This is a genomic window from Chitinophaga sp. GbtcB8, assembly GCF_019091455.1.
GTDB lineage: Bacteria > Bacteroidota > Bacteroidia > Chitinophagales > Chitinophagaceae > Chitinophaga.
Map to the genome: position 1 here is coordinate 57,463 of NZ_JAGXJN010000001.1, position 57,671 is coordinate 115,133.

Below are 57,671 nucleotides of genomic sequence, written 5' to 3' on the forward strand. Positions count from 1 at the left end.
GGTACAGAGGTAAAAATGATAGGTACATCTGAGAACGGCGCCAGTCTTTTCTTTAGCTCTGCCTCATAATCGCGGGCGGTATTGGTTTCCTTTTCTATAAGGTCCCATTTATTTACCAGCACCACCATGCCTTTGGCTTTTTTAACAGCCAGGCTAAAGATGGCGAGATCCTGTGCAGTAATGCCTTTGGTGGCATCCAGCATCAGCAGGCACACATCTGCTTCGTCCATGGCCTTAATAGCGCGGATCACGGAATAAAATTCCAGGTCCTCATGTACTTTGTTTTTGCGGCGTACCCCGGCGGTATCTATCAGCACAAAATCTTTCTGGAACAGTTTGTAGTGGGTATGAATAGTATCGCGCGTAGTGCCTGGTATATCGGATACAATGTTGCGCTCCTCTCCTACCAGTGCATTCAGCAAAGATGATTTACCTACGTTGGGCTGGCCGATGATGGCTATTTTAGGCAGGTCGTCATCTTTAGGCTCTGCCTGCAGCTCTTCAGGGATCAGGGTGGCCACTTCATCCAACAGCTCACCGGTACCACTACCGGTAATGGAGGAAAGGAAGTAGATCTTTTCAAAGCCCATGCTGTAAAATTCGGTAGCTTCCAGCAGGCGCTCCCCGTTATCTACCTTATTGATGACGAGGAATACCGGTTTGGAGGAACGGCGTAACATATCTGCTACTTCCGCATCCAGGTCGGTAATGCCGGTGGTTACATCGCACATGAACAGCAGCACGTTGGCTTCTTCCATGGCTATTTTCACCTGCTTGCGGATCTCCCGCTCAAAGATATCTTCACTATTAGCTACAAAACCACCGGTATCTATTACGTTGAATGTTTTACCGTTCCAGTCGGCAATACCATACTGACGGTCGCGGGTAACGCCGCTTATATCATCTACAATGGCTTTGCGCTGCTCCAGCAAACGGTTGAACAGGGTAGATTTACCCACATTTGGACGACCGACGATGGCGACTGTAAATCCTGACATAACTTGTTTAATTACGAATTGCCAATTACGAATTACGAATGGCCTGCAACGGCTGCTTACATTCGTGATCCTTAACTGATCATTGAAAATTGATTAATATCCGTATTCCCTTAAGAATGTTTCGTTATCCCGCCACTTGCTTCTTACTTTCACGAAGAGTTCCAGGAAAACTTTTTGTCCTATGAATTTTTCAATATCCTGGCGGGCCAGAGTACCTATCTGGCGGATTGATTTTCCTTTTTCTCCCAGGATGATGGCTTTCTGCGTTTCGCGTGTTACCACTATCTCTGCGGTGATCTTTACCAGCGTTTGTTTTTCCTGGTACTGGGTTACAACGACGGTTGTATGATAGGGAATTTCTTCCTGAAATAACTGGAAGATCTTTTCACGGATCATCTCGCCTACAAAAAAGCGTGTAGACTTATCCGTTAAAGTATCTTCCGGGTAAAAAGGCTCGCTTTCCGGCAGCAGGGCTACGATCTGGTTCAGCAGCTCTGAAATGCCTTTTTTCTGCACGGCAGCGATGGTCACCACCTTTGCTTTGCCCCAGGCTTCGCACTGGGCCTGCACGGCAGCCAGCGGTTCCTTTTCGAGCACATCCATTTTATTCAGCACCAGGATGCAGGATGCTTTCAGCTTCAGGGAATCAAACAGCTCCAGGTTCTCTGCCACATTATCTTTCACATCCATGATCAGCAAAGCTACATCTGCATCTTCCAGGGCGGATTTTACCGCGCCCATCATTTTCTCATGCAGTTTGTACTTTGGATCAATGATGCCTGGGGTATCTGAAAAAACGATCTGGTATTCCGGTGCCGTAACAATGCCGGTAATGCGGTGGCGGGTGGTTTGTACTTTCGGGGATATAATAGCCAGCTTTTCACCTATGAGGGCGTTGAGCAGGGTGCTTTTACCTGCGTTGGGCTTACCGAAAATATTTACAAATCCTGCTTTGTGCATTGCTGTAATTTTTTCCGTTAAGGGTTTTATAAGGCCTTAACGAAATAAAATAAAAAAAGCCGAATTACTCCGGCTTTTTAAATGTTTTTGTAGTGATGAGAGGATGTTGAACTTCCGGCCACCGACCTACGGATGTCTTATTTCTCTCTTAAACAAAAAATCCCGACCTCTGCCGGGACTTCTCTTTTGTAGCGAGGAGAGGATTCGAACCTCTGACCTTCGGGTTATGAGCCCGACGAGCTACCTCTGCTCTACCTCGCAATGTGGGTGCAAATGTACGGGGATGATTTATTACTGCCAAATCTTTTTCAAAAAAAGTTTGAAGCGATTTAAATAAGCCAACAGAAATCATACCAGTCCTCTGTTATTTATTTAAAATTTGCCAGTTGGTTTATAAGCAAACCCGTGCCTATAGAAATTGTAAAGCTCAGGAAAGTACCTATGAGCACGTATTCTGTATGTTTCCTGGAACTAAAGGGCCGGACCGGTACTAAACTGGTTCCATCCGGTTTATCTACCAGGCGTAACAATGATTTAGCGGTCATTAAAAATCCAATTGCAGCGAACTGGCCTGTATAGACCAATGTTAAAGCCAGGATACGTTCCAGTATACCAATCCACTTGCCTGCATCCTTCAGGCTATCCTCCGTATTTATTTCTGTCAGCCACCGCTTTGTTATAAACTGAATAATAATACTGGCCGGGCCTATTACAACCAGGTACCCCAGCAAGTATGCCAATAACCTGTAATTAACGGATAATAAGCTCCAGGTATGGGGTATCCTGTTCCATCCATTAACAATGGCCAGCCATACCAGTACCAGTATAATAACATGCAGCAGCTGATCCGCTATAAACATAAAAAGAGAGCTGCCTTTCTTTTCCAGGGATACTTTTATGCCATCTATAAATACATGGCTAAGAGTAATGATCAGGATGGCCCACCATAATGACGGGCTCCATAATACCACCGCAGTTGCCAAACCTGTAACCAGCCCGTGGTACCATAAATATTTTGATTTCCAGGTATGCGCTTGCTTATCATTTACCCATTTATTGGGCTGCAGCAAAAAATCTGTAGCACAATGAGCTAAGAGCAGGCGTAGCAGGATGGTCACTTCTTCCGGTGTGAAAAATGTCATTACTTTATCAGGTTTTGCATGGTCTTTTCAAAGTAGGTTACTGTTTTTTCAATTGCATTCCACTGCGCAGTTTTTTTCCTTTGCGTAACTGCGGAAGGGCTGATGCTAAGTTTCTCCGCTATTTCCTCATCTTTCCAATCTTCCAGCTTATATAAAATAATCTCCGCCTGGTTTTGCGTCCATTTTTCTATCAATGCGTCCAATAACAGGACAATGGGTGTTATTTGCTCATTAAAGGCGCTGTCAAAAGTTTTCAGGCCAAGCTTTTGCCCCAGGCCCTTTAGCAGGTCCAGCCCTTCTCCTGAAAGCTGGAATGCCTCTCCATCGGAAGTGCTTACTTTATTCTTATTGATAAAATCTACCTGTCCTATTCCAACGGACAACCGGATATCAAATCTTGCATTTAAGTATCCTTTTAAGGAGGCGCCTCGTTTACCCCGCTGCTTTTTTTCTGCTGCAGTGAGGTAGGCCTTAAAAAAAGCTCTTATCATTAAAGCTACCCTCAGGCTGTTAGTAGGTTTACGCACTTCGCATTGAAAGCTATCGCCCCTGTATACTTCAAAGCTTTTAAGCCATTCCTTTTTAGATGCTTTTAAAAAAACGTCAAAGTCAGCATATAATTTTTTCCTGGCTTCCGGATCAATGCCCCGGGAATTAACAACATCACCGGTAATTATCGCATATACCTTATCCATACTCCAAAAAGCCGTTTATTAAGGCTCCAGCCTAAAGATAGCTAAAATTAAGGCTGGAGCCTTAATCTTAGGAGGAATTTCGGCAAAAATTTAGGCTGGAGCCTTAATTAGGTATGAATTAAGGCTCCAGCCTAAATTAAAGATGCTTGCGTTTATTGCCAACTTAAAAACAAGATCAGCTCTGGAAAGGGCCGGATCGTTTAATACATTAAACAATATTGGCCCTTCAATAATTTAACCGCAACATAAAATAAGACCGGCCCTCGACAAGGCGGGTCGTCTATTAATCGTTTACAACTCAAAATACTGACCGGCTAACCCCTTAACCGGTCAGTATAATAATACCAACCCTGGAAAAGGCAGGCGGTTTTCTATGAACTACAATCAAACATTTTAATCACATCCATGCCCTGCACGCTTCCCGGCAGCTATAGTAAATACGTTAATAGCTTAAAGTGAACCAGCCTTTGAAAAAGCCGGTCTGTTCCTTTCATGTAAAACATAATCCTCAAAAATAAACCCAGGTCATGCGCCGGCAAAACCGGCAGCATGCCATAAACAATCACCAACCCTGGAAAAGGCCGGCCAATCATAACCATATGATATGAAAACCAAACTTCCAGGCTGACGCTTATACGGCAGCTGCAATATTTTAATAGTATAAGGTAATACCGGCCCTGGACAAGGCCGGCCGGTTAAATGAACAAACCATTGAACAAAAAATTCTCCACTACCGGTTATCCCGGCAGCAGTATATAACAAGCTAATAACAGTCTGGTAATGCCAACCCTGGAAAGAGCCGGCCTCATATGCTATGAATTACATAACACCTCTAAAACGGTAAATCATCCGCCGGTTGTTCCTGCAGGGCATCATCTTCTAAAATGCCTGCGGTGGCAGCTTTGGAGTGATCATCATGACGGCGGCCATTTAATAGCTGCACGTTGAACACACGCAGCCTTAGCTGGCCAATAGCTTCATTAGCGCTGTTCTTATAAGCATCTGCTACCGGTGTCCCTTCTACATACACTTGTGTGCCCTGCGTTAAATAAGGGGCCATGTTCACACGGTCCCAGAGGGCACAATCTACCCAGGTAGTTCTTTCCTGGGGCACACCTTGCTGACTTTTGAAACGCTCTGTGTGAGCAACGCTGAAGCTTAATACGGTCTTTCCTGCGGCTTCTCTCTGTACGGCATCTTTGCCGAGATAGCCAATGATCTGCAGTTTAATCATTAGTTAAAATTTAAATGGTCGGTTAACGATACGGTTAACTGGTTAGAAAATAGGGTGAAATAAAAATCGAGAGAGAGATGAGGGATGGAAATTAGTATAAAATAATTAACCGGAAAAATATTTTCTTTTTTTTAATACTACAGATATAACTTTGTGCTGTTATAATTCAACTAAAGGGGTGCCTTACTGTCAGGCTGAGATCACACCCATTGAACCTATGACCAGGTAATGCTGGTTAGGAAAAACATAATAATGAAACAATCCTTACTGCTTTTGTGGCTGCTTGCCAGCACTACTGTGCTATATGCACAAAAAACTATTTCCGGTACCGTTACTGATAAAACCAAGGGCCAGCCATTAACGGGCGTTTCCATTATTTTACAGGGCAACAATAACAACGGCGTGCTTACGGATGCCCATGGCCGGTACCAGCTGAAAGTACCGTCCAAAGGCAGCTACCGCCTGCAGGCCAGCTACCTGGGTTACCGCACTTATATTACTACGCTGCAGGGCAGCGATGCGGTGAACGAGCTGAATATACCCCTGGAAGAGACCGGGTTATTTGTGCAGCCGGTGGAGATCAGCAGCCTGCGCGCCGGTAAGAACGCGCCTTTTACCACCTCCAGCTTAAATGCAGAAGATATTAAAAAGCAAAACCTGGGGCAGGACCTGCCACTGCTGCTGAACCAGTTGCCGGGTGTTGTTACCAATTCCGATGCAGGTAACGGCGTCGGCTATACGGGATTACGGGTGCGCGGTTCTGATATTACCCGTATTAACGTTACCGTAAATGGTATTCCTATTAACGATGCAGAATCATCCGGGACCTTTTTTGTGGATATGCCCGACTTTGCCTCTTCTGTAAACAGCATACAGCTGCAACGGGGTGTAGGCACCTCTACCAACGGGGCCGGGGCTTTTGGCGCATCCCTGAACCTGAGCACCAATGAATTCCGGGATAAGGCCTATGGAGAGATCAGCAACAGCTATGGCTCATTTAACAGCTGGAAACACACGGTAAAAGCCGGTTCCGGTTTGATCAATGATCACTTTACCATTGATGCACGCTTATCTAAGATCAGCTCTGATGGTTATATAGACCGGGCCAGCTCTGACCTGCATTCTTTTTATACCTCTGCTGCTTATATTTCTAAAAAGACAGCCATTCGCCTGAATGTATTTTCCGGTAAGGAAAAAACCTACCAGGCCTGGAACGGGGTACCGGAAGCGCTGCTGCATACAGACCGTACCTACAACTCTGCCGGCACGGAGAAACCCGGTGCGCCTTATGATAATGAAACGGATAATTACCAGCAGGATCATTACCAGCTATTCCTGAACCAGGAAATAAACTCAAAGCTGAACTTTAACGTGGCCCTGCACTATACCAAAGGCAAAGGTTATTATGAACAATACAAAGCGCAGCAGCTGTTTGCCAGTTACGGGCTTAGCTCACCAGTGATAAACGGATTGCCGGTAGATACTACAGACCTCATTCGCCAGCTATGGCTGGATAATGATTTTTACGGTACTGTTTTCTCTGTGAACGGTACCGGCCAAAAGCTGAACTGGAGCTTAGGCGGCGGCTGGAACCGCTATGAGGGTGGGCATTACGGCAAGATCATCTGGGCACAATATGATATTGATAAAGACTATAAATACTATGACCTGGATGCGGTTAAAACCGACTTTAATATTTACTGGAAGGGCGAATTTAAATTAACGGAAGCCATTCGCCTGTTTGCCGATCTGCAATACCGCACGGTACGTTTTAACATAGATGGTTTTGAGGATAACCCAACATTAATACAGCACAATACCTATAATTTCTTTAATCCTAAAGCGGGCATTTATTATTACCTGAACACCAGCAGCCAATTGTATGCTTCTTATTCCATAGGTAATAAAGAGCCGAACCGCGATGATTTTGAAGCGGGGCTTACACAAACGCCTAAACATGAGAACCTGCAGAACATAGAGGCAGGTTATGTATTCCGTAATAACCGTGTGAATGTACAGGCCAATGCCTATTACATGTATTATAAGAACCAGTTGGTGCAAACCGGTAAGCTGAATGATGTAGGCGCTTATACACGTACCAATATTCCCAAAAGCTACCGCGCCGGTGTAGAGCTGCAGGGCAGCGTAAAGCTCAGTGAAGTATTTACATTTGGCGCTAATGCCGCTTTTAGCCAGAATAAAATAAAGAATTACACGGCCTTTGTTGATAATTATGATACCGGCGTGCAGGATACCGTGCATTACGGCAATTCAGACATCTCCTTCTCCCCCAGCGTGGTAGCGGGTTATACGCTTAGTGCCAAACCGGTAAAAGGCCTGGATATAGATGTGATAGGCAAGTATGTGAGCCGCCAATACCTGGATAATACCGGCAGTAAAGAACGCAGCCTGAACGGGTATTATACTAATGATGTACGCCTGCGCTACAGCATTCCACAACCGCTGTTTAAAGAGCTGGGATTACAGGTGGCGGTTAATAATATTTTCAATAAAAAGTATGAACCTAACGGCGCCAGCTATACGTGGATTGAAGGTGGAAAACTGGTATCAGACAACTATTATTACCCAATGGCGGGAACGAATTATATGGTGGGGCTGACCGTAGCGTTTTAGGAAATTACGGATTGAGTATCCTATAATAAAAAATGTCCTGCACCAAAAGTTGCAGGACATTTTTTATTATAACTTAATTAACCCGCTACCAGCTGATTAACCGCGGCGTTTACTTTGTTAAACGGAAATTCATTCAGCACTTCATCCATTAACGCTTTTACCTGTTCTGTACATAAGTTGCCAATGCTGCCCGCATGCGTGTGGTGTACTTCTTTAGCCGGCACAAAGGTTCCTTTTTCAATATCCATTCCTACCTGTTTGTATGCTTCACGGAAAGGCACGCCTTCCAGCACCAGCTTATTCACTACTTCCACGCTAAACAGGTAGCGGTACTTTTCATCGTCCAGGATGTTTTCCTTTACCTGCATATTGTTCAGCATTAAACCGGCCATCTGCAGACAGCTGCGCAGGGTTTGAAATGCAGGGAACAGGTTCTCCTTCAACAGCTGCAGATCGCGATGGTAGCCGGATGGCAGGTTGGTGGTCATCATAGCTATCTCATTGGGCAGTGCCTGCAGCTTGTTGCCATAAGAGCGGATCAGCTCCCAAACATCGGGGTTCTTTTTATGCGGCATAATGCTGGAGCCCGTGGTCAGCTCATCCGGGAAGCTAATGAAGCCAAAGTTCTGGTTCATGAACAAACAGGCGTCCATGGCCATTTTAGCCAGGGTAGCACCTAAGCCGGCCAGCGCAAAGGCCACGATCTTCTCTGTTTTACCACGGCCCATTTGGGCGTATACTACATTATAGTTAAGCGTTTCAAAACCTAATAAGGAAGTGGTTAGCTCACGGTCCAGCGGGAAAGAAGAACCATAACCGGCAGCAGAGCCCAGCGGATTTTTGTTTACCACTTTATAGGCGCCCTGCAATACGGTAAGGTCATCTACCAGGCTTTCTGCATAAGCGCCTAACCATAAACCGAAAGAGGATGGCATAGCTATTTGCAGGTGGGTGTAACCTGGCAATAAATGAGATTTATATTGTTCACTCTTTTGCTGCAGCAGGTCAAAAAATACTTTTACATCCTGCACCAGGGTTTGCAGCTCATGGCGCAGAAATAGTTTAAGATCCACCAGCACCTGGTCGTTGCGGGAACGGCCGCTATGAATCTTTTTACCTACTTCGCCCAAACGGCGGGTAAGCAGCAGCTCCACCTGGGAGTGAATATCTTCCACGCCTTCTTCCAGCGCAAAATTACCGGCCTGGATCTCTTTATAGATGTTCTTTAGCTCCTGCTGCAGTACAGCTAATTCTTCAGCTGTTAACAGCCCTATCTTTTGCAGCATGGTGATGTGCGCCAGGGAGCCCAGCACGTCAAAGGGCGCCAGGTAAGTATCCATTTCACGGTCCCTGCCCACAGTGAATTGCTCTACTGCAGCGAGGGACGCTTTATCTTTTTGCCATAGTTTCATAAGCTACGATTGATGGGGCGTTAAAAGTTATATTTCGCAAATACCCGCTCTTTGATCTCCGGCCATTCTTCTTTCAGTATGCTAAAGTAAACGGTATTGCGCAGGCGGCCGCCATTCACTATCATATGATGGCGGAAAATGCCTTCCTGTTTGGCGCCGATGCTTGCAATAGCATTGCGGGATTGTGTGTTCAGCTCATCTGTTTTCAGCTCTACCCTGTTCAGGTCCATCACTTCAAAAGCATGCTGCAGCATGGCAAACTTCATGGCTTTGTTTAAACCGCTGCCATGCAGGGCTGTGTCTATCCAGGTAGCGCCTATCTCTGCCCGCTTGTGGGCCGCCGCTATATTCATAAAACGTGTGCTGCCGGCTGCCCTGCCTTCTTTTTTATCAAAGATCACAAAAGGCATTTCTGTTTTTTGCTCCCTTAAGTCCAGTGTACCCTGTATATAATTCACCAGGTCGGCCTTCTGCTGCAGGTTCACAATACCTACTTTCCATAAAGCAGGCTGTAATGCTACGGGCAGCAGTGTTTCCGCATCTTCTAACTGCAGGGGGCGTAATAACACCCGTTTATTTTCCAGTACCGGATAAAAGTTCATCTTATAAAATTTCTGACAGCAATTTAATATAGGTGTCAATGCCCTGGTTAATCTCTTCCAGGTAGATAAATTCATCGGCCGTATGTGAGCGGGCAGAATCGCCGGGACCTATTTTAATAGAAGTAGCAGGGATCAGCGCCTGGTCTGAGGTGGTGGGTGACCCGTACCAGGTTTTACCCATACGCATACCTGCCTGCACAACAGGATGATCCAGCGCAATGCCCGAAGGCCGCATACGCATGGAGCGGGGTGCTACTGTGCAGCTAACATTTTGTGTTATGACAGCCAGCACCTCTTCCAGTGTATACTTATCCGTTACCCGCACATCTACCACAAAAGAACAATCTGCCGGCACTACGTTATGCGCTTTATTTGAGGTATTGATCACGGTAACCGTCATCTTTACCGGGCCCAGTGTTTCCGATACTTCGGGGAACTGGTATTCACGGAACCAATTAATATCCTGTAAAGCTTTGTAAATAGCGTTCTCGCCTTCATTACGGGCAGCGTGGCCTGCTTTACCATGGCTGGTGCAGTCCAGCACCATCAGGCCTTTTTCAGCAATGGCCAGCTGCGTTTGCGTAGGCTCCCCTACTATGGCTAATGTTATGGGCGGCAGCTGTGATAAAATGCTTTCTATACCATTGGTGCCGCTCACCTCTTCTTCTGCAGTGGGCGCTATTACCAGGTTATAACGCAGGTTGGGCTGCTCATAATAATGCAGGAAGGCAGCAATAAGGCTTACCAGGCAACCGCCTGCATCATTGCTTCCGAGGCCATATAATTTACCATCCACCACATCCGGGCTAAAGGGATCCCGGGTATATTGCGGGTTAGGTTTTACGGTATCATGGTGGGAGTTAAGCAGCACTGTGGGTTTGGACGGATCAAAGTACTTATTCTGCGCCCATATATTATTGAGGTGCTGGTTATACGCAACACCTTTTTCTGCCAGCATAACACCAATAAGCTGCGCGGTGCCTTGTTCTTCCCTGCTAAAGGAAGGGGTAGCAATCAATTGTTTTAAGAGTTTTACGGCATCCTCGTATAACTGTAGGTTCCACATAAGTTAGCATATTAAAGTACCTGCTACTGTACCGGTAGTGTTGCTCCGTACATCTGCCGCATGGCCTATCAGCACTTCCTTTACCCCGCTTTCAATGGCGGAGAAAGCATTTTCCAGCTTGGGCAGTATGCCGTCTGTGAGCACCTTTTGTTCCAGCAGCTCCGCATAAATGCTGCGGTTGATCAGGTTTATAACCGCGTTATCGTCCTGCGCATCACGCAATACACCTTTCTTTTCAAAGCAGTAGATGAGGCGTACCTCATAGTGAGCTGATAGGGCAATGGCCAGTGAAGAGGCAATGGTATCTGCATTGGTATTCAGCATCTGCCCATGCGCATCATGCGTTAAGGGAGCGAACACCGGCGTTAATCCCGCATCCAGCATAGCTTTCAGCGGCCCAACATTCAGGTTTGCAGTATTGATATCTCCTACAAAACCATAGTCGATTTCCTTTACCGGCCGTTTTACAGCCGGTATTACATTTGCATCAGCACCCGTCATACCAATGGCATTACAGCCAACCGCCTGCAGCTTGGCCACCAGCTGTTTGTTCACCAAACCGCCGTATACCATGGTCACTACATCAATGGTAGCAGCATCGGTTATGCGGCGGCCATTTACGTAGTTTGATTCGATCCCCAGCTGGTCACCGATGCGGGTAGCTATCTTCCCACCGCCATGGATCAGGATCTTAGGCCCTTTGATGGCTGCAAAATCTTCCAGGAAGGATTGCAGCAGCGCCGGGTTATCAATCACATTGCCACCTACTTTAATGACGAAAAGCATATACGGATCAGCGTTGTTGTTGTTTTAATATTTCACTTAATACTGCCTGGGCTGCCCATACGCGGTTGCCGGCTTCCGGTATTACAATGGACTGCGGCCCATCCAGCACTTCATCTGCAATTACCACATTCCTTCTTACGGGCAGGCAGTGCATTACCTTAGCTTCGTTGGTATGCTGCAGCTTTTGATTGCTCATCATCCAGCTGCTGTCTGTGCTGATAATGTTACCGTAATCACTATACGAAGACCAGTTCTTTACATACACAAAGTCTGCGCCTTCCAGGGCTTTGTCCTGGTTGTATTCTATTGGTGTGTTACCGGTAAATTTTTTATCCAGCTCATAACCTTTGGGATGCGTGATCACAAAGTCCGCTTCGCCCCAGGCATTTATCCACTGGGCAAAAGAGTTAGGCACGGCCTGCGGCAATGCTTTTACATGCGGCGCCCAGGTCATTACCACCTTGGGTTTACGTGGCTGCTGCCAGCGTTCCTTAATGGTAATTACATCCGTTAAGCTCTGCAAAGGGTGCAGGGTAGCGCTTTCCAGGCTTACCACCGGTACCCCGGCGTATTTAATGAACTGGTTAATATATTTCTCTGTGTAGTCTTCTTCTTTATTCTTCAGGCCGGGAAAGGTACGGATGGACAGTATATCAAAATACTGGCCCATTACAGCAGCGGCTTCCTTCACATGTTCTGTGGTGCTGCCGCTCATAATAGCGCCATCATTCATTTCCAGCGCCCAGCCTTCTTTATCAATATTAAACACTACTACTTCCATGCCCAGGTTCCTGGCGGCTACCTGTGTGCTTAAGCGTGTTCGCAAACTGGGGTTCAGGAATATCATGCCCAGCGTTTTGTTAACGCCTAATGTTTTGTCCCTGAACGGGTCCTGCTTGTAACCCAGTGCTGTCTCCACTAACCGCGGGACACCTGGTACATCATCTACGGAAATAAATTGCTTCATTGCTGCAATTATGGTGTGTTTAAAATATGAAAAATGAAGTAATTAATATTTTAACAGCTCATCCCGGAAAGCGGTCAGGAACTGGTCTGCATGCGCCTGTGTTAAAGCCAGTGAAGGCAGCAGCCTTATTACATTCGGCTTTGCTTCGCCCGTAAAGATCTTATGTTTAAATAACAAGTCTTTTCTTACCTGGTTCAGCTCTTCCGGTAATTCAATACCGATCATCAGGCCCCGGCCCCTTACTTCTTTTACATGCGGCAGCTGTTTCAGCTGTTCCATGAGATAGCTGCCTACTTTGGCTGCGTTCCGGATCAGCTGCTCCTGCTCCATTACTTCCAGCACTGCCAATGCTGCGGCGCAAGCCAGGTGATTACCGCCAAAGGTAGTGCCCAGCATGCCATAAGCCGGCTGAATGTGTGGGGCAATGATGATGCCGCCTACCGGGAAACCGTTGCCCATACCTTTTGCCATGGTGTAGATGTCGGCATTGATGCCGGCATAATCATGGGAAAAGAACTTACCGCTCCGGCCATAACCGCATTGTACGGAATCTGCAATGAATACGGCATTGTTAGCATCGCACAGGCTCCTGATCTTTTGCAGGAAACTTTCGCTGGCTACATTAATACCGCCTACACCCTGGATGCCTTCAATAATTACGGAAGACACTTCATATTGCTTAAAAGCCGCTTCCAGGGCCTTTTCATCCTGCCAGGGCAGAAACACTACGTTATCGGTTTCATTTACCGGCGCAACAATTTTCGGATTGTCGGTAGCGGCTACTGCCAGGGAGGTACGGCCGTGAAAAGATTTTTTGAAGGCAATGATCTTCTTTTTACCGTTGTAGAAAGAAGCGAGCTTTAATGCATTTTCATTGGCTTCTGCACCGGAGTTACACAGGAAGAGCTGATAGTCTTCCTTACCGGATACTTTACCCAGCTTTTCTGCTAACTGCTGCTGTAACGGGATCCTGATAGAATTGGAATAGAAGCCTACTTTCTGTAGCTGATCAGTGAGGCGTTTTACATAATGCGGATGGGTATGGCCAATGGAAATCACTGCGTGACCGCCGTATAAGTCCAGGTATTGTGTGCCTTTATCGTCCCATACATTAGAGCCTGCACCTTTTTCAATAGTAATATCGTTGATCGGATAAACGTCAAATAATTTCATGATGTGTTTGTTGGCGTGATGAGCGCATCACGCATTTGAAAGAGAAATTTGTTACAGTAACATGCATGGTCCTGGGTTTGAGTCCCAGCGGGATCACGCTTAAAACACGATCGATTTCAGCTTTAACCCGGCCGTTTCTTCCAGCCCGCATATCAGGTTCATATTCTGCACCGCTTGTCCGGAGGCGCCTTTCAGCAGATTGTCCTCTATGGAGTGGATCACCAGCTTGGTGCCGATCTTTTCTAACTGGATCAGGCATTTGTTAGTGTTCACCACCTGCTTCAGGTCTATCTGCTTATCACTGACATGCGTAAACGGATGCGGAGCATAATATGTTTTATACAACTGAAGCGCCGCTTCCAGGGTGAGGTCACTTTCCAGGTAGGAAGTAACCCAGATACCCCTTGGATAATCGCCCCGTACCGGTACAAAATTAATATTGCCGGTAAAGGCAGGCTGCAACAGTTGTAAGCTTCGTCGTATCTCTTTCAGGTGCTGATGGGTAAGCACTTTATAAGTGGAGACATTATTGGCGCGCCACGTAAAATGCGTGGTGCTTTGCAGGCTTTGGCCGGCGCCGGTAGAACCGGTGATGCCGGTGGTATGTACTTCCTGCAGTAAACCCGCCTGTGCTAAAGGCAACAGCCCCAGCTGGATGGCGGTGGCAAAACAGCCGGGATTGGCAATGTTCTGCGCTGTTTTTATCTGATCCCTTTGCATTTCCGGCAGGCCATATACGAACTCCCGGCCCGGCAGGCTTTCACCTAAACGGAAATCCTGGCTCAGGTCTATTACCTTAACGGAAGGTGCAATGGTATTAGCTTCTAAGAATTTTTTTGACTCGCCGTGGCCCAGGCAAAGGAACAATACATCTATATCATTACTAAGGTCAGCGGCAAAGCTAAGCTCTGTTTCTCCCAGCAGATCGCCATGTACGGCATATAAAAGATTACCGGCATTACTACGGCTATGTACAAACGTAATTTCCACGTCAGGATGGTTGAGTAAGATCCTGATCATTTCCCCACCGGTGTAACCGGCGCCGCCTACTATGCCTGTCTTTATTTTAGTACTTGCCATTGTAATCTTTTTTAGCATAAAGCGGAAAGCATAAAACAAAAGCTTCCTACCTTATGAATTTATATCCGATTTCACATTATCACTACGCAGCGCTTTAATAAAAGCAATCAACATAGCTTTAACCTCATTCACCTGTTTATTGATCTCGTTATAAATATCATCTTTTATATATCCTAAATCAAAGCTTAATAGTGCACAGTATTCTGTTTCATGTGCTGATCCCAATGCCTGATCTAAAAAACGTGCAAAGTCTCTTTCTGTTAATCTTCCACATCCTTCTACAATATTTAATGGTATACTATAAGCAGCACGTTTGATCTGACTGGATAAAGCGTATGTTTCTTCTTTAGGAAAACATACTACTACTTTTGTATATATCATTTGCGTTAACAAATGAGCTTTCTTCCATATTTCAAGCTTTTTATAGTCTCTCATATTTTTGGGGTGTTGGTTTGCTTGCTTTATGCTTTTGGCTTTAAGCTTTCGGCTCCGTATTCACCTGGTGCCAGATCATAGTCTGGTTACCGAATATTTTGCTGAAGCCGCGTACGTCTTCGCCGGACCAGCCGCTGTTCATTTCGCCGTACTTGCCAAACTTGCTGCTCATCAGATCGTACGGTGATTCAATACCTGTTACCTGGAAACGGTAAGGCAGCAAGGTTACAAAAACCTGGCCGGTTACCTGCTGCTGGGAGCTTTCCAGGTAAGCTTCTATATCCCGCATTACAGGGTCCAGGATCTGGCCTTCATGTAACCAGTTGCCGTAAAACTGCGCCAGCTGGTCTTTCCAGCTCAGCTGCCATTTAGTGAGCACATGTTTTTCCAGCGCATGGTGCGCTTTCAGGATCACCATGGGAGCAGCAGCTTCAAAACCCACGCGGCCTTTAATACCAATAATAGTATCGCCTACATGTATATCGCGGCCAATAGCAAATGGCCCGGCTATGGATTGTAAATATTGTATGGCTTCCGTGGGATGACCAAATGTTTTATCGTTCACACCCACCAGCTCTCCTTTTTCAAATTTGAGGGATACTTGCTCCGGGTCCTGTTTGGTTAGCTGGGTGGGGAACGCTTCTTCCGGCAGCATGCCGTTAGAGGTAAGCGTTTCCTTACCACCTACAGAAGTACCCCAGATACCTTTATTAATAGAGTACATGGCTTTTTCAAAGTTCATCTGTACTCCTTTGGATTTCAGGTAGTCTATTTCCTGCTCCCGGCTCAGCTTCAGATCACGTATAGGCGTAATGATCTCTACACCCGGGATCATGATATGGAAGATCATATCAAACCGCACCTGGTCGTTACCGGCACCGGTGCTGCCGTGCGCTACAGCGGTAGCGCCTGTTTCCTTCACATATTCTGCAATGGCCAGGGCCTGGCTCATGCGCTCTGCGCTTACGCTTAAGGGATAGGTATTGTTCTTCAGCACATTGCCAAACACCAGGTATTTGATCACCTTATCATAATAAGAACGTACGGCATTTACTGTTTTGTGGCTCTTTACACCCAGGCTGTAAGCGCGTTTTTCTATTTCCTGTAACTCCTCATCGGTAAAACCGCCGGTGTTCACGATCACAGAATACACTTCATACCCCTTCTCTTCTGTCAGGTATTTTACACAGTAGGAAGTATCGAGGCCTCCGCTAAATCCCAGTACTACTTTTTTACTCATTATTATGGTTCTGATGGTTAGGTGGTAAAATTGCTAAATTATAGTTGAAACAGCACCATTAAAACAGGTTGAACAAAAAGAATTTCTTTTTGATGTTGCTGGCTGTGCCGGTGTTACCGCCTTTCAGCAGCACATATCTTTTATACCGCAGCCAACGCTCAAACAGGCGGAAGTTCTCTTTGAACGCCCGTTGTTTCTTTGGATGCAGCATATCAATATTACCATTGGCGGCTACCATCATTTGCGGCTGCACGCTTACGGTTCTATGTTCAGTGGCGGCTCTGTCGCGCATGGCTTTTTCTTCGGCTTCCTTCAGCTTCTGTGCGGGATCATAGAGCATACCAGTGCACAGGCAGTTCTTACGGTCTTTGGCCGTGAGAATGTCAAAGTTCACACAGCTGCGGCAGCCTTTCCAGAACTCCTCATCATCTGTAAGCTCAGAGTAAGTAACGGGTTCGTAACCTAATTCTGAGTTGATCTTCATTACGGCCAGGCCGGTGGTAAGACCAAATATTTTGGATTCCGGGTATTTTTCCCTGGACAATTCAAAGATGCGGTGTTTAATTGATTTAGCTACTCCATGGCCGCGGAAGGCCGGGTTCACGATCAGACCGGAGTTGGCAACAAACTTCCCATGGCTCCAGGCTTCAATATAACAAAAGCCTACCCATTCGCCCTTTGCCGTTACTGCTATTACAGCCTTTCCTTCATCCATCTTCAACTCCACGTATTCGGGTGAGCGTTTGGCAATACCGGTGCCACGCGCTTTGGCGGAGGATTCCATCTCGTCGGTGATGGTTTTTGCATAAATTTTATCGTCGGGAGTAGCTACCCTAACGATGATATCTGTATTTTCCAACTTTCGTAAATTGAAAAAAGTGAACCAATAGTGTTAAAATGAACTGCCTTATGTGGTCAGGAAAAATAGAAATCACAAATGATGGGGGTGATCATTGTGCGATAGCATGCCAATATGTTAGACGAATGCTATCAAATGCGAGGTCGTCGGGAGAGATATTTAAAGACATTACACCCAATAGAGTACATGCCTTCCATCAGAGAAGGATGATACGCAGAGATGTTGGTATGGGTCGCAAAGTTTTCCAACTTCAGTTCAGCATTAAATTGTGAAACAAGTGTCTTTAATTAATTCTCCGCAAAATTATAACATATTCTATTATTATCCGACAATTTTTTTTGCCGTGACAATACTTTAACATAATTGAAAAACGGACTGCCTTTCAGGATAACTCCCAAGACAATCCGTTTATAATGAATTATTTATTTTTTTACTTTGTTAACACTTCCAATTCGGCTACGCTGGCATCATGGTCCGTTTCAAAAGCAGGTTCCAGCGCTACCAGTTTAATATAGCGGGCAGTAACGGCCTGCGGGAAGCGGATGGTTTGCTGAACAGGGTTGTTGCGGATGTTATCGAAACTGCCGGTGCTTACCGGCTGGCCCCACTCCTTCCCATCGTTACTTACATAAAAAGCATATTTATAAATAATACCGCTGAAAGTGGTATGCGCATCCCGGTACGGCAGGTAACTGAACCCTTTCAGGCTCAGGCTTTCTCCCAGGTCAATGGCCAGCTCATAGGGGTAATGGCCAAAGGCGCCTTTGCCGGAGGTCCAGTAAGTGTCCGGGTTGGCATCTATGGCGCGGGCTGCAGTTTCTACCTTACCATCTGCTGCCAGCACTTTCCATTTGGACTGGGCCATATTAAAGCTGGCGCTGATGGTGGAGCTGGCTGTTTTACCTTTGTGAATGAAGGCTTTAGCTTTTACCACACCACCCTCAACCAACGCAAACGGCTGGCTGTAACGCGGGGAAGTAAAGGCAGGCTCACTGCCATCCAGCGTGTAGTGCAGCTCCGGATCAGGAGAAGCGCAGGTAATGGACAGCAAACCTTCTTTATCGCGTTTGATCTCCGGATCTGCCAGCAGGTCGGGGGCATTATATAATTGTACTTCGCTGATGACCGGGCAGGCTTTGGCATCCTTTATATTAATGCGTACCTGGGTGGTGGTAGTGGCGGGCACCCGCAGCAGGCGTTTATGCCCGATGGTGGTTTCATTGGCTACCTCTTTGTAAGCGCCATCCTCCAATACCTCTACGGTAAAGGCTTTTACGCGCTGGCCCAGGGCAATGTACTCCTGTAATACCACCCGGTTAAAGGTAACCGGTTTGGCAAAGGTGAGCGTAATGCCGGCATTCTGCACCCCATCAGGCGTAGCCCAGTAGGTTTTGTTGTTACCATCTACCAGGTAACTGGCCTTAACGGCGGTATTGTTCTTACGTATATCGGTTACTATTACTTTGGCGCTGCGGGCCAGGTTATTTTTAAACGTGGTTTCCAGCAGGCGTCTGAACTCCATGAGGCGGGTAGAGTCATTGGCGTTGATAAGCCCGCGGCGGTCAACCGGCACATTCAGCAGCAGGTTACCGTTGCGGCCTACAGATGCGTTGTAGATGTCCAGCAGCTTGGCTACACTTTTTACCTTGTCGTTGGTAGCTTCACTGTAAAACCATCCCGGGCGGATGGATACATCACATTCCGTGGGCACCCATTTTTCGCCGTCTTCATCTCCTTTATTAAGAGTGGCCTGTGAGGGCGCTTTTTTACCGGGCTCATAACCGGTTACATTCAGGGTGCTCCAGTTAGTAGTGCCTGCATAACCATCTTCATTACCTACCCAGCGGCAGCCGGGGCCCACATCACTGAAAATTACTGCATTGGGCTGTTCGCGGTATACTACGCTGTGGAACAGCTGCCAGTTATATTCCTGTTTTTTTCCATTGGGCCCTTCCCCGTTGGCGCCATCAAACCACTGTTCAAACACGGGGCCGTAGCTGGATAATACTTCATTCAGCGTTTTGGCAAAGATCTGGTTATACTGCGGAGTGCCATAGGCCGGGTGGTTACGGTCCCAGGGCGACAGGTACACACCGAACTTCAGGCCATATTCTTTACAGGCGGCGGAAAGTTCTTTCAGCACATCGCCCTTGCCATTTTTCCAGGCACTTTCCCGTACTGTATGGGTGCTGAATTTACTGGGCCACAGGCAAAAACCGTCGTGATGTTTAGCGGTGATGATGATCCCTTTCATACCGGCCAGCTTAGCGGTACGCGCCCATTGGCGGGCATCCAGCTGGGTAGGGTTAAAGATCCGGGGGTCTTCATCGCCATGCCCCCATTCCCGGTCGGTAAAGGTGTTAGGGCCAAAGTGAATGAACATATAATACTCCATATCCTGCCAGTTCTGCTGGGCTTTGGTAGGGAGGGCACCGTAAGGTTTGATGGTGGACTGGGCTACTGCTGCGTTGTAGCATAATAGTGCGCCTGCCAGGAATGTTGCTGCTTTTTTCATCATACACTGTCTGTCGTAGTAAGTAGTAAATGTAATATACGATAAACGTACATCGGTGGCATAGTGAAAATCAATCCAATATTTGTTAAAAAATGCGGAACGCTAAATGCTGAATGCTAAACGCTTAAAGCCTTAGAGGATTACCGGATTGTTATTTTGCTTTAGGCTTTTATGCTTTGGGCCTTCCCCTTTATGCTTTTTTGTTTGCTTTATGCGTTCAGCGTTTAGCGCATTTATTGCACTTGCACGCCTTCTTCAATACTCGTTACATAGATCTCCGGCGCCTTGCCGAATTTTTGTTGATAACGGTCGCGGATATACGTTGCGTATTCTGCTACCTTATCTTCCTGCACCAGGTTAATGGTGCAGCCGCCAAAACCCCCGCCCATTACGCGTGCGCCGGCTACTTCCGGGCGTTGTTGCGCCAGCTCTACCAGGTAGTCAAGCTCAGGGCAGCTTACTTCATACAGGCGGCTAAGGCCGTCGTGCGTGGCATACATCAGCTTACCAAACTCCTGCAGGTTGCCTTGCTGCAGGTAATCACAGGCCTGCTGCACACGGGCTATTTCCGCTATCACATAGGCGCAGCGTTTATATACAATGTTATCCAATTTGTCTTTTACAGCTTCCAGCATATCCATGCTGGCATCGCGCAGGGACTGCACCTGGGGATAAGCAGCCTGTAATATTTTTACGCCGGCTTCACATTGCTGGCGCCGTACATTATATTCAGAAGAGGCCAGGGAATGGTGCACCATTGAGTTACAGAGCACAATCTTCTGGTTAGGAAAGTTAAATGGATAATAAGTGTAGGTAAGATCGCGGCAGTCCAGCAGCATTACCTGATCTTTTTTTCCGTGCAGGTTCGCAAACTGGTCCATGATACCGCATTGCACACCGGGAAAAGTATGTTCTGCCTTTTGCCCTATGAGCGCCATATCCATACGGGATAACGCATAACCCATTAAATGATCCAGCGCGGCTATCAGCCCGCCTTCTACAGCGGCGGAAGATGAGAGGCCTGCGCCTACCGGTACATCGCCTGCTATTACACAATCAAATCCCGGTACTTTATAACCGCGCTTTTGCAGCTGGTCTACTACACCCAGCAGATAGTTGATCCATCCCGGTGTGGGTTTTACCGCATCCAGGTTAAAGCTTACCTGCTCTTTATTAAAGGCAGCATATGCGTTGCATTTGTTGGTGCCGTTCAATGCTACTGCATAAATAATACGTTTGTCGATGGCGGCAGGTAATACAAAACCATCGTTATAATCCGTATGCTCTCCGATTAAATTGATCCTGCCGGGAGAGCTTACCAGCACGGGTGTGTTGTTAAATAATTGAATGAACTGATCCCTGGTTTGTTGTAGCATCTTAATTAGATAGAAGATATTAAATGTATAAAGTACGCCTAAAAATAAGCTACCGCGGTTAATATCCCAACTGTAATAAGGGAAGGCGGTGAAAAGGAAGCGCTGAAGGGTTGGAGTACTACCTGACTGGCTATGGAGTGCTATCATATATGAGTATTAGTACAATTATAGTAAGATCATTCTCACATACCTTGTGGACTTGACGTGGACTTGATGTGGACTTGATGCGGGGATGAGGTGGAAAATGGCTGGCAAATACAAAAGGAAAAAGCCCGCAGATCAGTGATCCACGGGCTTTCCGGTAGTTGAATAACAAGTCAGAAAATACTTAGGCCTTCGGTTTTCCTACCTTATGGCCTGCTATTGCAAAATACAGAATGTAAGCGTAACAGGGCAGCATGCAATATAAAAATGCCTGGCGGAAATTAATACTTTCGGAATGCAGGAAACCCATCATACCATCTTTATTAAACAAGCCACCATACACCTGCGGTAACACGCCGCCTCCAACAATACCCATTACTAAAAGGCCGGCGCCCAGCTGGGTGTATTTGCCCAGCTTATCAATAGCAAGAGGCCATATGGCAGGCCACATGAGCGCGTTGGCTAAACCTAATAACGCAATGAAAGTTACGGCCGTATAACCATCTGTAAGGTAAGCGCAGGTGGTAAATATTAAACCCAGTATAGCGGAGATACGTAAGCTCATACTCTGGGAAATAATCTTAGGGATGGTAATGATGCCTACCACATAACCTACCAGCATGGCGGCCAGTGTAAAGGAGGTAAAGTATTTGGTTTTATCCAGGCTCATACCCATCTGGGTGCCATAGGTACCGATCACGTCTCCGGCCATTACCTCTACTCCTACATATAAAAAGATACACAGCACACCTAATAACAGGTAGGGATATTGCGTAATGCTGGTTTTTTCTGTACCAATGGAACCTGTGTCGTTTCCGGATGTATCTATTTCCGGTAAGGAAGAGCGTTTAATAAAGAAGGCAACTATCACCAGCACAATGGCCATTATAATATAGGGGCCTATTACGCGGGAAGCCAGGCTATCCAGCAGCAGCGATTTTTGTGCGGCATCGGTAGCGGTATTGATCTGCTCTTCCAGCGCGGTAGCATTCTTTAATACAATGGTGCTTAATACCAGCGGCGCAATAATGCCGGCTATCTTATTACAGATACCCATAATGCTTATTCGCTTAGCTGCGCTTTCAATAGGGCCTATAATACTTATATACGGGTTGGAAGCCGCCTGCAGCAAGGTAAGGCCGGCGCCCTGTACAAATAAGCCGGTCAGGAACATACCAAAGCTGCGGGCATTGGCGGCGGGCAGAAAAATAACCGAACCAACAGCCATTACCACCAGGCCCAGTGCCATACCATTCTTGAAGCCTACCTTTTTAAGGATGAATGAAGAAGGTACTCCCAGGAAAAAATAAGCTAAAAAGAAGGCGAAGGTTACCAGCAAAGCCTGGCCTATACTGAGTTCGCAGGCTATACGCAAAAATGGGATCAGCGTACCATTCAACCAGGTAACGAATCCAAATACAAAGAATAAGATCCCAATAATAGTAATCGATTGCACATAGCTGGCTTTCTTCTCCGGCAATGCAGCAACGGGCGAGTTTGACGACATAGATATAACTTAAAATGATGAAAAATATATAGATTTTGGTTCACTGTAACACGAACTTAAACAACTATTCCGGTATTTTCTAGCCCCGGAAGTGGTATTTTTCCGGTTTTTTCATTCACTATCATTTTTAGATAATTTTCTATAATCTGCGCGCTAAAACGTTTTTGCATAATATAAAAATTCAAGAATTTATTTTTATTTTAGAAAATCTTAAAAAATAATTTATACATTTATCGGGTAATAAACCATGGTAATTAAACACGTTTATGGCTGAACAATCAAAGCAAGGTACACATCCCTCCTTTTCCGTACTTGTTCTCGTTTTTTTCTTCTGGGGGTTTGTGGCCGCATCTAACAGTATCTTTATCCCGTTCTGTAAAGCGCATTTTGATCTAACCCAACTGGAATCCCAGTTAATTGACTTTGCTTTTTACGGCGCGTATTTCATCGGTTCCTTATTGCTCTATCTTTTTTCTGCTATCCGCGGTGTTGATATCCTCAACAAGATCGGTTATCAGAAAGGGATCATTTATGGTTTGCTGATATCCGTTGTAGGCGCGGCTGCGCTGATAGGTGCAGTAAACCTTGGTAACGGCATGGCTAACAAGTCCGGCGCGTTTTACCTGATATTAGGAGCTTTCTTTATTGTAGCACTTGGGTTCTCATTGCAGCAAACTGCCGCTAACCCGTTTGCCATTTTATTAGGTGACCCTTCCAAGGGTACGCACCGTTTAAATCTGGCTGGTGGTGTAAACTCTTTTGGTACTACCATCGGACCTATTATTGTAAGCATGCTGCTGTTTGGCAGCGCACAGGGTGGTGATGCTTCCAAAACAGACATCAGCAAGATCAATACTTTGTACATCCTGCTCATTGTATTGTTCCTGGTAGCAGCCGGTATTTTTGCATTGGTAAAAATGCCCAAAACCACCGGTGATGATGAGCATTTTGAAAAATCAAGCAAAGCCAGTGGCGCGCTGGTAGGTATCACTGCTATGTTTGTGCTGATCATGGTTGGCATTACCACGCAGAATGCATTACCGTTTTTCATTGCCGGTATTGTTGGTATCCTGGCTGTTTTATTTTATGCTAAAACCTCATCACAAAAGAACGGCGAAGGCTGGGGCGCTATGAAGTACCCACAGCTGGTGCTGGGCATGATCGCTATTTTTGTGTATGTAGGTGTGGAAGTATCTGTGGCCAGTAACATGGGCGCGCTGCTGAAACATCCGGGTTTTCTTACTCCTGATGGTTTAGCTGAATCACAGATCGATCCTTACATTTCCCTGTTCTGGGGTAGTTTAATGATCGGCCGCTGGACGGGCGCCATTACGGTGTTCAACGTTTCCAAGGCAACGCGTAAGCTGTTATTTGTGATCGTACCTTTTATAGCTTACGGTGTTATCTTAGGCGCCAATGCCTGGAAAGGCAACGACATCAGCGCACTGTATCCATATGCTGGTGTGATCGTAATACAGATCATCGGTTTCTTTGCCGGACAGGAAAAACCCGCCAAGACCTTAATGATCTTTGGCTTACTGGGCGTAGCCGGTATGGTGGTAGGTTTATTAACCACCGGAGCAGTTGCTACCTTTGCTTTTGTAAGCGGTGGCTTATTCTGTTCCGTAATGTGGCCTTCTATCTTCTCCCTGTCTATTGCAGGTTTAGGTAAATATACCAGCCAGGCTTCTTCTTTCCTGGTAATGATGATCTTAGGCGGTTCCCTGATACCACCGGTACAAGGCGGATTAGCAGACACCTCACTGGGCATTCATGCCTCTTATATTATACCAGCCTTATGCTTTGCATACCTGGCTTTCTTTGCATTTAGAGTTAAAACTATTTTAAAATCTCAGGGAATCGATTATGAGTCAGCAATTAGTAGTGGGCATTGATATTGGTGGTACCAATACCAAATTCGGCGTTGTAGACCGCAGAGGCAATATTCTGTGTGATGGCCGTATGTTAACTAACCAACATGAAAATGTAGCTGGTTTTTTGGACGAGCTGCATGAGCACCTGTCTAAACTGATAGACCAGGCAGGCGGCATAGATAATATCAGGGGTATAGGTGTGGGCGCGCCCAATGGCAACTATTACACCGGTAATATTGAGTATGCACCAAACCTTCGCTGGAAGGGCGTTATACCACTGGCTAATTTGCTGGGAGAGAAATTTGGTTTGCCTACTGTATTAACCAATGATGCCAATGCGGCTGCATTGGGAGAATTGATGTATGGCGCTGCGCGCAGCATGAAAGATTTTATTGTGATTACCTTAGGTACAGGCGTAGGCAGTGGTATTGTTGCCAACGGACAGCTAATATATGGTCATGATGGTTTTGCAGGTGAGCTGGGCCACTGTATAGTGATCCCCGGCGGCAGGTACCACCCCGGTACCGGTGCGCACGGATCCCTGGAAGCCTATGCTTCCGCTACCGGCGTAACCAACACTGCGCTGGAATTCCTGGCTAACCGCCCGGAAACCAAGAGCACGCTGCGCGATCTGAAGAAAGAAGATATTAACTCCAAAACCGTGTTTGACGCGGCTATGGCAGGCGATCCGCTGGCCAGGGAAGTATATGAGTTCACCGGTAAAATACTGGGTGAGGCATTGGCCAACTTCGTTATGTTCAGCAGCCCGGAAGCCATTATATTATTTGGCGGCTTAACCAAAGCCGGTGACCTGATCATGAAACCGGTACGGGAACATATGGAACTGAACCTGTTGCCTATTTTCCAGAATAAAGTGAAGCTGGTGTTCTCTGAGCTGAAGGAAAGTGATGCCGCTATTTTGGGCGCGAGCGCACTGGCGTGGGAGATGAAGGATTGAATGGTCCACAGCATAGTGCGACAGGGAAGTATGACGCGAAAGGGCTGGTAATGGGGCTGTTATGGTCCATAGCCGGGTGAGAAAGGAAATGGAAAGCTTGTGGAGGATTGTAACGGAAGTGGGATTGAACAAATAAAATAAATACAGTATCTTTCGATCCATATTATCTTATATGCAAGATCGTAGAAACTTTTTAAAAGCAGCGGCCCTTGGTGCCGCTGCTTTCTCTTTAGACGGAGTAAGCGCTGCACCTGCCAGCGCAGCAGGTAAAACCGTAAAGGGGAAACCCATCGTGATCTCTACCTGGGACTTCGGCATCCCTTCCAATAAGGCTGCCTGGGAAGTGCTGAAAAAAGGCGGCCGCGCGCTGGACGCCGTAGAAGCAGGCGTGCAGATACCGGAAGCTGATCCGGCAGTAACTACTGTAGGTTATGGCGGCTACCCGGACCGGGATGGCTATGTAACCCTGGATTCCTGTATAATGGACGAGCTGGGGAACTGCGGTTCTGTAGCTGCCCTGGAGCATATTGTACATCCTGTTTCCGTGGCCCGTGCCGTAATGGAAAAAACACCGCATGTAATGCTGGTAGGCGAAGGCGCACTGCAGTTTGCGCTGGCCAACGGTTTCAAAAAAGAGAACCTGCTAACGCCGGAATCAGAAAAAGCCTGGAAAGAGTGGCTGAAAAAATCTGAGTACAAACCGCAGATGAATATAGAGAACAAGTCATATAACGCTAACGGCACTACGGCATTTAGCCCGCTGCAGTTACCGGGCAACGTATATAACCACGATACCATTGGCATGCTGGCTATGGATGCGCAGGGCAACCTGTCCGGCGCCTGCACCACCAGCGGTATGGCGTTTAAAATGCGTGGCCGTGTGGGCGATTCTCCCATTATTGGCGCTGGTTTGTATGTGGATAATGAAGTAGGCGCCGCAACCTCTACCGGTGTGGGTGAAGAGGTGATCCGTATTGTAGGCAGCCACCTGGTGGTAGAGCTGATGCGGCAGGGATATTCGCCCGAAGCGGCTTGTAAAGAAGCTGTAAAACGTATTGTGAAAAAGAGCCCGCAGAAATCAAAAGAGATCCAGGTAGGTTTCCTGGCCCTGAATAAAAAAGGGGAGTTTGGCGCTTACTGTTTGCAGGAAGGTTTCAGCTATGCCGTGTGTACAAGCGATACCAGGAATGAGCTGATAAAAGGGAAACATTTTTATTGAGCTGGCAGTGAGCAGCAGTATTGAGGTACTCCGGACTGCCAACAGCCAACTATTTTAACAATCATGAGCATTACCTTAGAAATATGCGCCGGTTCCGTGGGTTCCTGCATAGCTGCCCAGGAAGGGGGCGCACAACGCATTGAGCTGTGCGATAACCTGCTGGAAGGCGGTACAACCCCCAGCTACGCTACCATAGCAGTAGCGCGGGAAAAAGTGCAGATCGCCCTGTACCCTATTATACGCCCGCGCGGGGGTGATTTTTTATATGATGCCCATGAGTTTGAAGTAATGCAGCGGGATATAACCCTATGTAAACAGCTGGGCTGCGATGGCGTTGTAATAGGCATTCTTACCCCGGACGGACGGGTAGATAAAGAAAGATGTAAAAAACTCACAGACCAGGCCTGGCCCATGGGCGTTACGTTTCACCGTGCCTTTGATATGACGGCAGACCCGCTGCAGGCCCTGGAAGATATTATTGAAATTGGCTGTGAACGTATCCTTACTTCCGGGCAGCGTAATACTGCAGCCGAAGGTACTGCCCTGCTGAAAACGCTGGTACAGCAATCACAGGAGCGTATAGCCATTATGGTAGGCTCCGGTGTACGGGCCCATAATATTGCCACTCTTGTAAAGGAAACGGGCGCAGCGGAATACCATACCTCCGCCAAAGCTTACGTGGAAAGCGGTATGACCTATCGTAACCCCAATGTGAGCATGGGCGGCATTCCCGGCGTACCGGAATACGGTATTTCCCTTACTCAGGCTGCTGAGGTAAAAAAGATCAGGGAGGAAGCGGAGAAAGCTTACCGGGAAATGTTGTAAATTGGATCAAACGAAGTAAGAGATCAGAGGAATAAGAGGGTAAGAAGTCAGAGATCAAAGGTAAGAAATAAGAGACCAGCATCTATATCTATATTGAAACAGAGATAGGAAAATGAATACTTCCTTCTTCAATTATCTGATAAACTATGAACCGTTACCTTATTATCCTGGCACTCTATTGCTGCAGCTGGCCGTTACTACTACCTGCGCAAAATCTGAAAGTGCTCACCTACAACATTCATCACGGCCAGAACAACCAGGGCGCCGTAGACCTGCAAGGCATTGCCAACGTTATACTGGCCACTAATCCTGACCTGGTAGCCCTGCAGGAAGTAGACAGCGCTACTACCCGCGCACAAGGCACTGATCAGCTGAAAGAACTGGCTTCCCTTACCGGCATGTACACCTATTTTGCAAAAGCAATGGATTATGAAGGCGGCGCCTATGGCACCGGTATTCTGTCCAGAATGCCTATTACCGCTACAGAACGTATAGCCTTACCTGGTAATAAGGACAGCGAGCCGCGCGTAGCCGGCATTATTACCCTGCAGCTGCCCGGCGACAGCCTGCTGCAATTTGTAAGCGCGCACCTGGATGCCAGCGATGAACCCACCGACCGTATAAATCAGGCTACTGCCCTGGTACAGCGTTTTACCAATGCCAAAACACCTGTAATACTGGCCGGTGATCTGAATGCCGCACCTACCGCCAAAGAAACCGGTATTTTAAAACAGCTGTTCACCGATGCCACCCAGGCAGCCGGCCCTACCTTCCCCGCAGATACGCCTACCGTAAAGCTGGATTATATACTGCTGTATCCCAAACAGCGTTTTAACGTTACGGCCACCCGCGTAATACAGGAAACCGTTGCCTCTGACCACCGGCCCCTGGTAGCTGAGCTGGAAATAAAAGAATAAACCGTTATACTGAAAGTTGTATCTTCGGAACCGTCTTTTATACCACCCATCAACCTGGCTGAAATAACATTTATGAACAGAACAATGAACCGTAAACGGGCCCTGTTACCCTGTGTAATAGTACTCGCCCTGGCAGGCCTGACCGCCTGTACCAACAACCAACAGGGAGCAGCACCCAAAGGCAAGGTAAGCATCATACCCATGCCGGTAAGCGTGCAGGAAACGCCCGATTCTTTTCTGCTGGACAAACAAACCGTGCTGGTAGCCACCACCCCGGACGATAAACAATCTGCAGGCCTGTTCAATGCCTGGCTGAAAGAGCTGACCGGTTATGAGCTGACCGTGGCCGAACAGGGCGATAAAAACGCCATTGTGCTGCATACCGGTACAGACAGCAGCAAACATGCAGAAGGTTATACCTTAAAAGTAGGAAAAGACCGCATTGACATTAACGGCAACGACGGCAGCGGCACCTTTTACGGCATACAAACCCTTATACAATTATTACCGGTTGAAAAAGGCAGCACCTTATGGATACCGGGCGCTGATATTAATGATTATCCCCGCTTCCCTTACCGCGGGCTGCACCTGGATGTAGGCCGCCACTTCTTTTCCGCCGACTTTGTAAAGAAATATATTGACCTGCTGGCCATGCATAAGATGAATACTTTTCACTGGCACCTTACGGAAGACCAGGGCTGGCGTATAGAGATCAAAAAATATCCGCGCCTGCAGGAAGTAGCTTCCAAGCGCAAAGAATCCATGGTAGGGCATTACAATGATCAAAAATTTGACGGTAAACCTTACGGCGGTTATTACACCCAGGAAGAAATAAAGGATGTGGTAGCCTATGCCACCGCACGCCACGTAACCGTAATACCTGAAATAGAAATGCCCGGCCACTCCCTGGCAGCATTAACCGCTTACCCTTACCTAGGCTGCACTGGCGGCCCTTATGAAGTAGGCACCAAATGGGGTGTGTTTGAAGATATTTATTGCGCCGGCAACGACAGCACCTTCCTGTTCCTGCAGGATGTGCTGGATGAAGTAATGGCGCTGTTCCCCAGCAAATACATACATATTGGCGGCGATGAAGCCCCTAAAACACGTTGGGAAAAATGCCCCAAATGCCAGAAGCGGATGAAGGACGAAGGTTTGAAAGATGTGCATGCGTTACAGAGCTACTTTATCCAGCGCATGGAAAAATACCTGAACAGCAAAGGACGCCGCATTATTGGCTGGGATGAGATCCTGGAAGGCGGCCTGGCACCTGATGCCACTGTAATGAGCTGGCGCGGGGAAGAAGGCGGTGTGGCAGCAGCCAAACAAAAACATGATGTGATCATGACACCAGGCAACTACTGCTATTTTGACCACTATCAATCCAAAGGAAAAAATGAGCCCGTTGCCATTGGCGGTTATACACCGGTAAGTGAGGTATACAGCTATGAGCCTATACCTGCCGGCTTAAGCAAGGAAGAAGCCACCTATATTAAAGGCGCGCAGGCCAACGTATGGTCTGAATACATGCCCAACGCGGAGCACGTAGAATACATGGTATACCCGCGCGCCACAGCTATGGCAGAGGTTTTATGGAGCCCTGCTGAAAAACGTAATTACGATGATTTTGTGGAAAGGCTGAAGCAGCACCTGCACCGTCTGGATATGAAAAAAGTGAACTATGCCAAACATGTATTTGAAATACGCGGTGAGGCAGACAGCACTGCCGGCGGTGTATCCGTAAAGCTGGACAGCAAGCTGGATGGCGGCAAGATCTTTTACACTACAGATGGCAGCGCGCCTAGCCCTAAGGGCACCGCCTATACCAATCCTATCGTGATAAACAAGGCAGAAACCATCCGCGCGCTGGTGTTCCTGGATGATAAGCCTTACGGCAATGAGTACACGCAACCATTTGTGTTCCATAAAGCATTGGCTAAAAAAGTTACCCTGGCGCAGCCGCCTAATGGGAACTACAACCCCGGCAGCCCGTTTGCATTAGTGAATGGTATTGAAGGTGTAAAGGAATACAATGATAACCAGTGGTTTGGCTACAGCGGCAACAACATGGAAGCCACCGTGGACCTGGACAGTGTGCAGGACATTCATTCCGTGGGTGTGAACATTCTGAACGCCAAGGGACCGGGCATATACCCGCCCAAACAGGTAACTTTCCTGGTATCTGACGACGGACAGCATTTTAAGGAAGTATATAAACAAACTACCTTTGCCAAAGAAGGCATTAACCAGGTACGGGCGCCTTTACAGCAGGTAAAAGGCCGTTATGTGAAGCTGGTAGCCCAGAATGCAGGCACTATACCGGCAGGCGCAGAAGGCGCGGGCAGCAAGGCCTGGCTTTTTGTGGACGAGATAATAATTAATTAATGTGCGGATATGCAAATGTGCAGATGTGCAGATACGGGGAGCCGGAGCTGCATATTTGCACTCCTGCACATAGGTTTAGCGGCTGGTTTTGTTAAACAGTTGCTAAAAAAGCTACCAGATTAGCACATTTTTATTTAATTTTCCGGCTCGTTTTTTAAACGCCTCTAATCCAAAACATCACTTACCATGACGCTTAATCACCAGGAGATCGAACTGATTGACAGTTTTGAACAGATAGCCGTGGATATTCATCCCACAGCTAAGGAAGGATCCCGCGCAGTAGCACAGGAAATAGCAGCACTCATCAAAGCAAAACAAGCAGCCAAAGAAACATGTGTACTGGGCCTGGCCACCGGTTCCACACCCAAGTACCTGTATGCGGAGCTGGTGCGCCTGCACAAAGAAGAAGGCCTGAGCTTTAAGAATGTAGTCACCTTTAACCTGGACGAGTATTATCCCATAGAGCCGGATGCCCTGCAGAGCTACAACCGGTTCATGAAAGAGCAGTTATTTAAACATATAGATATACCGGAAGGCAATTATTTTGTACCGGACGGCACCCTGCCCAAGGAAAAAATGAAAGCTTACTGCGAAGAATACGAGCGCAGAATAGAATCTGCCGGCGGCATAGACCTGCAGATACTGGGCATTGGTAACAACGGCCACATTGGTTTTAACGAACCCGGCGCCAGCGTAAACTCCCATACCCGCCTGGTAACGCTGGATAACAGCACCCGCCTGGCCAATGGTTTTGAGTTCCCGAATATGAGCCAGGTACCCCGTTTAGCTATTACCATGGGTATTGGCACTATTTTCAAAGCCAAACGCGTATTGCTGATGGCCTGGGGCTCACACAAAGCCAAGATAGTACGCAGAGCGGTAGAAGGTCATTATTCCGACCAGGTACCAGCCTCCCTGCTGCAACAGCATCCGAACTGCCGGTTTGTGATAGATGAGCAGGCCGCACAGGAGCTGACCCGTTATAAAGAGCCCTGGCTTACCGGCGATTGCGAATGGACACCCAGCCTGCGCCGCAAGGCAGTAACCGGCCTGGCCATGAAGCTGGACAAGCCCATTCTGATGCTCACGGATAAAGACTACAATGAGAATGGTTTGAATGACCTGATCGTGCAATACGGTTCTGCGTATGAGCTGAATATTGAAGAGTTTAACGGCATCCGCGATACCATTACCGGCTGGCCCGGCGGCAAACCCGGCGCGCCACTGCCCAAACACCCGGAACGTTCAGAGCCTATGCCTAAACGCGTGCTGATCTTCTCCCCTCACCCGGATGATGATATCATTTCCATGGGTGGCACTTTCATACGCCTGCATGAGCAGGGGCATGATGTGCATGTAGCTTACCAGACCTCCGGCAACATTGCGGTAACCGATGAATTTGTGCTGCGCTTTATTGACTTTGCCGTAGGCTTTGAAGGTATGTTTGATATAGACAGAAGCAAGAGCTCCCAGATACTGGATGAAGCAAAAGCTTTCCTGAAGATCAAGAAACCCAGCCAGAAAGATACACCTGAAATACGCGCCATTAAAGGCCTGATACGCCGTTGCGAAGCAAAGGCCACCTGCCGTTATGTAGGTATTAAGGAAGAGAATATCCACTTCCAGAACCTGCCTTTCTATGAAACCGGTTTGGTGGAAAAGAAACCCATGGGCGAAGAAGATGTGCAGCTGACCATGAAACTGCTGCGCGAAGTGAAACCGCATCAGATCTTCTGCGCAGGTGACCTGGCCGACCCGCATGGCACCCACAAGGTGTGCCTTGACATTGTGTTTGAAGCGCTGAACCGCCTGAAACATGAGGCATTCATGAAAGATTGCTGGGTATGGCTGTACAAAGGCGCCTGGCAGGAATGGGACATCCATGAAATTGAAATGGCGGTACCTATGAGCCCCGACCAGGTGGTTCAAAAACGTTTGGGCATCTTTATTCACCAAAGCCAGAAAGATGTTGTACCTTTCCAGGGAACCGATCTGCGTGAATTCTGGCAAAGGGCAGAAGACCGCAACGCTAACACCGCCGAACTGTATGATAAGCTGGGATTACAGAAATATGCTGCGATGGAAGCTTTTGTACGGTATCATTTTATGTAAGCCATAAGGGATCACAAGTATGTATATAACGTAACACCTCCGTAAATACGGGGGTGTTACTTGTTTATAACCATATCTTTCCAAAACTTTTTTTTCACTACACCAATCCAACCATTATAAGTACCAAGGTCCTGTACGGATACACCAACCCCCTGAAACGTAGCTCAAAAACGCTCCTCTTCCGCCATCAGCAAGCGTTTCAGCCCAGCACCCATTGTTAATACAATTTAATTTCATGAACTTAGCAGGGAAGCAATGTATACTTTATAATTCCCAAAAAAGATGGCTGACAGATTCCCCATATACAAACAACTGGACACTAAAGACTGTGGCCCCACCTGTCTCAGGATCATTGCCAGGTATTACGGCAAAGACTATCCCCTGGCGCTGTTAAGAGAGTTCTGCAACATTGGTAAGGAAGGGGTATCATTACTGGGCATCAGCAATGCAGCGGAAAAAATAGGTTTTAACTCCATTGCATTAAAGATAACCTTTGATATCCTGAAAGATAATATTACGCTGCCCTGTATTGTACACTGGAAGCAGAACCACTTTGTAGTGGTGTATAAGATCACGGATAAATATGTGTATGTAGCGGACCCCGGTACCACCAAACAAAAATTAAAGAAAGAAGAATTCCTTAAGAACTGGGTAAGCACCAAAACGCAGGACCAGCCGGTAGGCGTAGTACTGGCGTTGGATGTGCTGCCTGAGTTCTATGAGAAGACCTTTGATGTACGTAAGGAGAATGAAACACGGCGCGGTTTTAACTACCTGGTAAAACACCTCGCAAAGTATAAGCTGCTGCTGGCGCAATTGCTTATTGGCGTGCTTTTCAGCACCATTCTGCAGCTGATCTTCCCTTTCCTTACGCAGAGTATTGTAGATACAGGCATTGCCAATAAAGACCTGAATTTTGTGTACCTGGTGCTGGTAGGGCAGATCATTATTTTCCTGGGAGAAACTATGGTAGGCGTAATACAGAACTGGCTGCTGCTGTACCTGGGCACGCGTGTGAATGTGGCTATGATCTCAGAGTTCCTGATGAAGCTCATGAAAAAGCCTATCAAGTTCTTTGACACCAAAAACTCCGGCGATCTGCTGCAGCGCATAGAAGATCATAAACGTATAGAGGAATTCCTGACCTCCGGCACCCTGCGCCTGGTATTTTCCCTGTTCACACTGGTGGTGTTTGCAGGCTTGTTATTGTATTACAGCCTCAGTATTTTCCTCACCTTTTTCACAGGCGGGTTCATTTTTGTGTTATGGATCTTCTTTTTCCAGAATAAGCGAAAGGTGCTGGATTATAAACGTTTCACAGAGCTATCGCATAACAAATCCAAGCTGGTGGAGCTGATCAACGGCATGCAGGAAATAAAGCTGCAGAATGCGGAAAAACAAAAACGCTGGGACTGGCAATCCATCCAGGCGCGGTTGTTCCGCATTAACATACAATACCTTTCCCTGGAACAGTTTCAAAGAGGCGGCGCTGATTTTATTAATACCAGCAAGAACATCATCATCACTTTTATGGCGGCAAAGCTGGTAATTGAAAACTCCATGACGCTGGGTGAAATGATGGCCATACAATATATTGTGGGACAGCTGAACGTGCCGCTGGCTACTTCCGTAGACTTTATCCACTCTTTCCAGGATGCCAGGATCAGTATTGAACGGGTAGGAGAAATACAGGACAGCACACAGGAAGAAGAAACAGATCCGCTGATGATACAGGCCAGCAGGGCTGCCATGCAAAGCGAATCTATACACATAGAGAACCTGAGCTTCCGCTATGAAGGCACCCACTATTTTAATGTGCTGAAGAACCTGAACCTGCATATACCCAAGGGCAAGGTAACTGCTATTGTTGGCCGCAGCGGCAGCGGCAAAACCACGTTACTAAAGCTGCTGCTGAAATTTTATGAACCCACTACGGGCGTCATTAAAATTGACCAGGAAAACCTGACCCGTATTGATGAAAAAATATGGAGAAGCAAATGCGGGGCAGTACTGCAGGATGGTTTTATATTTTCTGATACTATTGCCAACAATATAGCAGTGGGTGCTGACAGCATTGATAAAACAAGCCTGCTGCATGCCGTGGAAACCGCCAATATACGGGAGTTCATAGAATCATTACCATTAGGCTACAATACCAAAATAGGTGTGGATGGCATGGGCCTAAGCCAGGGGCAGAAACAGCGTATACTCATTGCACGCGCGGTGTATAAAGACCCTGAATATATTTTCTTTGATGAAGCCACCAATGCGCTGGACGCGATGAATGAAAGAACCATTATTGATAACCTGGACCGGTTCTTTAAGAATAAAACCGTGATCGTTGTGGCCCACCGTTTAAGCACGGTAAAAAATGCAGACCAGATCATTGTGCTGGAAAACGGGGAGCTGGTGGAATCCGGCACCCACCGGCAGCTGGTAGACCATGCCGGCAACTACTTTAGCCTGGTAAAGAACCAGCTGGAACTAGGTACCTGATCATAAAACAATAACACCAATGGATATACATGAAATGGAGATCATTAGCAATGAGGCTAATGATGCGCTTAATAAACCGCCTTCCTGGATCTTTAAATGGGGCATGCTGTCTGTAGCATTAACCGGCCTTGCTATACTGGCTTTAATGAGCATTATACCGTATACTGAAAAGCTGGTGCTGCCCGTAACGCTGGATGCCGGTCATATACCCGTGCCTGTTATAAGCCCCTATGCAGGTACCCTGACTGCTATGCATTTTAAGAACGGGGAGCCCATACAAAAGAATGCCATACTGGCCAGCCTTAGCGATAGTAGTCACATATCTGCACCGGTGAGCGGTTATATTTCCTTATACAAACACTCCTTACATACGGCACAGTTCATTAATGCCCATGATACACTTTGTTATATCATTCCCCGGCCCCCGCAAAAAGATACGGTGGAATATGTAGGTTTAATTAACGGGGCAGATGCCCATAAAGTAAAACCTGGTACGAGTGTATCCCTGTTGTTTAATGATCAGCGCATTGTGCTGGCAGGTTATATCCGGGAGCTATCCCTGGTGCCGGACCCTGACGGCAAATGCGCTGTATTTATTGCTTTACGGGATGATAGCACACAGGCTGACCAGCTGCCATTTTATGCCAGCCTGGTAAAAGGAAATGCCCGTATTATTCTCCGTGAAAGAAAGATCATCCAGCAGCTCTTACAATGATTGCTGCGCAAGGTTCATGACGGCATTCAGCACCCGGTCCTTATTATCCAAAAAGCTTTTCAGATCCTGCTGCAGCGGCAGCTGCGGCATAATACCGCGGCCAAAAGGAATGGCAGGTAATGGCTGCACATACTGTTTCACATTTACTACAGACAGCATAATGCTGATATGTGAATCCGGCAGCTGGTAGGTAACGCTGTTATGCCCGGTGTGCCCGTAATAACCACCCATGGTTTCCTCTCCCACTACTATTACCTTATCCTCGCTTCTTACCATACTGGCAAATAAAGAGGCTGCAGAAGCTACCTGCGGCCCTACCAGCAAATACACCTTACCATGAAAGGCTAATGAATTGGGCTTCCATAAGGGATTAAAAGAAGGGTTCTGGTAATACTTACCATTTACCAGGCGGTTATGTTCTTCATGGAAATTGGATTCCAGGTCCGGTATGTCACTGGAATCTTCTGCCTGGTAATATTGCTTAAAGGGCAGCTTTTGAAATAACGTATAGGCTTCCTGGTTCTCTTTATAGGGCTGGTAAGCCAGGTATGAAAAGGTAAGCAGGTCATTAGGATCATCCCCGCCCCCATTTTTACGTATGTCTACCACCAGGCTGGCAGCATGTTTTGTTTTTAACAGGGTGAACACTGAATCCAGGAAACGGCTGTAAGCCTTGTGGGAGGCAGATTCCGCATTACCTAACGAAAAAGTATTTACTGTTAGTACCGGCGCGCTGTCATGCGCCCAGGTAAAATAGTAATGGTTATCCAGCAGGGTATCCAGGTATAAAGAGTGGCGTTTTGCGTACAGCATTTCATAGGTGGTAAAGGTAACTGCAGGCAACACTGCTGTTTTTGTGGCGCGGCTGCCGTAGGGCAGGTAGGTAATGCTAAACTCATCCTGCATGCCATATTCAATGGCATAGTACCAGGGAAAGAAGTGTGTTATGCCTACTTTTTTGCCGGTGGTATTATACCCGTCTGTTGTATAATAATGCCCCAGCGTTTGCAGCAGCTCTTTTGCAGTATGGCCATTAACAGCGGTAATAATTGCGCCTGCGGGAATGCTGCCCAGGTCTGTATTTACCACCAAACTATCATGAATGATCTCCAGTGGATAGGGAACGAAACCTTTTTGCATGGCCAGGCTATCCCGCAAGGCATCAGGCAAGAATACATCATCATGCAGGCTGCCAATGTAAGTGGTAATAATGCAAAGATATTTGTAAAACTCGGTAGTGCTGGTATGCTGCTTGCCAACCAGGGTATTGTAGTAAGCGAAAATACTGTCTATGGATGATTTGCTGTGATAGTTGTATAAACCTGCATGGGTGGCCTGTAATATGTTCTCATATAATACCAGGTCGTTCAGGTAATTGCCGGCTAAGGGAGCCGGCTTTTGCGGGGCGCAGCTTAACAGGAAACAGCAGGCGGCGATAGCAAGGGTTTTAACAGGTCCGGTCATTTCCGGAAATTAGTAATTTTTTCTGATGCAATAACAGTGTTAAAGGAAAAGCCTTTAACACTGTTTGCTGTTGCTGTATTTAACGGGTACCCAGGATAGTTTCAGGACAGACCCCGCATGTATTGATCATGGTGGGATTACCGGTAGGCAGCTCCTTTATGGAGCTACCGCTTAGCTTTACAATTTTGATCTTGCCCAGTGTGAGCTTTTTTTCAATTCTCTTTTTCATGCAAAGTGGTTTAAGGTGAACAAATTATTTCCGGATGCGGTCCAGCTCTGTTGCATTACTTTTATTGCCGCTGTGCTTATCTATCTTTTTCAGCTTGCCAAAGTTCCAGCTAAGGGCTACAATAAATAAGCGGGTTTCATTGGTATTGTAAAAATGTTCGTCCAGGTTGCCTACCCTGTTTACGCCATTACTGCGGTAAGTATAGAACAGGTCTTTTACCGCCATTTTCAGGATCATTTTATTTGCTATTAATGTGTATTTGCAGCCCAGGTCTACCCGGTAACGGGCAAAGCTGCGCTGGATCACATCAATGGTGGGGCTGCGGTAAATGCCTGTGGCTTCCAGCATTAAACGCTTATTTACGTTGAACGTATTTTTAACATTGCCGGAAAAGCTAAGGATGTTGTTATTAATAGGGGCATTGTTAAACCAGGCGGTATAGCGGTCGCTCCAGGTGCTGAGGTTCACAATGCAGGTCCACCAGTCCGTGATCTCCTGCGTGGCGCTTATATCCAGGCTAATATTGCGGGCCGTGTTAAAGTTGGCAATGGTTTCCTTTGTAATGTTGGTGCTGCTGTCCAGGTAAGAGATGTACGTGAAATAATCCTTAATGGCGGCATAACCGAGCGTAAGGGTATAATCTTCCTTAAAGGTCCAGGAGGCTTCCAGCGAATGCGTGTACTGAGGCTGTACATAGGGATTGCCCTGGTAGTAAGCATAGGGCGAGCTGTAGTAAATAAAGGGATTCAGATCCTGGTAAGAGGGGCGGTCAATACGGCGGCTGTAGGAAAGGTTCAGCACATGATCCTCTCCCAGCTCTTTGGTAATAAAAACGCTGGGGAACAGCTGAAAGTAACGGTTACGCACCTCCGTTCCTGTGGTTAATGAGTAACCGTTATAGCTGGTTTGCTCGCCCCGGAGGCCCCATTGCAGTTCTGCAAATTTTGTCTTCTTATAGAAATTGAAATAGAAGGCACTAATATTTTCTTTATAACGGAAATGGTTGGTTTTACCGGCATCGGTATACCAGTCCGTGCCTTGTTTGTTTTCAAAGAGGATATCATTATCCGTGCGTACGCTGCTGGTTTTTACACCTGCTTCCAGCTTCCAGCTGCGTGGTAATATTTTAGTATAATCTGCTGTGGCGGTAAATATATCAATGGTTACGGGGCTATAACTTCTAAGCTGTTCGTCGGGCCGGGAGGGCTTTCCCTGCACATCTGCATAACTGTTCACAAAAGAGCCTTTGTTACTGGAACGGAAAGCCGCATAGTCGGCATTCACTGCCAGCTCACTGCCCAGGGAATCAAAAGTATGTTTGTAATTAATGTTGCCGGTAATGTTGTGGTAGCGGGATGAAAGATTGTTCCGCACATACAGGCTGGAATCTATGCTGCTGCTATTGCTGCTGAAATTTGTGTTGTAGGTTTCGGCAGCAGGCGCATACAGCAAAGTGGTATTGGTGGAGAGGGCAAAAGTATTATTGGCGTTCATATAATATTCAATGCCGGCACGTATGCCATCTTCCCGGCCATTGGCAATAGAAAGGCCCGCCTCATCAAAGATCAGCGGGTCCTTTCCGGTGATGGTCTTATGGCTTTTGAAGATAGCACGGTTCTTATTGTAACTGTCACTTAACCCTGTAAACAGGTATATTTTATTGTTGCGGTAATTAATGTCTGCATTCGTATTATACTTAGGATAAAAGCCGGTGGCATAGGTAAGCCCCAAAGTACCATTCATGCCTTTGATACGGCTTTTTTTGGTGCGGATATTAATAATGCCGGCATTACCGGCTGCATCATATCTGGCAGAAGGGTTGGTAATAATTTCTATTTTATCAATGGTGCCTGCGGGCATATTCTTTAACATGCGGCTGATCTCTGCGGCGGACAGGTACAGGGGCCTGCCATCCATCATCACCATAGTGCCGGTTCTGCCTTTGATATATATGCGGTCATTATCTACCATTACGCCGGGCGCGGTGGATAGGGCATCCAGCACCGTGCCGGTAGATGCCAGCGGGCTGGCTGCAATGTTGAGCACAATACGGTCTATTTTACGCTCCACCAGTTTTTTATGGCTGGTGATCTCAATTTCCTTCAGCTGTTGCTGCTTCTGGTGAGCCGTATCCGTTTGCGCGTGCGTGGTTATAGCTGCCAGCATGCATATGAGGGCAGTGAGATATTTTATAATTCGCATAGCTCAATTCCTCCTTTTGTCAAGAGTGTATGTAATAACCAGGCGCCGGTTTCCGGTGTATATACGGTTGAGAGGTCTTCCATCAGGTCCGCTGCCGGCAAGGGTTTGCCGGCATTGATCTTTTCTACCAGCTGCAGCGTTTCGGGGTAGTAAGCAATATCCGTGCTGTTGCCGCGTACAAACAGGCGCAGCTGGCTGCGTGCTTCCAGCAGGCGGTACGTAATGCGGAAAGGGTATATAACGCGCACTGCTTTATTCTTCCATTCAGCAGGGTCCATTAAAGCCACACTTTCATCGGCCGGGCGGCGTGCACCCCATCCTGCATTGCTGCTGATGGCGGTAATACGCTCCGTGTATTCCTGCTGCAGCAGCTCGCTTAAAGTAAGCGTGGACATTTCCGGCAGGGTTTGCAGCAGCTCTTCTATATGTGTAAAACTTTCCAGGGTTTGCGCATCTTTTTCCGGTGTGGTCAGGGTTGCATCAGTCATATCAATGTGGCGCGAGAGGCGTGCATTCATTTTATTGTACAGGGAGCTACGCGTTGGATTATTGAACCATACAGTAACGCCAATGGATAACTCGCCGGTGTAACCGATGTGGTATTTATCCCAGGGCATGTAATACAAGTCGCCGGCTTTAAAGGGATAAACCTGGCTATGCGGCAAAAAGGCTTCAATATCCATATTATTCTGGCTTGCATTGGGCAGCTGCTCGTAAGCTTCCTTATCCCAGTTGTACATGATCTTATCGCCAGGCCCCAGGTGAAAGTGGATCACGTTCTCCCCTCTCCTGTCCTGGTGTATACCGAACGGCGTGTAGCCGTAGTTGCCCATCAGAATATCTATTTCCATCCCATCCATAGGCACGCCCATTTTTTTCAGCAGGGGCTGCAAACAGCTGCCTAAGTATGAGGCCAGGGGATCTGAAAAGCGCTCGCCATAATTCACGGCAATACAGAACTTTTCATTGCCAAACACCCTGGCTGCCCAATGCTCCACATCTTCACCTGGCTGCGGGGGGTGCGGAAAAACGTGCTGTTTTAACCATGCCTCTCCCTGCTGCGTGTTGCCAACATACAGGCGAAAGCCGGCAAACAGCTCTGGCGCTGTAAAGATCTTGCCCAGTATGGCCAGTGCATCCAGGCTCATTTCCGCACATTTTTCGGGGCTTAAGATATCCGGTATTACCACGGTGTTGGAAAAGTGTGCGCTTTTTTCCAGGAACTCTTCCCACCATTTGCAGGAGAAGTTATTTTTAGCGGTGCACTGCTGGCAACAGGTTTTATATGATGCGTGCATAACCAGTGTTATTTAATCAAACAATGTCAATACCTCTCTTATTATAGATAAGGGAAAGGAAATACAGTCCTGCTTCTACGGGCCATTCTACCGGCAGGTAGTTCAACAGCTCATCTACCGCCAGTACTTCACCGCTGTTCAGCTGCTCTACCATGTTCACAAAGCCAATATGGTACCTGATCTCTATTTTTGAGGCGCGGGAAAATACCAGCAGCTGATCCGTTTTTTCCACATGCACCGGATACAGGCGGAAAGGGCTTACCAGGCGTACCTGTTTTCCCTGCAGGTGCATATATTCGTTCTCGTTATAACCATTTGCCTGTTCAAGCGATAAGGGCTGTGCACGCCAGCCGCCGTTGCTGGCCTGGGTCTGCATCACCTCTTTATACACCTCCTGCAGCACATCATGAAAGCTAAGGCCTTCCAGGCGCTCATCCAGCTTTAACATACTTTCCACATGCGCAAAACCGGTAAAACCATCGGGACCTGTTTCAGGGGAGGTAAGGGTAAGATCTGTCATATCCACATACTGGCGCTTGAATGATTCCAGGATGTTGTTCAGCACATCACTTTTGCTATGGTTATCAAACCACACGGTTACCCCTACTGACAGCTCATCACTAAACCCAATGTGGTATTTATTCCAGGGCATATAATAGAGGTCGCCGGTTTTAAAGGGGTATTGCTGTGCATAAGGCAGCATGGGCGCTATTTCTGTATTGTTCTGTTTTGCGCCGGGCAGCTTTTCATATTCGGCGGCATCCCAGTTGTACATGATCTTACCGCCGGGACCCAGGTGAAAGTGGATCACATTACCACCATCATGATCCTGGTGAATGCCTAAAGGCGTGTAACCATAGTTACCAATAAAGGTGGTGGTGTGCATACCATCCAAAGGCAGGCCGGTACTTTGCAGTAAGGGCTGCAGCAGGTTGGTGAGCAGCTGCGCCAGTGCGGGAGAAAACTTTTCAGCATAGTTGATGATGATGCCAAACTTTTTATCTTCAAACACGCGGGCAGACCATTGGGTAATGTTCTCCCCTGCTGTGGGGGCCTGCGGGTAAATACTACTATCCAGGTAGGCGCCATCCTGCTGTTTGCCATCCAGGTATACGCGCAGCCCGTAGGCATTGGTCTTAAAGCGGCATAATTCGCTTATTACTTCCAGCACCAGGTTATTCATGTACTGCACTTCTGCTGCGGGCAGCACATCCGGCACTACTACGGTTTCAGTAAAACCTTTTGTGCTGTTTATAAAATCATTCCACCAGGTTTCATTCATAACAGCTACCGGCTGGGGGGCTTGTGTGGGCGTTTCCATAATTTTTTATGTGGGGTTTATGGGTTACACAATTTCAATTCCTCTTTTATTGTAAATGAGCGACAGGAAATACAGCCCAGCTTCTTCCGGCCAGTCCTGCGCCAGCTCCTGCAGCAGCACATGCACTTCCAGGGTTTCGCCTGTGTTGATCTTTTCCAGGATATTTACCAGTGCGGGATGGTACCTGATCTCGATTTTGGAGGCGCGTGTAAATACCAGCAGCTTTTCTTCTGCGGTTAATACTTTATAATAAACGCGGAAAGGGGAAATGGCGCGGATGTATTTATCTGCCAGGTGCTCATACTCGTTCTCGTTATACTCAATGGATTGCTCCAGCGACAGGGGGCGCGCCCACCAGCCGCCATTGCTGTACAGCGCGTACATATACTCCTGGTACACTTCTTTCAGGAAGGTTTTAAAGGGCAGCTGTTTGTGCCTGTCTTCCAGCTTCAGCAGGGATTCTATGTTAGAGAAACCGCTAAAACCTTTCAGGTCTTTTTCCGGCGTGGTAATGGTAAGATCTTCTGTATTCACATACTGGATCTTTATGGCATCCAGTATTTTTGACATCAGCGCTTTGCGTGTAGGGTTGTTGAACCAGAGCGTTACACCCAGCGACAGCTCTTCAGAGCTGCCTACATGGAACTTATCCCAGGGCATGTAAAAAACATCGCTGCGGCCAAATTCAAACTTCTTTGCATAAGGCAGCAGGGGTTCTATTTCCATGCAGTTCTGCTTGGCATTGGGCAGGTCCTTAAACTCATCCGGTTCCCAGTTGTACATTACCTTACCGCCGGGGCCCAGGTGAAAGTGGATCACGTTCTCCCCTTTATGATCCTGGTGAATACCTAATGGCGTGTAGGCATAGTTACCCAGGAAAATAGTTACGCACATACCGTTCAGCGGCATGCCTATTTTCTTTAACAGGGGCGCAGCATATTCTGCCAGGCGTTGAGAAAGGGCATGTGAGAACTTTTCCCCGTAGTTAATGATCATACCGAACTTCTGATCACCAAAAGCACGGTTCACCCAGGTGGGCACATCTTCATCTGCCATGGGCGGGTAAGGATATACATGGTTGTTCATGTAATCCCCGTTCTTGTGCGCGCCATCAATATAGATCCTGAAATCGTAGGCATTGGTTTTACGTGTGCACAATTCGCGGATCACTTCCAGGGCCATCTGCGTCATTTCATGGCATTCCTTTTCGGAGAGCACATTTTTCACCACAATGGTATCGGTGAAATTTTTGGAGTTCTTCAGGAACTCGTCCCACCAGGCACTGTCTATTTTAGACGGCGCTGCTGGTGATGCCTTAGCGGACGGTATAATTTCTGACAACATAGTTTTACATTTTAAGCATGTGATAAAGGAACCGGTGAGCTTAACCGGCTGTTAGATAAGCCCTGTGGTTGGCTGGGTGGGTGCTGTGCCTTTTATTTTTTTCTTTTCCTTTACTTTTTTCTTTTCACTGTCTGCCTCATCTTCTTCTATTACGTTACCGCCTACCAGCTTTTCCTGTTCCAGGGGAGAAATAATTCTGGCGTTTAAGAATGCCCGGGGATTGAATTTTTCTTTTTCAGGAGTTTTCATCTTTGTGGGTTTTAAGGGTTCAATGGTATTTTTATGAGAAGGATGGATTGGCTTTATGGGCCAATCCATCCGTGGTTTGAATTATAAGCCGATGGGTATTGTTACCTCGATCTCTGTTTCAGATTTCTTGTCTTTTTTCTTTTTGGTGCCTTCTACTGCTTCAACGTTACCGCCAATCAGTTTTTCCTGTTCCAGGGGAGAGATGGTTCTTGCAGCCAGGAAGGATTTTGCGTCGAAATTTTGTTTGTTTTCCATTTTGTGTTGTTTTTGGGTGGGTGTGGTAAATAATTGTTTTAATTCCTTAGGCAGTTTCCAGGCCTACTTTAATTTTCAGCTTGGAGTCTTTCTTTTTCTCTTTTTCGCCAGCTACTTCGTCTTCGCTAACATTACCGCCGGTTAATTTTTCCTGTTCCAGCGGGGAGATAATTTTTGCTCCCAGGAATTCCTTCATGTTAGAAGGTTGTTGTTTCTGTTCCATGTTTAGATGGGTTTTAAGGGTGATAAATGCAGTTGATGATCTGATGGGGTCTTTGGGTATTTGTTTTAGCGCTAACTTTTATATCGATATTAACCTCAAAAGTTCCGTTTCAATCAATACTCAAATTTTGCATTTTATCAGCCCTGAAACAATAGCAATTACTTACCATTTTACGATGCGTGATAGCAGAATATTACTATCTGAATACGGATGCATACTTCAGCTTTACAATATTATTTTTTACTGCAAATGACAGCAATTCCCTGTTGCTGTGGAGTTTCAGCTTGTTGCGGATATTTGTTTTATGATTGTTCAACGTATTTACGCTGATGTACAACTGGTCTGCTATATCTTTTGCTTTCATGCCTGAAAGCATTAATTGCAGCACCTTTTTCTCCTGCTCTGAAATATCGTATATGGGTTCCTGTAAGGCATGCTCCTGCAGCGCAGGTTCGCCTATATGTTCTTTAATGGCAGGGCACAGGTAGCGGTAACCTTCCTGTATGGTTTCTATACAGGCCACCAGGTCGGTGAGGGAGTGGTTTACAGACAGGTAGCCATTTACATCATAGTACAGCGCCAGGTTAGCGTGAAAGTCTTCCGGCAGTATACAAACAATGCAATAGGTTTTGGGCGATCTTTTTTTGATAGTGCGCGCCAGCTCCAGGCCGCTGAAGCTTTCCGGCAGGCTTTTGTCTATGATCACAATATCGCATTGCCATACCGCCTGCCGTACTATAACGTCGGGGTTATCTGTGATATGCAGCACCTGGATACATTTTTCTTTCAGGTATTCTGCTATCAGCTTTGCACTGTTAATATTCTGCTTTAAAATAATTGCGGTTTTCATGTTGTGCATAAGTTTAAGGGTACTACAACAATAACACGCTGCTCCAATTGAGCGCTTTATCAGATATGTAGGAGAGTAATGTTAATGCAATGCCTGTTAATCCATCCAGGAGGGCTTCTTCTTTGCCGGCGTATACGCCTTTGGGTAATTCTTCTTCCAGCAGCAAAATGGTTCTTTGCAGCCAGTGTTCATATCCATCCCGGTACACCGGGAATCCTGTTTCCCGGTATAATATGCGGCAGCTTTGCGCCAGCCCCGCGGCTCCATGGCAAAAGGCGGCGGTAGTGGCCTGGGTAGATGGGCCGTCTTTCCGCATCATGCTTTGCATACCAATCAGGTTGGCTAAACGCAGCAGGCCATCATCCCCAAACAATTTAGCGGCCCGGTAAAACAGCAGCACCTCATTCAGGTCGCCGCAGCACCAGCCCATACGGTCGGGTGTTATTATTTCATGTGCATCGCGGGCAATCATGAGCGGGAAAAAAGAGTACTCGTTACGGGAGAAGTCTACATCTATTTTATGCTTCAGGATAAAGCGGATGCCTTCTTTTACGGTGTTAGCGATCAGGTCCTGGTGCGCTGAGCCGGCATGTACTTTTAACAGGGTTAATAATATGCCGCACAGGCCATGCGACAGGCTAAAGTTTATCACCTGCTTCCCGTCTACCCGGATCAGGTTATTCCTGAACCAGCAGCCGGCTTCTTCCTGCACGGCGCGTTTGCAGATCTTTTCAATTAATACATCGGCATACTGTTTTGCTGCGCCCTGCTGCCTGCCGGAAAAATATTGTACCACCCCCAAAGCGCCATGCAGGTAATCAATGTTATCTTCTTCTACAAAACCACGGGCGGTTTTAAACAGGTAATCGTCCAGGGCATCCAGCTCATTTTCTGCTTCCAGCTGCAGGAACCCTTCGCGGTGCATCAGGTTAACGGTGTAACCAAAACCTGCGCCGCCGGTGCTTAGGGACGGCCCTACCAGTGTGGGGTTGGCGGAATAAATACCGGAAAAAACCTGCTGCAGCAATTGATTGGTTTGCTGTTTCAGCGTGGCGGAGTCTGTTACCTTGTACAGGTGATAGTAATAATAAATAAGGCCCAGCTTACCCTGTGTGAAAGTATCGTTATTGCTGGTTTGCCCCCCCAGTACCCTGTTAATATTGTCCAGTTGTTTTTGCGCGATCTGTTGCATTTCGGCTGTACTCTTTATTTGCAACAAATTTATTCACGCGCCTGTGCTACTGCTAATTCTCTACACCAACCGGGAAATTATAGGGATCAAGCAGCTTGCATCACCCCATCAGCTTGTGTTTCATGAGGTCGTAAAAACTATTACGGTAGGTTTCTCCCAGCAGTATTTCTGCTTTTACATTTTTTAATACTACCAGGTTACCTTCTATGGCTACAATTTTATTCACGGATACAATGTAGGATTTATGTACCCGCAGGAAATATTTTTTGGGCAGCCTTTCTTCCAGGTCCTTCATATTCAGCAGGGCCATGGTTTTCTGGCCGGCATGGTAAATGGCTACATAGTTTTTCATACCTTCTATATAATCAATATCCCGCAGGTTAATTTTCAGCATCTTTCCTTTCAGCTCTGTTTTTACAAAAATGTAATCGTCCTCAATGCTCTCTTCATTAGGCGTTGCTGTTACGGATGATGTAACGGTATTCAGCACCCGCTGCACTGCTTTAAAAAAGCGCGGTAAAGGAATAGGCTTCAGCAGGTAGTCTACCACTTCCAGGTCAAAACCTTCTGCGGCAAACTCGCTATAGGCGGTAGTAAGGATCACTTTAGCCTTGCCCTGTATGGTGCGGGCTACATCCAGGCCGGAAAGCTCCGGCATTTGTATATCCAGGAATACAAGGTCTATCTTTTGCGTATTCACCATTTCCAGGGCTTCAATAGGGTTGGTGGTAGCTTTTACCAGCTGCAGGAAAGGTGTTTGACCAATGTAGTGGATCAATACATCTATGGCGTGTTGCTCATCATCCACTATTATACAGCTGATCATAATTATCGGGTTTACATTACAAGTTTAGGAATTACTGCATTTTCCGGGGCAACGGATAATGCGGTGGCAGCATCTGTGTTTAAGCGGATGACCAGCGCTGCTGTATAGGCATCTGCCTCATCCTTTATATTGAGGGTATATTGATCTTTGTAAGCGGCATACAGGCGTTTGCGGATGTTATCCATCCCAATGCCGTGCGATAGCTCCTTGGGACCTTTCTTCTTTCTGTTATACGTAGAAAAAAGAATGTGTTGCTGTCCGGCATCTACCTCCAGTTTTATAATCACGGGAACCTCTTTGTTGGTTAGCTCCCCGTGTTTCAGGCAATTCTCCACCAGTGTGATCAGAACCAGCGGAATAATACGTATGTTGGTAAGGTCGCCGGTAATACACAGCTCTACCTGCAGCCGGTTGCTGAAACGCAGCTGGTTGATCTTAATAACATTTTGCAGGTGCTCTATTTCCTTTCCCAGCCATACAGTGCCCTGCTCATCTTCCCCGCTGTTAAGGGAGTAACGCATAATTTCACAGAGGGTAAGGATCCCGTCTGACAGCTCCTGCGAATAACCTAAAGATCTTGCATAAAAGAAGTTAAGCGTGTTATGTAAAAAGTGGGGATTGATCTGCGCCCGTAAAAAAGCATATTCCGCCTGCAGGCGGTCCTGCTCTATCTTTAGCTTTTCCAGCTGCATAACGCCCAGCTGTTTTTCTTTTTTTACTGCCTGCGTACCGAAGTAATAACCGAAAGAGAAAAAACCATAGATAGAATATAACCATAAGGTATATACGGAGTGCCGGATAAAATCAAAAGCAGGCACTGCTTCATTCTTATTAATGAGGGGGGCTATGATATAACCGGTAATGTAGTAGATCCCATCACAGGAGAAAAAGAGCGCTATTTCTGCAAAGAAAAGCAGCAGGTATTTGCGGGTGCTTAAAAATTTTACCAGGATCCAGTAGTGCATATAAAAAATATATACACAGGGCAGTTCCGTTACAATCAGATCCAGTACGTTAATATTAAGGGTTTCACCGGGGTCAAACAACTGCCGTACAGTACCCAGCAATACGTGGATAGTCCACGCCAGCACGTGGATCATGATCACCCTGTATCTTTTTTGCCTGATAAAAAACATTGTGTACTGCTTGTTTCTAAAATACTAAAGTATTCTTACATATTCCACCCAATCCTTTACATTGGCTGGTATTTTTACCTGGGGCTGAATACCGATATTGTCTATTCGCTCTTCCGGTAAACGGTTTGATCTGGAGGTGGAATACCTTAACCGGAAAAGAGAGCAGGGCAGCCGGGTAGTAGCGGCATCTGCATAATCCACGACACCCATGGTATGCCTGCCGTACATAGTTACCTTGCTGCTCTGCCGGGCCTTAATTAAAAAAAGCTCTGTGCTGCTGGCACATTCCTCATTAATAAGTATAGCCACTTTCCGCGGATAAGCCAGTACAGTATTAAAGGCAAGGGTATCACCCGGCCACAGGTTATAAATGCCGCCCTGGTGGGCCCAAAGGTCCCGGGCTTCTTTTTTAAATACCTGCTTCATACTGTCTGATACATTGGGGAAATCCGTTAATTCGTAATAATCACGGATATTATCGGGCGTAGCCATCACAGCTGCCCCTTTGGAGATGAAAGGCCGTGTATAAAGGAGTGGCAATAAATTTTCAAAGCATAATACAGATCCGCCGCCGTTACCGCGTACATCAATAATAAAATTGGCTGTACGTTTTATGAGCGCATCATTTGCTTTAAGCAGGCTGTCTATTTCACTTTTGTAGTTAAGCATAGCACTGGGTATGGCCAGTAAGCAGGTGTTTTTATCCAGCACTTTAAAATACGGCCGGTACGGATCTGCGGCCAGTATAGCAGCTGCTTTATCCTTATCAGGATACTGCTTATACCAGTTGCCTATTCCGCTGATGGTAAGCACAGACCTGTTAACTGCCGTTATAACCGGTGTGGAAAGGATATGCGTGCGGTTATAATAGGCGCTCAGGTTATACTTACTGCCTTTTTTTTCCAGTTTCATTTTCACCTGCCCGGGCATCCAGTACAGGCTATCTGCTTTTAATACAAATGCGGTAAGCTCAGGGGAGCCGGGCTTCCGGCGTTTAATACCAATGCGGTAAGAGGCCGTTTCATCTTCCCAGATACCTTCCAGGGTATCCGGCGATGGTTGTTCATTCAAATAGCTTACCAGCTGCTGTTCTGTTACAGGCATCTGCTCCGTATTGCTGAACAGCTGGCGGATGGTGCTCTGGTGGGCAGTATCATCATTCAGCGTAACGGATACATGCCCGTCTTTAAAAAATGCTACCCAGCGCGACATAAGCAGCAGGCATGTACGCGTATCTGCTGTAAGCGCCTGCTGCTTTACGCTGTCGGTAAGCTGGTTAAATGCGTTCCTGTTCTGCGCAGTTATCTTATCGTTGTAACCTATATAGTTCGTTCTCATCTTATCCATCACTGCCTGAAAGTTTTCAGCACAACCACATTGTTGTGCGCACACCTTCATGCAAAACATACATAAGTAAAGCAGCAAAATATAACGCATCATTAATTACCTTTTTGGTTAAATGCCCTTAGAACGTGTTGTCCTTGATCTGTATGTGGTTGGTGGTTTTTTGGGTGTTACCGCATTCCGGCCGGGTAGATTCTCCATCTTCCTGTGATTTATTACCACCCACGATCTTGCTTAACTTATCGGCATCCAGACGGATAATAGTGATCTTGTTAAGCAGCAGTTTCTTTTCTGTGTTTGAAAGGGTTGTTTTCATTTGTTGAACGGGTTAAAATTGTGAGACAAAAAATTTGTTGTTATAAAATTACCTAGTAAAGCGGCCCGGCTTAAAATGGTTACATGAAACCGCTGATTGTAGGTACCAATCCGGCCCGCGCTACCAGTGACTGGTAGTGCCTGGCCAGGAAATCATACATCACCATTTCCTGCTTACGGGCATCTGCAAGGGCTATACGGTTAATCATCATATGCAGGTAGCTGGCCAGCAGGTTTGGCAAGGGCACCTGTAGTTTTCCCGTTTCCTGTAAATATAATATTTCAGCTGCCAGCGGCATCATAGCAGCAGATCTTTCCTGCAGGATGTTTATTAAGGTAAACAGCTCATGCTGCTGGTCCCGCGCCGGCTCCAGGATCCGTTCAATGTCTGCACGGTACCGGCGGTACTTCTCATCCAGCTGGCGCTTTAATGTTTTATCCATATTAAATTCTGCGGCAAAGGCTGTTTTCAGCGGCAGCACCAGGCCACGCTTTTCTGCGGCGGTTAAGCGAAAGCAGCTAAGCAGCTCATCCACGGCGCGCAATCCCCACAGCCAGCGGATATGCTCCCGCTCATCCCCGCCGGTATTTTCCAGCATGGTGGTGCAGGCTACACTGTCCAGGTGAAAAAATGTTTCCGCCAGCTCCATGCTGTTGCTGCCATAACGTTCTGCTTCCCGGTTATAGGTATCCAGCTGCAACTTGTGAATATAACCGGCTGTAATAAAGGGCTGCAGGTATTCATGCACCTTATTCATAATACCACCTACCTGTGATACTGCAGTAACGTGAAAGCGCAAACGGAGATGAAACTCCGGATCATTATACCGGATAAAGAACCATTTATCAATACGCCCGGCTTGTTCCAGCAGGGCTACCAGGGGTTTTACCGCCTGCAGCAGGATCTTATCTGCTGATCTTACGCCGCAATACAGCTTATAATACAGCCATTCGCTGCCGGGCACAAACTGCCGTTGCAGCGGCTCCTGGTAAATTTCCGTGGGGTTAACAATACCGGCGCCGGCATATGCAGGGGCCTGCCTGTTCAGCACAGCCACCAGCTGGTTCACATACCCATTGCCCTGCTGGTCTGTTACCTGCTGCTGCTGGTGAATGAACTCCCGCATTGTAAAACGTTGCCGCTGTTTTATTGTTTCCAGCCAGGTGCTTACCATCACATTATTATTAAGGTCTACCAGCAGCTCATTATCCCCATCTGCCAGCACCAGGTACTGCGGCAGGCGCCATTGTTCCCGGAAGCGGCTCACTGCTTCCTGCAAAACCGTTCCTTCCAGGGATAGCAGGTGCTGAATGTGCTGCTGCCGGAAACACCAGGTGGCCAGCTGCAGTATGGTATGCTTATAGGTAATGCGCGGCAGGAAATAATATTGCTCTTCCAGCGGTCCCCAGTCAAAGCCAAGCGCCGCCCTTTTATCCTGTGATTGCAGATCACAGAGGAAACGGTATACCGGTAATGCATTATTGGTGTAATTATGCGCGGTGCTTAAACGGGGTATGATCTCTTTTCCCAAACGGCGCGAGTGTAATACTACCCGGTCATTTTTCACGGATACATACAGGTCCTGCACATCGATCTGCTGCTCCTTATTGCGGGATGAGCGGGCCAGGTAGGGAATTTCATATTCCCTGAAAGCGGGGTGCAGCAGCACATTGCCGGTGCGGCTTTCAGGCAGGTGTATCACTTCTGCATACACAATGCCGGGGTCGCACTCCTGTTCCTGCCGCGTTATATTGCTTACCATGGTATGAATGGCGGCATCAGCATGGGCAAAACGCCCCAGCAGGCTGGCTGCGCTGGAACCGCCTGCGCTTTCAATGTAAAGTGTGCAGGGCGCATCTTCCAGAATGCGGAACATCAGGGAAAAAGAAGGCGGCAGATCATTCCAGTCAGCAGTAAGACCCTGCAGATCAGTCTCATTTATGTCAATGTTATACCGTCCGCCGGTGTATGCTTCCAGCAGCCACTTATGCCGTAAGGTTTCCAGCTGCCCCCAGGTGTAATGGTGTTCTCTTTCACGATGGCCTACCGTCACATCATCTACCAGCGGGGTAATGTTGTTGCTGCTGCTGCCGTTGATGTACCCGATGCCGGTTTCCGTATCCAGCACTTCCAGCAGGGGCATTTCCTTTTCATCATAGCGCTGGCGGAAGCGCTGTTTAAATGCCTGCAGGTCCGGATGGTTTTTGCAGGCTGCCAGCTTGTTCATTACTTCCAGCGCTTCCTGCAGCTGTTGCTGTAAGGTGATATGTATGCCCGGGCCGGCGGCTTGCTGCACCATATCGGCCTGGAATAATTTACTTTCGTCATAAGCCACTCCCAGCTCATCCAGCAATTGCATGATAAACCCGTATTGCGCTACATCACTGCCGTTGCCCGCATCCAGCGTACGCAGGCAATCATCTACCCTGCGCAGTATATCCAACGCATGCAGCACAACGGCATCCCCTTCTTCCGCTATTCTTTCCAGTATACTTATGAGCTGGTGAATAAATTCCCGGCCGGTAATAGCGGGCTCCATTTCACTTACCAGCACCTGTGCCTGTATCAATTCTTCAATAAACGCCTGTGCTTCCTTTTCTGTAATGGAGGCGGATACCAGCCGGCTGCCTAACTGCTGGATAGTAGCGCCTTTGCCGGCTGCGCTTACTACGCGCTGCAGGTATTCAGATGCCTGTACGGCACTGATCTGGTGAATACGCCTGCCGTTCGTATACAGGTATTCCACGTAACGCAGCTCATCTCCTATCGTATATACGCTGCTGTTAGGGTAGTACAGTAACTTTTGGTGAATGCCCGGCAGCACGGACAGCTGTGCTGCCAGGGCGCACAGGTAATGCATATCCAGCCGGGTATGCCGCCGCATTCCCTGCACCTTAACTGCAGTAGCTTCCCGGTTCCAGCTCACAACGCTGCAGCCGGAAAAGAGACCGAACGGCGTGCAGCGGCTGCTCATCCGGATGTAATATTTAAACAGGGAACGGGTCAGCTTTTCTATTTCTTTTTTCCCGGTTATATGCCCATCGCGCCATTTTACGCAGGCTTCATATAAAACGGGGGATGCCAGGTAAATGGCTTCCAGGAAGGCATTGTCGTGCAGCAGCTTTTGCACATCCATGCCATTGGTAAGGGCGGTTAAAGGATACCTGGGCGTTCTCAGCACCAGGCGGTCGTTAAAAGCATATAAAGGGTTCATAGCATAATTGCTTTTACGGGTAATCAAACGGAAGCGGTAAAAGGATAAACGGATACCTGTGGTTTAGGTTTTTACGTGGTCAAAAATAAAGGCCGGTTAAATTACGGATAAAGGTTTAGATATGTTTTCCTATGCTGATATAAAATACTGCTGATTAATTTCCTTCCATTCTCCGCTGCTCTTTCTCAATGCCGGTTTTGCGGTTCCTGGCGGCTTTTACGCGCTGGTTGCCAAATTTGTAAGAGAACACCAGGCGTACAAAACGTGACTCTACCTTATTTTCATATGAGGAGACAACGCCAAAGGAAGCTACATCGTATTTTGTTGTTAGTGTGTTAAAGATGTCTGTTGCGTTCAGCGTAAGCCTGCCTGCATTATGCAGGATGCTTTTAGAGATACCCGCATCTATATAGTAACGGGATTTCATTTTATAAACGCCAAAGGCCATGGGCGAATTATAGGTGGCCGACAACTCTGCCGTTAATCCCTTGGTAAGCGTAAAGGTGTTGCTGGTGTTTACATACACGCCTGCGCCGGCATTGGTAAGCTGCTCGCTGCCTTTTTCATTATACTTTGCATAGGTGGCCATTACGGTATTAGTGCTCATCCACTTATTTTCAAAAAAACCTTTTGAATGGGTAATGCTGGCATTTACGGCATAAGCAGCGCGCAGGTTGGTGTAGGTGCTGATCACCACGTTGCCGGTATCTTTCCGGTAAATGTCCGTAAGCACCTGGTTGTAACGCTGGTAGCTGAGCGTAGTGAATAATTCGTTGTTATAGGTGTAGGACAGCTCAAAGCTATGCCCGATGGATGGGCGGATGTTAGGGTTACCCTGGTAATAAAAATACTGGCTTACATAGGTTACAAAAGGGTTTACAATATTAAAGCTGAAACGCTCTATACTTTTGCGGTACGACAAACCATACTGATGTTTGGCGGACTGGTTATACATTACTGCAAAGGAGGGAAATAAATTAAACTGGTTGCGGGTATTGGTTTGATCCAATGTTAAAGAGGCGCCTTTCATATGCGTTTGCTCTGCACGCAGGCCAAGCTGCAGGTCAAACTTTTTAATGCTGCGGTCATAGCTGGCATACGCGGCAAAAATATTTTCCCGGTAAATGAAGTGGTTGGTTTTGCCGCTGTCTATTTTCCAGGTATTTGCCATTTTCTGCTCCCAGCGTATATCATTATCCGTTGTTGTAAAGGTGGTTTTCAAACCTGCTTCCAGCTTGCCTTTCCACAAGGGCTGCGTATAATCTGCCGCTATGGAGGTAATGGTATTATTGGCGGGCGAGTTATCGCGCAGCAGGTAAGGCGCTTCCAGCACTACTCCTTTGGGATCGTAAAAATTGGTAACATAATCATCGTCCCAGCTTTTGTTATAATTGAAGTAGTCCGCATTCACGGTGAGCTGTTTACCGCTGGTATCAAAATCTGTTTTGTAGTATACATTTACAGATGGGTTAAAGAGCTGCAGGTCGCCACCGGTGGCTACGGTAGAAAAGGAATCTGCTGCCTGCCCGTTGTAATCCCTTACGGAGGTGGTGCTCATTTTGCGGTAGCGGTAGTTCAGCAATCCTTTAAGCATAACGCCAACGGAGCTACGCGGATTAATATCGTAGTCGGCGCCGGCCTTAAAGGAATGATTGTTACGCTCCCTGGTTTCCCAGCTGTTTTCCCGGATGTTTGTATTAGCATCCAGCAGGCGGATGGAATGAAGATCGTAGTATTGCTTATTGTACTGGTAATCGTAATTACCATATACATTCAGCTGCTGATTGCGGTAGTTTAATCCCAGGCCGGCTACGTAGCGTGTATATTGGCCTGCGCCTATACCTGCGGTAAGCGTACCGTTGGTTCCGAAGTTCCGGTTCTTTGAAGTAATAATATTGATAATAGCGGCGCCTTTGGCGTCATAACGGGCGGGCGGGTTGCCTATAAGCTCTATACGGTCAATGTTACCGGCCGGCTGGCTGCTGAGCCATTCTTTCAGCTCTTCACCGGAAAGGCGGCTGTCCTTTCCATCTACCAGCACGGTTACTTTTTTACCGCGCAGCTCATAATTACCATTACCCTGATCTATTACGCCCGGTGCATGGGATAACACCTGTAAGGCATCGCCTCCTGCGGCTATGGGGCTCTCCGATACGTTCATGATAATTTTATCGGCCCGCATTACAATGAAAGGTTTGGCGCCCTTTACTGTTACTGCCTGCAGCTCCTTCCGGCGCAAACTGTCTGTGGACTGGGCCTGTATGCTATGCCAGCATACACAGGCCATTAGCCACATCATGGTCGCGCTTTGGGTTATTTTGGATTTCATGCAGTACGGGTTCTCCTAGAATTTTCTTAAATATATTGATACAAACCTATGTTTGTATGTTTCGTGTTAAAAAAACATTACACCAACGCTCACTTTAGCGGTACCAACCTGCGGGGCACCCTCACACGAAGGTGTGATTATACAAATAAAAATATGACAATTTCATTATTGAATCCTTCGTAATCTTTATATTTACAAAAGTCATCAACCAGAAAAGAATGCATCACCGGATGCAAAGAACGTGTACGGAAGCTTACCATCAGGATACAACAACCAACGTGTTTCAAATAGTGATCAATTAATAATTCTTACACCCTCAATTATTGTTATTTGCTATGCCCCTGGTTGATACCAGTAAAATGGCCGAGTACAAAGCATTTTATCGCGCCGTAGTATCAAGCCGCCCACCCCATGAGCGTCTGTTCTATGATCCCTATGCTGAGGCCTTTTTATCCCCCGGACTAAGATGTTTATTATGGCTGCTCAAACAGCCGCTCCTGTACCCTTTAATAAATTGGTGTATGGAAAAGCGCTACCCTGGCCGTTTTGCAACTACAGCTGCCTGTACGCGGCTGGTGGATGATCTGATCATGTCGTGCATAGAGCGGCACCAGGTAAAACAGGTAGTGATCCTGGGCGCCGGTTATGATTGCCGTGCGCACCGGCTGCCGGCTGCTGCTGCTGTGCAGTTTGTGGAAGTGGATTACCCACAGCGGCAAACCCTTAAACGGCAGGTATTACAGCAGCTTCCGCAACCGCCTATGACGCTGGTTGATTATATTCCGATGGACCTGGCCACTCAAATGCCTGGCGATGTATTACCATTACAATTGCAGCGGGCCCACTACCATACCCTGTTTATCTGGGAAGATATTCACCGTGTTTTCCCGGGTAACAATAGCGATAAAATGTTTGGTTATTTTCAGCGTTTTCCCGAAGGCACGCGCTTCATATTTACGTATGCTGCAAAAAATCCGGGCATGTTTATTGACGCTATGCCTGTAACAAGGCTGTTGCAGGAACACCCTAACGACCGGAACTATGACCAGGCCCCTGCCCGCTTCCGGGAATTTTTAGAAGCCTACGATCTGCAGCTGGAGCAGTTTACAGGCGCTGAAACTTACAGGCGGTTATATTATGGCAAACGGGCAGACCATATGAAAGGATATAAATGGTATAATGTAGCAATGGCCAGCGTGAAAGTAAAAACAATTGAGTCATGATACCTGCTATCCAACAACTAAATACCGATCTTGACAATAATACCAATCTTTTACTGGACATATTGGATACCATCCCTGCGGCTAAACTGCAGTTAAAGAATCCACGTACAGAATGGAGCATTATGGAATGTGCGGAACATATCCTGATCTCAGAACAGGCAGTAGCAAAAGCATTACAAGGCCCCTCCCACCCCCTGGAAGACCGTGCGCCGGACAGTAAGCTGGAAGAGCTGAATAAAAATTTCCTGGAATTTGACCAGCGCTTGCGCATAAGCGGCGATCCGGAAACCCTGGACGGCGGTTATGATAATATAAAAAGCTTTAGCCAGG

Annotated in this window: 47 protein-coding genes and 1 tRNA gene (2 of these 48 only partly in view); 12 read left to right on the plus strand and 36 right to left on the minus strand. The window is 47.0% G+C overall.

Going from position 1 to position 57,671, the window contains the following annotated elements:
• The 6 genes from der to KVT36_RS00310 form a co-directional block, all read right to left on the minus strand.
• Positions 1-998: the 5' portion of a ribosome biogenesis GTPase Der gene (gene der, locus KVT36_RS00285; RefSeq protein WP_217601512.1), read on the minus strand. Its footprint begins 316 nt before the window's first position; only the first 998 of its 1,314 coding nucleotides appear in the window; the start codon lies at positions 996-998; the stop codon falls past the left edge of the window.
• A gap of 93 nt (positions 999-1,091) precedes the next feature.
• The gene (era, locus tag KVT36_RS00290) at positions 1,092-1,958 is read right to left on the minus strand and encodes a GTPase Era (protein ID WP_217601513.1); all 867 of its coding nucleotides are present in this window, start codon (positions 1,956-1,958) and stop codon (positions 1,092-1,094) included.
• Between the two features lie 189 nt (positions 1,959-2,147).
• Positions 2,148-2,219 (minus strand) — tRNA-Met (locus tag KVT36_RS00295).
• A gap of 107 nt (positions 2,220-2,326) precedes the next feature.
• A complete protein-coding gene (locus tag KVT36_RS00300; RefSeq protein ID WP_217601514.1) occupies positions 2,327-3,100 on the minus strand; it encodes a DUF3307 domain-containing protein in 774 nt (257 codons plus the stop codon).
• Positions 3,100-3,795 (minus strand): SatD family protein, encoded by a 696-nt coding sequence (locus KVT36_RS00305; protein ID WP_217601515.1) that lies wholly within the window; start codon positions 3,793-3,795, stop codon positions 3,100-3,102. Before KVT36_RS00305 ends, KVT36_RS00300 begins: the two co-directional genes overlap by 1 nt.
• Positions 3,796-4,627: 832 nt before the next feature.
• Positions 4,628-5,029: a single-stranded DNA-binding protein gene (locus tag KVT36_RS00310; RefSeq protein WP_217601516.1), complete on the minus strand. Its 402-nt coding sequence runs from the start codon at positions 5,027-5,029 to the stop codon at positions 4,628-4,630.
• Positions 5,030-5,281: 252 nt separating this feature from the next.
• On the opposite strand from KVT36_RS00310, the gene KVT36_RS00315 reads away from it, so the two are divergent.
• Positions 5,282-7,663: a TonB-dependent receptor gene (locus KVT36_RS00315; protein WP_217601517.1), complete on the plus strand. Its 2,382-nt coding sequence runs from the start codon at positions 5,282-5,284 to the stop codon at positions 7,661-7,663.
• A gap of 77 nt (positions 7,664-7,740) precedes the next feature.
• Here the strand turns inward: KVT36_RS00315 and argH are convergent, their stop codons facing one another.
• From argH to KVT36_RS00380, 13 genes are all read right to left on the minus strand, one after another.
• Positions 7,741-9,075: an argininosuccinate lyase gene (gene argH, locus KVT36_RS00320; RefSeq protein WP_217601518.1), complete on the minus strand. Its 1,335-nt coding sequence runs from the start codon at positions 9,073-9,075 to the stop codon at positions 7,741-7,743.
• Between the two features lie 20 nt (positions 9,076-9,095).
• A complete protein-coding gene (locus KVT36_RS00325; protein ID WP_217601519.1) occupies positions 9,096-9,677 on the minus strand; it encodes a GNAT family N-acetyltransferase in 582 nt (193 codons plus the stop codon).
• A 1-nt stretch (position 9,678) separates the two neighbouring features.
• A complete protein-coding gene (locus KVT36_RS00330; RefSeq protein ID WP_217601520.1) occupies positions 9,679-10,743 on the minus strand; it encodes a M20 family metallo-hydrolase in 1,065 nt (354 codons plus the stop codon).
• A gap of 3 nt (positions 10,744-10,746) precedes the next feature.
• Positions 10,747-11,529, minus strand: coding sequence for an acetylglutamate kinase (gene argB / locus KVT36_RS00335; protein ID WP_217601521.1), 783 nt, complete (start codon positions 11,527-11,529; stop codon positions 10,747-10,749).
• A gap of 7 nt (positions 11,530-11,536) precedes the next feature.
• Entirely contained in the window at positions 11,537-12,496 is a 960-nt protein-coding gene (locus KVT36_RS00340) for an acetylornithine carbamoyltransferase (protein WP_217601522.1), read from the minus strand.
• Positions 12,497-12,538: 42 nt separating this feature from the next.
• Positions 12,539-13,669, minus strand: a complete 1,131-nt coding sequence (locus KVT36_RS00345) for an aspartate aminotransferase family protein (protein ID WP_217601523.1) — start codon at positions 13,667-13,669, stop codon at positions 12,539-12,541.
• 99 nt (positions 13,670-13,768) lie between these two features.
• Positions 13,769-14,749: an N-acetyl-gamma-glutamyl-phosphate reductase gene (gene argC, locus KVT36_RS00350; RefSeq protein ID WP_217601524.1), complete on the minus strand. Its 981-nt coding sequence runs from the start codon at positions 14,747-14,749 to the stop codon at positions 13,769-13,771.
• A gap of 51 nt (positions 14,750-14,800) precedes the next feature.
• Positions 14,801-15,184: a four helix bundle protein gene (locus tag KVT36_RS00355; RefSeq protein ID WP_089921050.1), complete on the minus strand. Its 384-nt coding sequence runs from the start codon at positions 15,182-15,184 to the stop codon at positions 14,801-14,803.
• 40 nt (positions 15,185-15,224) lie between these two features.
• On the minus strand, positions 15,225-16,424 hold the full coding sequence (argG, locus tag KVT36_RS00360) for an argininosuccinate synthase (RefSeq protein WP_217601525.1): 1,200 nt from the start codon (positions 16,422-16,424) through the stop codon (positions 15,225-15,227).
• A gap of 58 nt (positions 16,425-16,482) precedes the next feature.
• On the minus strand, positions 16,483-17,283 hold the full coding sequence (locus KVT36_RS00365) for a GNAT family N-acetyltransferase (RefSeq protein ID WP_254639776.1): 801 nt from the start codon (positions 17,281-17,283) through the stop codon (positions 16,483-16,485).
• A gap of 430 nt (positions 17,284-17,713) precedes the next feature.
• On the minus strand, positions 17,714-19,801 hold the full coding sequence (locus KVT36_RS00370) for an alpha-L-fucosidase (RefSeq protein WP_254639777.1): 2,088 nt from the start codon (positions 19,799-19,801) through the stop codon (positions 17,714-17,716).
• Positions 19,802-20,031: 230 nt separating this feature from the next.
• Complete coding sequence (gene galK, locus KVT36_RS00375; protein ID WP_217601526.1) at positions 20,032-21,174, minus strand: galactokinase; 1,143 nt, start codon at positions 21,172-21,174, stop codon at positions 20,032-20,034.
• 328 nt (positions 21,175-21,502) lie between these two features.
• Positions 21,503-22,825 carry a sugar MFS transporter gene (locus KVT36_RS00380; RefSeq protein WP_217601527.1) on the minus strand — a complete coding sequence of 441 codons (1,323 nt, stop codon included), beginning with the start codon at positions 22,823-22,825 and terminating at the stop codon, positions 21,503-21,505.
• A gap of 266 nt (positions 22,826-23,091) precedes the next feature.
• Between KVT36_RS00380 and KVT36_RS00385 the strand changes: the two genes are divergently transcribed.
• The 9 genes from KVT36_RS00385 to KVT36_RS00425 all read left to right on the plus strand — a co-directional run bounded on the left by KVT36_RS00385 (position 23,092) and on the right by KVT36_RS00425 (position 36,326).
• A complete protein-coding gene (locus tag KVT36_RS00385) occupies positions 23,092-24,720 on the plus strand; it encodes an MFS transporter (protein ID WP_217601528.1) in 1,629 nt (542 codons plus the stop codon).
• The gene (locus KVT36_RS00390) at positions 24,692-25,657 is read left to right on the plus strand and encodes an ROK family protein (RefSeq protein WP_217601529.1); all 966 of its coding nucleotides are present in this window, start codon (positions 24,692-24,694) and stop codon (positions 25,655-25,657) included. The genes KVT36_RS00385 and KVT36_RS00390 overlap by 29 nt, the downstream gene beginning before the upstream one ends.
• Before the next feature lie 172 nt (positions 25,658-25,829).
• Positions 25,830-26,876 carry a N(4)-(beta-N-acetylglucosaminyl)-L-asparaginase gene (locus KVT36_RS00395; RefSeq protein WP_217601530.1) on the plus strand — a complete coding sequence of 349 codons (1,047 nt, stop codon included), beginning with the start codon at positions 25,830-25,832 and terminating at the stop codon, positions 26,874-26,876.
• A gap of 63 nt (positions 26,877-26,939) precedes the next feature.
• A complete protein-coding gene (locus KVT36_RS00400; RefSeq protein ID WP_217601531.1) occupies positions 26,940-27,701 on the plus strand; it encodes a copper homeostasis protein CutC in 762 nt (253 codons plus the stop codon).
• 146 nt (positions 27,702-27,847) lie between these two features.
• Positions 27,848-28,618: an endonuclease/exonuclease/phosphatase family protein gene (locus KVT36_RS00405; RefSeq protein ID WP_217601532.1), complete on the plus strand. Its 771-nt coding sequence runs from the start codon at positions 27,848-27,850 to the stop codon at positions 28,616-28,618.
• Between the two features lie 72 nt (positions 28,619-28,690).
• The gene (locus tag KVT36_RS00410; RefSeq protein ID WP_217601533.1) at positions 28,691-31,003 is read left to right on the plus strand and encodes a family 20 glycosylhydrolase; all 2,313 of its coding nucleotides are present in this window, start codon (positions 28,691-28,693) and stop codon (positions 31,001-31,003) included.
• A gap of 186 nt (positions 31,004-31,189) precedes the next feature.
• Positions 31,190-33,115, plus strand: a complete 1,926-nt coding sequence (gene nagB / locus KVT36_RS00415) for a glucosamine-6-phosphate deaminase (RefSeq protein ID WP_217601534.1) — start codon at positions 31,190-31,192, stop codon at positions 33,113-33,115.
• Between the two features lie 282 nt (positions 33,116-33,397).
• On the plus strand, positions 33,398-35,611 hold the full coding sequence (locus tag KVT36_RS00420; RefSeq protein ID WP_217601535.1) for a peptidase domain-containing ABC transporter: 2,214 nt from the start codon (positions 33,398-33,400) through the stop codon (positions 35,609-35,611).
• A gap of 19 nt (positions 35,612-35,630) precedes the next feature.
• Positions 35,631-36,326 carry an HlyD family efflux transporter periplasmic adaptor subunit gene (locus KVT36_RS00425; RefSeq protein WP_217601536.1) on the plus strand — a complete coding sequence of 232 codons (696 nt, stop codon included), beginning with the start codon at positions 35,631-35,633 and terminating at the stop codon, positions 36,324-36,326.
• On the opposite strand, the gene KVT36_RS00430 is transcribed toward KVT36_RS00425, so the two are convergent.
• The 17 genes from KVT36_RS00430 to KVT36_RS00510 all read right to left on the minus strand — a co-directional run bounded on the left by KVT36_RS00430 (position 36,318) and on the right by KVT36_RS00510 (position 56,118).
• The gene (locus tag KVT36_RS00430) at positions 36,318-37,790 is read right to left on the minus strand and encodes a S41 family peptidase (RefSeq protein ID WP_217601537.1); all 1,473 of its coding nucleotides are present in this window, start codon (positions 37,788-37,790) and stop codon (positions 36,318-36,320) included. The genes KVT36_RS00425 and KVT36_RS00430 overlap by 9 nt on opposite strands.
• Before the next feature lie 79 nt (positions 37,791-37,869).
• On the minus strand, positions 37,870-38,019 hold the full coding sequence (locus tag KVT36_RS00435; protein WP_217601538.1) for a hypothetical protein: 150 nt from the start codon (positions 38,017-38,019) through the stop codon (positions 37,870-37,872).
• A gap of 24 nt (positions 38,020-38,043) precedes the next feature.
• The gene (locus KVT36_RS00440; RefSeq protein ID WP_217601539.1) at positions 38,044-40,221 is read right to left on the minus strand and encodes an outer membrane beta-barrel family protein; all 2,178 of its coding nucleotides are present in this window, start codon (positions 40,219-40,221) and stop codon (positions 38,044-38,046) included.
• On the minus strand, positions 40,209-41,519 hold the full coding sequence (locus KVT36_RS00445) for a hypothetical protein (RefSeq protein WP_217601540.1): 1,311 nt from the start codon (positions 41,517-41,519) through the stop codon (positions 40,209-40,211). The genes KVT36_RS00440 and KVT36_RS00445 overlap by 13 nt, the downstream gene beginning before the upstream one ends.
• A 16-nt stretch (positions 41,520-41,535) precedes the next feature.
• Positions 41,536-42,840: a hypothetical protein gene (locus tag KVT36_RS00450; RefSeq protein WP_217601541.1), complete on the minus strand. Its 1,305-nt coding sequence runs from the start codon at positions 42,838-42,840 to the stop codon at positions 41,536-41,538.
• 24 nt (positions 42,841-42,864) lie between these two features.
• Positions 42,865-44,184: a hypothetical protein gene (locus KVT36_RS00455; protein ID WP_217601542.1), complete on the minus strand. Its 1,320-nt coding sequence runs from the start codon at positions 44,182-44,184 to the stop codon at positions 42,865-42,867.
• A 51-nt stretch (positions 44,185-44,235) separates the two neighbouring features.
• Positions 44,236-44,433 (minus strand): hypothetical protein, encoded by a 198-nt coding sequence (locus KVT36_RS00460; RefSeq protein WP_217601543.1) that lies wholly within the window; start codon positions 44,431-44,433, stop codon positions 44,236-44,238.
• Between the two features lie 81 nt (positions 44,434-44,514).
• Positions 44,515-44,688 (minus strand): hypothetical protein, encoded by a 174-nt coding sequence (locus KVT36_RS00465; protein ID WP_217601544.1) that lies wholly within the window; start codon positions 44,686-44,688, stop codon positions 44,515-44,517.
• A 46-nt stretch (positions 44,689-44,734) separates the two neighbouring features.
• A complete protein-coding gene (locus tag KVT36_RS00470; protein WP_217601545.1) occupies positions 44,735-44,911 on the minus strand; it encodes a hypothetical protein in 177 nt (58 codons plus the stop codon).
• Positions 44,912-45,107: 196 nt separating this feature from the next.
• On the minus strand, positions 45,108-45,761 hold the full coding sequence (locus KVT36_RS00475; protein ID WP_217601546.1) for a response regulator transcription factor: 654 nt from the start codon (positions 45,759-45,761) through the stop codon (positions 45,108-45,110).
• Between the two features lie 22 nt (positions 45,762-45,783).
• Positions 45,784-46,953, minus strand: coding sequence for a lanthionine synthetase C family protein (locus KVT36_RS00480; protein ID WP_217601547.1), 1,170 nt, complete (start codon positions 46,951-46,953; stop codon positions 45,784-45,786).
• A 100-nt stretch (positions 46,954-47,053) separates the two neighbouring features.
• Positions 47,054-47,779, minus strand: coding sequence for a LytTR family DNA-binding domain-containing protein (locus KVT36_RS00485; protein WP_217601548.1), 726 nt, complete (start codon positions 47,777-47,779; stop codon positions 47,054-47,056).
• A gap of 11 nt (positions 47,780-47,790) precedes the next feature.
• The gene (locus KVT36_RS00490) at positions 47,791-48,879 is read right to left on the minus strand and encodes a sensor histidine kinase (RefSeq protein WP_217601549.1); all 1,089 of its coding nucleotides are present in this window, start codon (positions 48,877-48,879) and stop codon (positions 47,791-47,793) included.
• 60 nt (positions 48,880-48,939) lie between these two features.
• A complete protein-coding gene (locus KVT36_RS00495) occupies positions 48,940-50,262 on the minus strand; it encodes a S41 family peptidase (RefSeq protein ID WP_217601550.1) in 1,323 nt (440 codons plus the stop codon).
• A gap of 118 nt (positions 50,263-50,380) precedes the next feature.
• Entirely contained in the window at positions 50,381-50,575 is a 195-nt protein-coding gene (locus tag KVT36_RS00500) for a class I lanthipeptide (RefSeq protein WP_217601551.1), read from the minus strand.
• Positions 50,576-50,654: 79 nt separating this feature from the next.
• Positions 50,655-53,789 (minus strand): lantibiotic dehydratase, encoded by a 3,135-nt coding sequence (locus tag KVT36_RS00505; RefSeq protein ID WP_217601552.1) that lies wholly within the window; start codon positions 53,787-53,789, stop codon positions 50,655-50,657.
• Positions 53,790-53,943: 154 nt separating this feature from the next.
• Positions 53,944-56,118, minus strand: coding sequence for an outer membrane beta-barrel family protein (locus KVT36_RS00510; protein WP_217601553.1), 2,175 nt, complete (start codon positions 56,116-56,118; stop codon positions 53,944-53,946).
• A gap of 359 nt (positions 56,119-56,477) precedes the next feature.
• Between KVT36_RS00510 and KVT36_RS00515 the strand changes: the two genes are divergently transcribed.
• A complete protein-coding gene (locus KVT36_RS00515) occupies positions 56,478-57,341 on the plus strand; it encodes a class I SAM-dependent methyltransferase (RefSeq protein WP_254639807.1) in 864 nt (287 codons plus the stop codon).
• Positions 57,338-57,671, plus strand: the 5' portion of a protein-coding gene (locus KVT36_RS00520; RefSeq protein WP_217601555.1) for a DinB family protein. Its footprint extends 197 nt past the window's final position; the window shows 334 of its 531 coding nt (coding positions 1-334); its start codon is at positions 57,338-57,340; the stop codon falls past the right edge of the window. The genes KVT36_RS00515 and KVT36_RS00520 overlap by 4 nt, the downstream gene beginning before the upstream one ends.

Bases quoted from the DNA above. Each gene is read 5' to 3' on its own strand.
- era (WP_217601513.1), bottom strand. From the start codon at position 1,958: ATGCACAAAGCAGGATTTGTAAATATTTTCGGTAAGCCCAACGCAGGT.
- KVT36_RS00300 (WP_217601514.1), bottom strand. From the start codon at position 3,100: ATGACATTTTTCACACCGGAAGAAGTGACCATCCTGCTACGCCTGCTC.
- KVT36_RS00305 (WP_217601515.1), bottom strand. From the start codon at position 3,795: ATGGATAAGGTATATGCGATAATTACCGGTGATGTTGTTAATTCCCGG.
- KVT36_RS00310 (WP_217601516.1), bottom strand. From the start codon at position 5,029: ATGATTAAACTGCAGATCATTGGCTATCTCGGCAAAGATGCCGTACAG.
- KVT36_RS00315 (WP_217601517.1), top strand. From the start codon at position 5,282: ATGAAACAATCCTTACTGCTTTTGTGGCTGCTTGCCAGCACTACTGTG.
- argH (WP_217601518.1), bottom strand. From the start codon at position 9,075: ATGAAACTATGGCAAAAAGATAAAGCGTCCCTCGCTGCAGTAGAGCAA.
- KVT36_RS00325 (WP_217601519.1), bottom strand. From the start codon at position 9,677: ATGAACTTTTATCCGGTACTGGAAAATAAACGGGTGTTATTACGCCCC.
- KVT36_RS00330 (WP_217601520.1), bottom strand. From the start codon at position 10,743: ATGTGGAACCTACAGTTATACGAGGATGCCGTAAAACTCTTAAAACAA.
- argB (WP_217601521.1), bottom strand. From the start codon at position 11,529: ATGCTTTTCGTCATTAAAGTAGGTGGCAATGTGATTGATAACCCGGCG.
- KVT36_RS00340 (WP_217601522.1), bottom strand. From the start codon at position 12,496: ATGAAGCAATTTATTTCCGTAGATGATGTACCAGGTGTCCCGCGGTTA.
- KVT36_RS00345 (WP_217601523.1), bottom strand. From the start codon at position 13,669: ATGAAATTATTTGACGTTTATCCGATCAACGATATTACTATTGAAAAA.
- argC (WP_217601524.1), bottom strand. From the start codon at position 14,749: ATGGCAAGTACTAAAATAAAGACAGGCATAGTAGGCGGCGCCGGTTAC.
- KVT36_RS00355 (WP_089921050.1), bottom strand. From the start codon at position 15,184: ATGAGAGACTATAAAAAGCTTGAAATATGGAAGAAAGCTCATTTGTTA.
- argG (WP_217601525.1), bottom strand. From the start codon at position 16,424: ATGAGTAAAAAAGTAGTACTGGGATTTAGCGGAGGCCTCGATACTTCC.
- KVT36_RS00370 (WP_254639777.1), bottom strand. From the start codon at position 19,801: ATGATGAAAAAAGCAGCAACATTCCTGGCAGGCGCACTATTATGCTAC.
- galK (WP_217601526.1), bottom strand. From the start codon at position 21,174: ATGCTACAACAAACCAGGGATCAGTTCATTCAATTATTTAACAACACA.
- KVT36_RS00380 (WP_217601527.1), bottom strand. From the start codon at position 22,825: ATGTCGTCAAACTCGCCCGTTGCTGCATTGCCGGAGAAGAAAGCCAGC.
- KVT36_RS00385 (WP_217601528.1), top strand. From the start codon at position 23,092: ATGGCTGAACAATCAAAGCAAGGTACACATCCCTCCTTTTCCGTACTT.
- KVT36_RS00390 (WP_217601529.1), top strand. From the start codon at position 24,692: ATGAGTCAGCAATTAGTAGTGGGCATTGATATTGGTGGTACCAATACC.
- KVT36_RS00395 (WP_217601530.1), top strand. From the start codon at position 25,830: ATGCAAGATCGTAGAAACTTTTTAAAAGCAGCGGCCCTTGGTGCCGCT.
- KVT36_RS00400 (WP_217601531.1), top strand. From the start codon at position 26,940: ATGAGCATTACCTTAGAAATATGCGCCGGTTCCGTGGGTTCCTGCATA.
- KVT36_RS00405 (WP_217601532.1), top strand. From the start codon at position 27,848: ATGAACCGTTACCTTATTATCCTGGCACTCTATTGCTGCAGCTGGCCG.
- KVT36_RS00410 (WP_217601533.1), top strand. From the start codon at position 28,691: ATGAACAGAACAATGAACCGTAAACGGGCCCTGTTACCCTGTGTAATA.
- nagB (WP_217601534.1), top strand. From the start codon at position 31,190: ATGACGCTTAATCACCAGGAGATCGAACTGATTGACAGTTTTGAACAG.
- KVT36_RS00420 (WP_217601535.1), top strand. From the start codon at position 33,398: ATGGCTGACAGATTCCCCATATACAAACAACTGGACACTAAAGACTGT.
- KVT36_RS00425 (WP_217601536.1), top strand. From the start codon at position 35,631: ATGGATATACATGAAATGGAGATCATTAGCAATGAGGCTAATGATGCG.
- KVT36_RS00430 (WP_217601537.1), bottom strand. From the start codon at position 37,790: ATGACCGGACCTGTTAAAACCCTTGCTATCGCCGCCTGCTGTTTCCTG.
- KVT36_RS00435 (WP_217601538.1), bottom strand. From the start codon at position 38,019: ATGAAAAAGAGAATTGAAAAAAAGCTCACACTGGGCAAGATCAAAATT.
- KVT36_RS00440 (WP_217601539.1), bottom strand. From the start codon at position 40,221: ATGCGAATTATAAAATATCTCACTGCCCTCATATGCATGCTGGCAGCT.
- KVT36_RS00445 (WP_217601540.1), bottom strand. From the start codon at position 41,519: ATGCACGCATCATATAAAACCTGTTGCCAGCAGTGCACCGCTAAAAAT.
- KVT36_RS00450 (WP_217601541.1), bottom strand. From the start codon at position 42,840: ATGGAAACGCCCACACAAGCCCCCCAGCCGGTAGCTGTTATGAATGAA.
- KVT36_RS00455 (WP_217601542.1), bottom strand. From the start codon at position 44,184: ATGTTGTCAGAAATTATACCGTCCGCTAAGGCATCACCAGCAGCGCCG.
- KVT36_RS00460 (WP_217601543.1), bottom strand. From the start codon at position 44,433: ATGAAAACTCCTGAAAAAGAAAAATTCAATCCCCGGGCATTCTTAAAC.
- KVT36_RS00465 (WP_217601544.1), bottom strand. From the start codon at position 44,688: ATGGAAAACAAACAAAATTTCGACGCAAAATCCTTCCTGGCTGCAAGA.
- KVT36_RS00470 (WP_217601545.1), bottom strand. From the start codon at position 44,911: ATGGAACAGAAACAACAACCTTCTAACATGAAGGAATTCCTGGGAGCA.
- KVT36_RS00475 (WP_217601546.1), bottom strand. From the start codon at position 45,761: ATGAAAACCGCAATTATTTTAAAGCAGAATATTAACAGTGCAAAGCTG.
- KVT36_RS00480 (WP_217601547.1), bottom strand. From the start codon at position 46,953: ATGCAACAGATCGCGCAAAAACAACTGGACAATATTAACAGGGTACTG.
- KVT36_RS00485 (WP_217601548.1), bottom strand. From the start codon at position 47,779: ATGATCAGCTGTATAATAGTGGATGATGAGCAACACGCCATAGATGTA.
- KVT36_RS00490 (WP_217601549.1), bottom strand. From the start codon at position 48,879: ATGATCCACGTGCTGGCGTGGACTATCCACGTATTGCTGGGTACTGTA.
- KVT36_RS00495 (WP_217601550.1), bottom strand. From the start codon at position 50,262: ATGGATAAGATGAGAACGAACTATATAGGTTACAACGATAAGATAACT.
- KVT36_RS00500 (WP_217601551.1), bottom strand. From the start codon at position 50,575: ATGAAAACAACCCTTTCAAACACAGAAAAGAAACTGCTGCTTAACAAG.
- KVT36_RS00505 (WP_217601552.1), bottom strand. From the start codon at position 53,789: ATGAACCCTTTATATGCTTTTAACGACCGCCTGGTGCTGAGAACGCCC.
- KVT36_RS00510 (WP_217601553.1), bottom strand. From the start codon at position 56,118: ATGAAATCCAAAATAACCCAAAGCGCGACCATGATGTGGCTAATGGCC.
- KVT36_RS00515 (WP_254639807.1), top strand. From the start codon at position 56,478: ATGGCCGAGTACAAAGCATTTTATCGCGCCGTAGTATCAAGCCGCCCA.